The organism is Shinella granuli, assembly GCF_004341885.1.
GTDB lineage: Bacteria > Pseudomonadota > Alphaproteobacteria > Rhizobiales > Rhizobiaceae > Shinella > Shinella granuli.
The window spans coordinates 444,834-500,118 of record NZ_SLVX01000002.1 but is presented as its reverse complement, the minus strand read 5'-3'; the positions used below and the strand labels follow the sequence as shown (position 1 = coordinate 500,118).

Below are 55,285 nucleotides of genomic sequence, written 5' to 3'. Positions count from 1 at the left end.
AGCCCGAGGTTGCCGAAGCCGCTGCCGCCCCTGCGGAAGAGGCCCCGGCCGAAAAGCCGAAGAAACCGCGCCGCCCGCGCAAGGCCAAGGCGAAGGCCGAGGACGCGCCGGCTGCCGAAGAGGCCGCCGCCCCCGCCGAAAGCGGCGACGACGAGACACCCGGCGGCGCGATGGCCATGGCTGTCGACACCGACGAGATCTCCGAGCCCGCCGAGCGCTCGCGCGGCCGCCGTCGCCGCGATGACGACGACGATGACGACGATCATCACGGCGAGGAGAAGGAAGTCATCGAATCCGTCGGCGCCGAAGACGCGATGGAAGAGGTTCCGGACCGCGTGCAGCGCAAGCCGCGCAAGCAGTACCGCATCCAGGAAGTCATCAAGCGCCGCCAGATCCTGCTCGTGCAGGTCGCCAAGGAAGAGCGCGGCAACAAGGGCGCGGCGCTGACCACGTACCTGTCGCTCGCCGGCCGCTACTCCGTCCTCATGCCGAACACGGCACGCGGCGGCGGCATTTCCCGCAAGATCACCAACCTGCAGGACCGCAAGCGCCTGAAGGAGATCGCCCGCGACCTCGAGGTTCCGCAGGGCATGGGCGTCATCCTGCGCACCGCCGGCGCGAACCGCACCCGCGTCGAGGTCAAGCGCGACTTCGAGTACCTGATGCGCCTGTGGGAGAACGTCCGCACGCTGACGCTCGCTTCCACGGCCCCCTGCCTCGTCTATGAGGAAGGCTCGCTCATCAAGCGTTCGATCCGCGACCTCTACAACAAGGACATCAGCGAGATCATCGTCGCCGGCGAGGAAGGCTATCGCGAAGCGAAAAGCTTCATGAAGATGCTGATGCCGAGCCATGCGAAGGTCGTGCAGCCCTATCGCGACGTGCATCCGATCTTCTCGCGCTCGGGCATCGAGGCCCAGCTCGACCGCATGCTGCAGCCGCAGGTGACGCTGAAATCCGGCGGCTACATCATCATCAACCAGACCGAGGCGCTCGTCTCGATCGACGTCAACTCCGGTCGCTCGACGCGCGAGCACTCCATCGAGGAGACCGCGCTCCAGACAAACCTGGAAGCCGCCGAGGAAGTGGCGCGCCAGCTTCGCCTGCGCGACCTTGCCGGCCTCGTCGTCATCGACTTCATCGACATGGAGGAGAAGCGCAACAACCGCGCCGTCGAGAAGCGCCTGAAGGACCATCTCAAGAACGACCGCGCGCGCATCCAGGTCGGCCGCATCTCGCATTTCGGCCTTCTGGAAATGTCGCGCCAGCGCATCCGCGCCTCGGTCCTCGAATCCACCATGCAGACCTGCCCGCACTGCAACGGCACGGGCCATGTGCGCTCGCAGTCGTCGGTCGCGCTGCATGTCCTGCGCGGCATCGAGGAATACCTGCTCAAGAACACGACGCACAACATCACCGTGCGCACCACGCCCGACATCGCGCTCTACCTGCTCAACCACAAGCGCGGCACGATCATCGACTATGAGGGCCGCTTCGGCGTCGCCATCATCATCGAGGCGGATGCCCATGTCGGCGCGCAGCACTTCGCGATCGACCGCGGCGAGGCCGTCGAGAACCCGGTCAAGATCGAGCAGATCCTGCATTTCGAGCCCGAGCCCGAAGACGACGACATCGAGATCGAAGACGAGATCGACGAGGAAGAGGAAGAAGCGCGTCCCGCTGCGGCTGCGCAGTCCGCCTCGGCGTCGTCCTCCTCCGACGAGAACGGCCGTAACAAGCGCAAGCGCCGCCGCCGCCGCCGTGGCCGTGGCCGCGAGAATGGCGAAGGCACCGACACCGCCTCCTTCGGCGGCGAGCAGGCCGGCGATGAAGATGTGCTCGACGACGACGATGCCGATGGCGAAGAGGGTGTGGAAGCATCCCAGGCACAGGCCGACGACACGTCCGAGCGCCGCAAGCGCCGCCGCCGCGGCAAGCGTGGCGGCCGCCGCAACCGTCTCGAGGACGGCTCGGTCGAAGCCGGCGCGGAAGAGGCCGAGGACGCCGGTGGCGAGGCAGATGAAGCCGAAGAGGGCGTGGCCGTCGAGGTGAAGGTCGCTGAAGTGACCGTCGCCGCGGAGGAAGCCCCGGTCGAGGCCGTTGCCGAAGAGCCGCCGGCCAAGCCGAAGCGTGCCCGCCGCAGCCGTGCCAAGGCCGCCGAAGAGGTCGCCACCGACGAGGCTGCCCGCAGCGAGATCGAGGCCCAGCCGGTCGCCGCGGCCCCCGTCGAAGAGGCGACGCCGGCCGAGCCGGAAGTCGAAGTGGCCGCCGCCGATCTCCAGGAGCCGGCCAAGCCCGTGCGCGCCAACCGTGATCTCTCCAAGATCGCCTCCGAGCCGGTGGTGAAATCCTCGACGGCGAAGGAAGCGGCGCCGGCCGAGGAAGCGGAAAAGCCCAAGAAGGGCGGCTGGTGGCAGCGCCGCGGCTTCTTCTAAGAACCGCCTGCATCCAGAAAATCAAAAGACCCGGCATCGTCCGGGTCTTTTTTCGTTCGCGGGAATCGGGTGGTTCCCGCCGCTCCCTTCTGCGACATCCGGGCCGCAGGAAACCAGCAAGGGAGAATTCCATGCCCCGTCTCGACAACAAGATCGCCATCATCGCCGGCGCCAGTTCCGGTATCGGCCGCGCCGCCGCGCTTCTCTTTGCCCGGCAGGGCGCAAGGCTCGTGCTGTCCGCCCGCAGGCGCGGGCAGCTCGAAGAGCTCGCCAGCGACATCCGCGCGGCAGGTGGCGCCGCCATTGCGGTGCCGGGCGACGTGAGCGAGGAGGCGCACCACAAGGCGCTGGTCGACGCGGCGCAGGCCGAATTCGGCGGCCTCGACATCGCCTTCAACAATGCGGGCACGACAGGCCCGGTCGGTCCTCTCACCGGCCTTTCGCTTGCCGAATGGCAGAACGTCGTCGCCGTCAACCTGACCAGCGGCTTCCTTGCCGCCAAGTACCAGCTGCCGGCTCTGGAGGCGCGGGGTGGCGGCAGCCTCGTCTTCACCTCGACCTTCGTCGGCTACACGGCGGGTTTTCCGGGGCTTGCCGCCTATGCCGCCTCGAAATCCGGCCTTGTCGGCCTCGTGCAGGTGCTGGCCTCGGAATACGGGCGCAAGGGCATCCGCGTGAATGCGCTGCTGCCGGGCGCGACGGACACGCCGATGGGGCGGGAGGTGGCGAACACGCCGGAGGCCCGCGATTTCATCGCCGGCCTCAATGCCTTCAAGCGCATCGCCGCGCCGGAGGAGATTGCCCAGGCGGCGCTCTTCCTCTGCTCGGATGCCTCCAGCTTCACGACCGGCACGGCGATGCTCGTCGACGGCGGCGTGTCGATCAACCGGGTCTGAGGCTCACAGGGGGAATCAGGGCCTTGCGGGAGTGATTCCGTTTCGCGCCACAAGCGCCTGAAACGGCATCATTTTTCCCGCTTCAGGCGAGCCAGCGCGCGAGGCGGTCGACCGCCTCGCTCATCTCCTCGAAGGATCCGGCATAGGAGAAGCGCATCGTATGATGCCCGTCCTGCGGATCGAAATCGGCGCCGGGCGTCGCCGCGACATCGGTCTCCGCCAGCATGCGGCGGGCGAAGGCCATGCTGTCATTGGTGAAGCGGCTGACATCCACATAGGCGTAGAAGGCACCGTCCATCGGCGAGGCGACGGCAAAGCCGATTTCCGGCAGGCGCTTCACCAGGAAGTCGCGGTTCTCCCGGTAGGCGTCGCGATAGACGTTGAGTTCCGCCTCCGCCCCCAGCGCGGCCTCCGCCGCGATCTGCGAAAGCTCCGGTGCGGAGATGTAGAGGCTCTGCGCGATACGCTCGACCGGGCGCACCAGCGCTTCCGGCAGCACCATCCAGCCGATGCGCCAGCCCGTCATGCAATAGTATTTCGAGAAGGAGTTGATGATGACCGCCTCCTCGCCGAATTCCAGCGCCGTCGCCTCTTCGCCGACGAAGGTGAGGCCGTGATAGATCTCGTCCGAGATGAAGGCGATGCCGTTGTCCCGGCAATAGGCAGAGAGCGCGGAAAGGTTGGCGCGGCCGGTTACCGTGCCGGTCGGATTGGCGGGGCTGGCGAGCAGCACGCCATCGATGCGGCCATGGGCGGCGGCGGCCGCTTCCAGCGCTGCCGGCGTCAGCGTGAAGCCGTTCTCCGCGTTTACCTCTATCTCCACCGTCTCGATGCCGAGCGCGGCGAGGATGTTGCGATAGGCGGGGTAGCCGGGCCGCGCGATGGCGACGCGGTCGCCGGCATCGAACAGCGCCAGGAAAGCGAGGTTGAAGCCGGCCGACGAGCCCGTCGTGATGGCGATTCGGCCCGGATCGACGGAAACGCCGTGATGGCGCCGGTAAAAATCGGAAATGGCGCGGCGCAGCGAAAGCAGGCCGAGCGCATCCGTATAGCCGATGCGGCCGACGTCGAGCGCGCGGCGGGCCGCCTCTCGCGCCGCCTCCGGCGCGGGATGCACGGGCTGGCCGACGGCCATGGAGATCACCGGCCGGCCGGCGGCACGGCGCTTCGTCGCCTCGGCCAGCACATCCATGGCGTGAAAGGGTTCGACGGCGCCGCGGCGGGAGAGTTTCATGAGACTGCCTTCCGGTTCTTCGGGTCGCGTCTTCCTGCCGCAAGATGCCCGCCTTCACAATCCCGCGAGAGCCGAAAATCCGCCGTTTTTACCCTATCGTTTGCGCCTGCCCGGCCATAAGGTCGTTGAAGGCGCCGCGGCCCGCATTGACGTGCAGGGCCGCCAATGGCACTTCTCCGGCGCATCACGACGAGGACAGGAAAGACATGACATTCAAGACGAAGCTCGCGGCCACCGTAGCCCTTACCCTTTCGGTCGCAGCCCCCCTGCCCGCCCTTGCCCTCGACGATGCGCAGAAGAAGGAAATCGGCGAGTTCATCAAGGAATACCTCGTCGAGAACCCGGAGATCCTGCTGGACGTGCAGGAAGCCCTGCAGAAGAAGCAGGAAGCGCAGCAGCAGGCGAAGGCCCAGTCCGCCATCACCGACAACGAGAAGGCGATCTTCTCCTCGCCCTACGACATCGCGCTCGGCAACCCGAAGGGCGACGTCACCATCGTCGAGTTCTTCGACTACAATTGCGGCTACTGCAAGCGCGCGCTCTCCGACATGGACGAGATCCTGAAAGAGGACAGCAACGTCCGCTTCGTGCTGAAGGAACTGCCGATCCTCGGCCCCGATTCGCTCGCCGCCCACAAGGTGAGCGCCGCCGTGCGTGACCTCGCGCCGGAAAAATACGGCGAATTCCACCGCGCGCTGCTTGGCAACGAGGGGCGTGCAACGGAGGAAAGCGCCATCGCGCTTGCCGCAACGATGGGCCTTGCCGAGGCGGATGTCCGCAAGACCATGGCCGACAAGCCGCATGACGGCGCGGTGCGCGAGGCCTATTCGCTGGCCAACGAACTCGGCATCACCGGCACGCCCTCCTACGTGCTCGGCCAGGAGATGGTGTTCGGCGCGGTGGGCGCGGACGATCTTCGCGAAAAGATCGCCAATGTGAGGGCCTGCGGCAAGGCGACCTGCTGAAACCGCCATCTTCCTGCCATGCTGGCCGTGTTCAGCCGTTGCTGCTTGTGGACATTGCCTCCTTTGACCGGCAAAGCCCCTGCCCTTGGGGCTTTCCCTGTGGAAACCGCCGGTCTATAGGTACTTGTCTTTCCAGCATGCGGAATTGTGAATGGCTTCCACCCTGTTCGTGCTCAACGGTCCCAACCTGAACGCCCTCGGCAAACGCGAACCCGGCATCTATGGCGGGCATACGCTTGCGGACATCGAGGCGCTCTGCAAGGCGGAGGGCGAGAGGCTGGGCTTTGCCGTCGAGTTCCGCCAGTCCAACCATGAAGGCGACCTGGTCGACTGGATCCACGAAGGCGGCGACACCGCCGCCGGCATCGCCATCAACGCCGGTGCCTATACCCACACATCGATCGCCCTGCACGACGCCATCCGCGCCATCAAGATCCCGGTGGTCGAACTGCACCTTTCCAATGTGCATGCCCGCGAAGAATTCCGCCACACGTCGATGATCGCACCCGCCGTCAAGGGCGTCATCTGCGGTTTCGGCGCGCACAGCTATATCCTTGCGCTTCACGCGCTTTCGTCCATCACGAAATAAGAAAAACAAGAGGCTCATTTCCATGGCTGACAAGAAACACGGCATCGATCAGGCGCTCATCCGCGATCTCGCCAACATCCTCAACGAGACGGACCTCACCGAGATCGAAGTGGAGCAGGACGACCTGCGCATCCGCGTCTCGCGCGCCGGCACGCCGCAATTCGTCCAGGCGCCGATCGCCGCGCCCGCTCCGGCCTTCGCCGCACCGGCTGCCGTCGTCGCCGCTCCGGTCGCCGATGCGCGCAGCAACAAGAACGCCGTCACGGCGCCGATGGTCGGCACGGCCTATCTCTCGCCCGCCCCGGGCGCCCGCCCCTTCATCGAGGTCGGCGCGAGCGTCAAGGAAGGCCAGACCATCCTCATCATCGAAGCCATGAAGACGATGAACCAGATTCCGGCGCCGCGCTCCGGCAAGGTCACCGAAATCCTCGTCTCGGATGCAAGCCCCGTCGAATACGGCGAACCGCTGATCGTCATCGAATAAGGCGGCCCCCATGATCTCCAAAGTCCTCATTGCCAACCGCGGCGAAATCGCCCTTCGGGTCCTTCGGGCCTGCAAGGAGCTCGGCATCGCCACGGTCGCCGTGCATTCGACGGCAGATGCCGACGCCATGCATGTGCGCCTCGCCGACGAGAGCGTGTGCATCGGCCCGCCCCCGTCGCGCGAGAGCTATCTGAACATCCACCAGATCGTCGCGGCCTGCGAGATCACCGGCGCCGACGCCGTGCATCCGGGCTACGGCTTCCTCTCGGAAAACGCCAAGTTCGCGGAAATCCTCGACGCGCACGGCATCACCTTCATCGGCCCGACGGCGGAGCACATCCGCATCATGGGCGACAAGATCACCGCCAAGCAGACGGCGCAGGAACTCGGCATCCCCGTCGTTCCCGGCTCCGACGGCGAGGTGAAGCCGGAGAACGCCCTGGAAGTCGCCCGCAAGATCGGCTTTCCCGTGCTCATCAAGGCCACCGCCGGCGGCGGCGGCCGCGGCATGAAGGTCGCCAAGTCCGAGGTGGACCTTGAAGAAGCCGTCTCCACGGCCCGCTCCGAGGCGCTCGCCGCCTTCGGCAACGACGCCGTCTACATGGAAAAGTATCTCGGCAAGCCGCGCCATATCGAAATCCAGGTCGTCGGCGACGGCATGGGCAATGCCGTGCATCTCGGCGAGCGCGACTGCTCGCTGCAGCGCCGCCACCAGAAGGTCTGGGAAGAGGCCAACTCCCCCGCCCTCAATGTGGAACAGCGCATGAAGATCGGCCAGGTCTGCGCCGATGCCATGAAGAAGCTGAAATACCGCGGCGCCGGCACGATCGAGTTCCTCTACGAGAACGGCGAGTTCTACTTCATCGAGATGAACACCCGCCTGCAGGTGGAGCACCCGATCACCGAGGCGATCACCGGCATCGACCTCGTGCACGAGCAGATCCGCGTCGCCTCCGGCGCCGGCCTTTCGGTCAGCCAGGAAGACATCGTCTTTTCCGGCCATGCCATCGAGTGCCGCATCAATGCGGAGGACCCGCGCACCTTCGTTCCCTCGCCGGGCACGATCACGCATTTCCATGCGCCGGGCGGCCTTGGCGTGCGCGTCGATTCGGGCGCCTATCAGGGCTATAAAATCCCGCCCTACTACGACAGCCTGATCGGCAAGCTCATCGTGCACGGCCGCACCCGCGTCGAATGCATGATGCGCCTGCGCCGCGTGCTGGACGAATTCGTCATCGACGGCATCAAGACGACACTGCCGCTCTTCCAGGACCTGATCGGCAACCAGGACATCGCCAACGGCGACTACGACATCCACTGGCTGGAGAATTATCTGGCCAGCAAAACCGACGCCTGAGGGGCGTCGGTCATGGCAGGGCGACGCAGCCGGCACCCGGAAATCACCCCGGACCTGCTTCTGCGCGCCTATTCCATCGGGCTCTTCCCGATGGCCGATTCGGCCGACGACCCGGAGCTGTTCTGGGTCGAGCCGGACATGCGGGGCGTCATCCCGCTCGATGAGTTCCACGTCTCGCGCAGCCTCGCCAAGACGATCCGCAAGAAGCCCTTCGACATCCGCTTCGACACCGCCTTCGACGCCGTGCTCGCGTCTTGCGCGGCGGCTGCGCCGGATCGGCCGTCGACCTGGATCAACGCCAAGATCAGGTCGCTCTACGGCACGCTGCACCGCATGGGCCACGCCCATTCGGTCGAAGCCTGGGAGGGGGAAAACCTCGTCGGCGGCCTCTACGGCGTCTCGCTCGGTGCCGCCTTCTTCGGCGAGAGCATGTTCTCGCGGCGCACGGATGCGTCGAAGATCTGTCTCGTGTATCTCGTCGAACGGCTGAAGGCGCGCGGCTTCCGGCTGCTCGACACGCAGTTCACCACCGAGCACCTGAAGTCGTTCGGCGCGATCGATGTGCCGAAAATCGAGTATGAGGACATGCTGGCGAACGCCTTGGCCTCGCCGCATCTGCCGTTTTGACGAAAAGGCGTGCCGTGGGTCGTGGGTCCTCGGGTCAAGCCCGAGGATGACAGCGCGGAGGCATTGTCTCGAAGACTATCGAATGGTGCGGCATGCGGAAGCGTTTCTTTATCTTTCCGCGCCCCTCCCTCCGTCATCCTCGGGCTTGACCCGAGGATCCACAGCCGCAGACGCAACGTTCGTGGAAAGCGCCTTACTGCGCCTTCGCCTGGGAATCTTCCGGCGGCGGCACGTCGGACTTTGCCTTGCACTCGGTCAGCCAGACGTCATAGACGGCGTGCTCGACGGCGTTGAGGCCGGGGCTGTCGGCGAACATCCAGCCGGTGAAGATGCGGCGGATCTTGCGGTCGAGCGTGATCTCGTCGACCTCGACGAAGGAGGTCACCTTCTGCGCCTCGGTGTCGTCCCGGCTGTAGCAGACCTTCGGGGTCACCTGGAGCGCGCCGAACTGCACGGTCTCGCCGATATAGACGTCGAAATTGGTGATGCGGCCGGTGATCTTGTCGATGCCGGAGAAGACGGCGACCGGGTTCTCGATGCGGGCGGCCTCGGCGGCCACGGGCATCAGCCCGGCGCCCGCGGCGGCCACGGCAAGCGCGGCGACAAGGAACCGCCATCGGGCGTTTGCCGAGAAAAACCCTGATGTCATGAATGCCATCTCCTGCGAACCGCCCCGGCGTTCGCCGGTCGCTTGGAGCTGAAGCATTTCCGCTTTTCCCCGAAAAGCGGAAATGCTCTAACTCATTGTTTTAACGCAATTCCCGACGCAAAACCGCTACGCACTTTTGCTGGAATTGCTCTAGCGGCGAAATGTGGCCAAATCGGTATCAGTTGCCCGGAGTCCAGGCGTCGTAGTCGCCCGTCACGCGCGGGCGCTCGCCGGCGGCGGCAAGCGAACCCGGCGGGCGGTAGGCCTGGGCGGTGCCGGTCGGGTTCTGGCGGTGCGGCTTTTCCCACTCGCGGGCCTGGTACGTCTCGTCGGCCGGGGAAACGTCGGTGCGGTGGTGCATCCAGCCATGCCAGCCCGCGGGAATGGCCGAGGCTTCGGCATAACCGTTGTAGATCACCCAGCGGCGCGTGCGGCCTTCGGAATCCTTGCCGCCCTGGTAATAGACATTGCCGAATTCGTCCTGGCCGACCCGGGTGCCGAAGCGCCAGGTGTGAAAGCGGGTGCCGATCGTCTGACCGTTCCACCAGGTGAAAATCTGCTTGAGAAGGTTCATGGGCTGGCGTCCTTGGCAGGGCCGTGCCGGAAGCGCGGCCCGAGACTGTTGGGCCGCCCGCGGAAAGCGGGCGATCTTTCTTTCGCTTATGGCGCGAGACCACCGGAATGTCCAGCGATTCCCGCCCCTTCGCCCCCGGCTTTTCGCCGCGGGTCAGCCGCCGAGCGGCTTCTCGTAGACATCAAGCGGCACGCCGGAGACGGCGTCCGCCGTATGCTGCGCCTCGCCCACCTTGGCAAAGCCGTGCGCCTGGTAGAAGGCAACCGCCGCCTCGTTGCGCGGATCGACCTCCAGGAGCATGGTGCTGGCATCCGGGAAGCAGGTCTCGAGCTCGGCGAACATGTCGCGGCCGATGCCCTGGCGCTGGTAGCGCGGCAGCACGTAGAGCTGATGCAGGAACGCCACCTTCGGCCGGTCCTTCGCCATGGCCGCATACCCCATGCCGGCAAGCTCCCTGCCGTTGTCGGCGACGACGAACTCGCTGTCCTTGCGCTCCAGCCGGGCCTTCAGCGCGGGCACGGCATGCCAGCGCGCGGTGATCTCGCTCACCTTGTCGGCGCCGTAAAGCGCGTCATAGGTGGCGTGCCACGTCTCGGCCAGGAGCGCGCTGACCTTCGCCAGATCGCGCTCGGAGGCCGTGCGGACGAAGAACATGGAAAATTCCTTTGTTTCGAAGCGATTCCGGACGGAAAACCGCTTCACACCTTTCCTGGAATCGCGTCAGTCCTCGATGCCGAGCTTGGCCTTGACGAGGGCCTGCACCGCCTGCGGGTTGGCCTTGCCGCCGGTCGCCTTCATCACCTGGCCGACGAACCAGCCGGCAAGCGTGGGCTTGGCCTTCACCTTCTCGACCTGGTCCGGATTGGCGGCGATGATCTCGTCGACGGCCTTCTCGATGGCGCCGGTATCCGTCACCTGCTTCAGGCCGCGCGCCTCGACGATCTCGGCCGGGTTGCCGCCCTCGTTCCAGACGATCTCGAAGAGGTCCTTGGCGATCTTGCCGGAAATCGTTCCGTCCTTGATGAGATCGATGATCTGCCCAAGCTGTCCGGGTGAAACCGGAGTCTCTTCAATGGCCTTGCCGGCTTTGTTCAAGGCGCCCAGCAGGTCGTTGATGACCCAGTTGGCGGCAATCTTGCCGTCGCGGCCGGCGGCCACGGCCTCGTAGTAGTCGGCGATCGCCTTTTCCGAGACGAGCACCGAGGCGTCGTAGACGGACAGGCCCAAATCCTTGACGAAGCGGATCTTCTTGTCGTCGGGCAGTTCCGGCAGGCCGGCGAGCAGCTTGCCGACGAACTCGTTGTCGAATTCCAGCGGCAGGAGGTCCGGATCGGGGAAATAGCGGTAGTCGTGCGCGTCTTCCTTCGAGCGCATGGAGCGCGTCTCGCCCTTGCCGGGATCGAAGAGGCGGGTTTCCTGGTCGATGGTGCCGCCGTCCTCCAGGATGCCGATCTGGCGGCGGGCTTCGTATTCGATCGCCTGGCCGATGAAGCGGATGGAGTTGACGTTCTTGATCTCGCAGCGCGTGCCGAAGGGCTCGCCCGGACGGCGCACGGAGACGTTGACGTCGGCGCGCATGGAGCCCTCGTCCATATTGCCGTCGCAGGTGCCGAGATAGCGCACGATGGAGCGCAGCTTCGTCATGTAGGCCTTGGCCTCGTCGGACGAGCGCATGTCCGGCTTGGAGACGATCTCCATCAGCGCGACGCCCGAACGGTTGAGGTCGACATAGGACATGGTCGGATGCTGGTCGTGCATCGACTTGCCGGCATCCTGCTCCAGATGCAGGCGCTCGATGCCGATCTCGATGTCTTCAAAGTTGCCCTGGCGGTCGGGCCCGAGCGAGATCGTGATCTTGCCCTCGCCGACGATCGGGTCCTTGAACTGGGAGATCTGGTAGCCCTGCGGCAGGTCCGGATAAAAGTAGTTCTTGCGGTCGAAGATCGAGCGGTGGTTGATCTGCGCCTTCAGGCCGAGGCCGGTGCGCACGGCCTGCCTGACGCATTCCTCGTTGATGACCGGCAGCATGCCCGGCATGGCTGCATCGACGAGCGAGACGTTGGCGTTCGGCGCCTTGCCGAATTCGGTGGAGGCGCCGGAGAACAGCTTGGAATTGGAGAGGACCTGGGCGTGCACCTCCATGCCGATGATGACCTCCCAGTCGCCGGTGGCGCCGGGGATCAAGCGTTTCGGATCGGGGGTGCGGACGTCGACGATGGTCATGGGATGCTCTTTGCGAAAGCCTCGGATTTGCCTGCCTCGGTAGAACATATGGCCGGCCGGTGCAAGGCTTTGCCGCATATCCGGCCCCTCTTCCCCCCGGCCGCCGGTTGACAGGCGGAACGATTCGTAACTATTATTGTTACATGAAAAGAAACAGCCGCCTTTCCGCCGTGCTCCACGCCCTCATGCACATGGCCGAGCGCGAGGCGCCGATGACCTCGGACGACCTTGCGCTCTGCCTCGACACCAACGCCGTCGTCGTCCGGCGCACCATGGCCGGCCTTCGCGAGGCCGGCATCGTGCAGTCCGGCCGCGGCCATGGCGGCGGCTGGCATTTTGCCCGGCCGCTCGCCGACATCTCGCTGCTCGACATCTACAACGCGCTCGGCGAGCCGATCGTCTTCCAGATCGGCCCGGCGACGGAAATGCCGGGCTGCGTTGTCGAGCAATCCGTCAACCGGGTGATCGGCGAGGCGCTGAAGGATGCCGAGGCGATGCTGATGGCGCGCTTCGCCGGCACGACGCTCGCCGACCTCGCCGCCGATTTCCGGGTGGCGGCGAAACGCTGCCGGGCCGATACCGGCTAAGCGGGAACGCCCTGCCGATACCCTGCATCGAACGACCGAGACCCCTCGGGCGCGCGATGCCGCATGTTCCACAGAAAGGATGAACCATGACCGAAGATGCCATCATCATCGGCGGGGGCTTTGCCGGCCTTTCCGCCGCCCTGCAGCTCGCCCGCGCCCGCCGCCGCATCACCGTTCTCGACACCGGCGAGCCGCGCAACCGCTTCGCCGCCCGTTCGCACGGCTTCCTTGCCCAGGACGGCCGGCCGGGCCGCGACATCCTCGCCGATGCCCGCCGGCAGCTTGCCGCCTACGGGACCGTCACCTTCCGCGACGTGCCGGCCGAGCGGCTGGAGGGCGAGAAGGACGCCTTCTCCGTCGCCACCGGCGACGGCGGGCGGATCGAGGCGCGCCGCGTGCTGCTTGCCACCGGCTTCGAGGACCAGTTGCCGGCGATCCCCGGCCTTGCCGAACGGTGGGGCAAGACCGTGCTGCATTGCCCCTATTGCCATGGCTACGAGGTCGGCGGCGGCCCGGTCGGCGTCCTGGCGCGCACCGCCGAGGCGGCGCGCTTTGCGGCGGTGGTCGCCGACTGGGGCAATGTCACGCTCTTCACCAACATGGCGCCGGAGCCGGACGATGCGGCCCTTGCCGTGCTCGCCGAGCGCAATGTGAAGCTCCGGCCGGGCCGCGTCACCGCCATCGCCGACGGGCCGGACGGCATGCTGTCCGTCGAGACCGGGCCGGGCATCCCGACCCTGGTCAAGGCGCTCTTCGTGATGCCGGAGGCGCAGGTGCGGAGCGCCATTCCGGCCGAGCGCGGCCTGACGCTGAAGGAGACGCCGATCGGCAACATCCTCCACACCGACGACATGGGTCAGACCTCCCTGCCCGGCCTCTATGCGGCCGGAGACATCGCGCTCGGGCCGGCGAACATCTCGCTTGCCGCGGCCAGCGGGGTGAAGACCGCCGTCTTCCTGCATCACTCCCTGATCTGGCCGGCGCATTGACCTTTGCGGATGTCCCGGCTATTTCGGAGCATCCGCAAATGGAGTCTTGATGTCCAATTCGTCTGAGGCCTGCTGAGGACCCTGCCCGCCACAGCGTGCGCGCAGGGTCTGGAAAAACGATGAGCCCTGCCACCTTTCGGGTGGCGGAACGTTTTTTCGCGTTCATCCGAACGCCGGACGGATTCTCAAGACAATGGACATTTCGCGCGCCGAACAGCGCATTCTCCACCTGCTCGCCCAGGGCGGCAGGATCGATATCGAAAAAGACGACAACCGGAAGATCATGACGGTCGCCTGCATCACGCGGGACGGCTGGCGGGCAAGCGGCCTCGACATCGACCTCTTTCGCAAACTGAAACGCCGGCGGTGCATCGCCTCCTCCGGTGGTAGGCCCTATCGCATCACGCAACGCGGCCTGGAGCTCGTACGCTCCCAGCAGGACAACCAGTGAACCGGCGGGAGGCGCGGCGAATGCCCGCCTCCCCTCAGAACACGCCTGGCCCGTAGCCGACCGGTTCGTCCGCGACGAACTGCCGGCGCAGGCCGACCGATTCGACGTCGCGGTCGAGGCGCTCGGAATAGTCGATGGACAGCCAGTTCACGCTGTAGCCGTGCTTCTGGAAGAAACCCACGGCCGCCGTGTTGCGGGCATGGGTCTGGAGGCGCGCCGCCTCGAAGCCCGCCGCGACGATCTCGGCTTCCATGGCCGCGAGCAGGGCGGAGCCGAGGCCCTTGTTCTGCTGCGGCGGATCGATCCAGAGGTCGCTGATCTCGTCGTCCAGCGCCTCGCGCGAGGCCCAGCCGGCCGGCCGGCCATCGGCTTCCGCGACGCTGACCCGAAGCCAGTGACGGCCGAGGAACTGCTGGAAGGCATTGCGGGCATAGTCGCGCCGCACCTGGAGGTCGGCGACGCCGACGACGGCCTGTTCCCAGGCTCGAACGCCGATTTCGACGAGAGCGGGAACGTCATCCTCACGGGCATTGCGAATGGCGATCATGCGGCCAGCCCTTTCCGGTGCCATGAAAGCACTGCCCGAGAGACTTGGCGAGGGAAACGAAAGGCTATCCACGGGGATGATGGGAGGGATTGGAAAATGCGGCGGTGAAATCGGCGTCCAAAGGCGGCGCCCCCACCTTTCTTCCGTCATGCCCGGACGTGATCCGGCATGACGGAAGAACAGCTTTGAGGCTATCCGCCCCTTACCACCACTTGGCCGGCGTGAAGCGGCCGGCGGCCTTTTCGATGACATGCGCGGTCTTGAAGAGGACGTCCTCCTCGAAGGGCTTGCCGATGAGCTGGAGGCTGAGGGGCAGGCCCTTGTGATCGAGGCCGGCGGGCACGGACAGGCCCGGCAGGCCCGCCATGTTCACCGTGACGGTGAAGATGTCCTGCAGGTACATCTTGACCGGATCGGATGCGAGTTCCTCGTCGGCGATGCCGAAGGCGGAGGACGGCGTGGCGGGGGTCAGGATCGCGTCGACGCCGGCATTGAAGGCGAGCTCGAAGTCGCGCTTGATCAGCGTGCGGACCTTCTGCGCCTGGAGGTAGTAGGCGTCGTAGTAGCCGGCCGACAGCACATAGGTGCCGATCATGATGCGGCGCTTGACCTCTTGGCCGAAGCCGGCCGCGCGGGTCTTCTCATACATGTCGACGATGTCCTTGCCGTCGACGCGCAGGCCGTAGCGCACGCCGTCATAGCGGGCAAGGTTCGACGAGGCTTCGGCGGGCGCGACGATGTAATAGGCCGGCAGCGCGTATTTCGTGTGCGGCAGGGAAATGTCGACGACCTCGGCGCCGGCCTCCTTCAGCCAGGCGATGCCCTGCTGCCAGAGCGCCTCGATCTCCTCGGGCATGCCTTCGACGCGGTATTCGCGCGGAATGCCGATGCGCATGCCCTTCAGCGACTGGCCGAGCGCGGCTTCGTAATCCGGCACCGGCAGGTCGACGGAGGTGGTGTCCTTGGCATCGACGCTCGCCATGGATTTCAGCAGGATCGCCGCATCGCGCACGTCGCGGGCGATGGGGCCGGCCTGGTCGAGCGAGGAGGCGAAGGCGACGATGCCCCAGCGCGAGCAGCGGCCATAGGTCGGCTTGATGCCGACGGTGCCCGTGAAGGCGGCGGGCTGGCGGATGGAGCCACCGGTATCCGTCGCCGTGGCGCCGGCGCACAGGAACGCGGCGACGGCCGCCGCCGAGCCGCCGGACGAGCCACCCGGCACCAGATCGGCATTGGAGCCGGTGGCGCGCCACGGGTTCTTGACCGCGCCGTAATAGGAACTCTCGTTGGAGGAGCCCATGGCGAACTCGTCCATGTTCAATTTGCCGAGCATGACGGCGCCGTCGTTCCAGAGGTTCTGGGTGACGGTCGATTCGTATTTCGGGCGAAAGCTGTCGAGGATGTGGCTGCAGGCCTGGGTGTGCACGCCCTCGGTCGCGAACAGGTCCTTGATGCCAAGGGGGATGCCCTCCAGCGCGCCGGCCCTGCCGGCTGCGATGCGGGTGTCGGAAGCCTTCGCCATGTCGCGCGCCTTGTCCGGCGTCACGGTAACATAGGCGTTGATGACAGGGTTCGCCGCCTCGATCGCGCCAAGATAGGCGTCCGTCAGCTCGACGGCGGTGATCTCCTTGGCGCCGAGCTTTTCGCGGGCTTCGGCAATGGTCAGGCGGGTCAGATCGGTCATGGGAAGGCTACTTTCGGATTCGGACGGCTCGGGCGACGAAGAGGACGTTACTCGACGACCTTCGGGACCTGGAAGAAGTTGCGGTCGGAGGCCGGCGCATTGGCGACGATATCGTCCGCCTTGTTGCCGTCGTTGACGACGTCCTCGCGCTTCTTCATCTCCATCGGCGTGACGGAGGTCATCGGCTCGACGCCGCTAACATCGACTTCGGACAGTTGCTCGACAAAGCCGAGGATACCGTTCAGCTCGCCGGTCATGCGGTTTGCCTCTTCCTCGCTGACGGCGATGCGGGCAAGGCGCGCGACGCGCTTCACGGTGGCTAGATCTACGGACATGAGTGGTCTCCGCTCAGAAATTTCTACCCGCTATACTGACCAAGCCCAAGGGGCGCAACGGGGGAATGGCCCCTTCCACGCCCCCTCGCCCGTTTTCCGGCCGCTCAGCGCGAGACCACGCTGCCGACGCCCGGCACCTCGATCTTCGCCGAAGCGCCGTCCATCGCCTTGACGAAAAGATCGGCCGTCGGCGCCAGCAGGCCGAAGGAGCCGTAATGGCAGGGGATGACCGTGTCGAACGTGAAGAAGCGCTGGCAGGCGAGCGCGGCGACGGCACCGCCCATGGTGAAGCGGTCGCCGATCGGCACGAGGCCGATTTCCGGCTGGTGCAGCTCGTTGACCAGTGCCATGTCGGAAAAGATGTCGGTGTCGCCCATGTGATAGAGCGTCGGCTCGTCCTCGAAATGCAGGACAAGGCCGTTGGCATTGCCGAGCGAATGGGAGACGCCGTCCTCGGTGATCTGCGCGGAGGAATGCAGCGCATTGACGAAGGTGGTCGAGAAACCGTCGAAATGCACGGTGCCGCCGGTATTGCCCATGTCGACCTTTTCCACGCCCTTGGCGCCGAGCCAGGCCGCAAGGTCCGCATTGGCGAGCACGGTCGCGCCGGTCTCCTTCGCGATCCCGATCGTGTCGCCGACATGGTCGCCATGACCGTGGGTCAGCAGGATATGGGTAAGGCCCGCCACCGCGTCCTTGCGGGTCGCCTCGTCGAAGGCGGGATTGCCGGTAAAGAACGGATCGATCAGGATCCTGGCTTTCGCCGTTTCGATCCGGAAGGCGGAGTGGCCGAGCCAGGTGATTTTCATGCTTGTTCTCCCGTTTGGATCCTTGGCGCAATATAGAACCGGCGAAGGCCGTTTCCATCCATCGCCGGATCGTTATAAGCGTGGCCTTGAAGATGGAGCAACATGCAAGGAGCCGCCATGAGCGACGACGACTATATCTATGACGAGGCGACCGGCGAATGGCGGCCGGCATCCGAAATCGCCGCGGAGAAGGCGGCCCGAAACCAGGTGCGCGATGCCAGCGGCACCGTGCTTGCCGATGGCGATTCGGTCGTGCTCATCAAGGACCTGAAGGTGAAGGGCGCCGGCCAGACGCTGAAGCAGGGCACGGTGATCAAGTCGATCCGCCTCACCGACAATCCGGACGAGATCGACTGCCGGCACGAGACGATCAAGGGGCTGGTCCTGCGCACGGAATTCGTGCGCAAGCGCTGAGAGGGGCCGTCATGGCAACGCTGACACTGGAAGAACTGGCCGCAACGCTCGCGCCCGGCCAGCCGATCGCCGGCCTAGACCTCGGCACCAAGACCATCGGGCTTTCGGTCTCCGATCTTGGCCGGAGGCTGGCGACGCCGCGGCCGGTGCTCAAGCGCGTGAAGTTCACCCAGGATGCCGAGGTGCTGCTGGCCTTCGCGGCGAAGGAGAAGGTCGCCGCCTTCGTCATCGGCCTGCCGATGAACATGGACGGCAGCGCCGGGCCGCGCGTCCAGGCGACGCGCGCCTTCGTGCGCTCCATGGCCGACAAGACCGACATTCCCTTCGTCTTCTGGGACGAGCGGCTGTCGACGGTGGCGGCGGAGCGCACGCTGATCGAGATGGACGTGTCGCGCAAGAAGCGGGCCGAACGCATTGATTCGGCCGCCGCCTCCTTCATCCTTCAGGGCGCGCTGGACAGGCTCTCGTCGCTGGCAAGGGCGGCGGGCGCGGACTGACGGCGGGCCTGCCACCAGGCGGCAATCTTCCTGCGGCGCCGGAAGGCGATGATGCCGAGCACGAGGAAGCTGTCGACGATGATGGCGCGCAGCACCAGCGGCGGCAGGTCCTCCGGCGGGATGCCGAGGATATGGCCGTAGATCTGGAACACCAGGTCATGCGCATCGCGCGTCAGCATGAAGAAGCCGAAGCTCATGTCGTAATAGGAAAGCCCGTACCAGCTTCCGAGCAGCGCAATGGGGCCGGCCCAGAGAATCAGGAACCACTTCATGCCGCCCTCCTCTTCGGTGCGAGAAGGTCGCCGGCCGCAAAGACGATCTCGCTGACCGCCACGCCCGCGGCGATGACGAGAAGCGGAACGACGATATCCACCGCCACGAAACAAAACAGGGTCGTCATGACCGAAATCCGGGCCGTTCTGGCCATAGGCTGCACTCGCTCACATGGTTAACACCAGGTAAACGGCACCTTCACCCGTTAACCCTGTTCGCGCAACGCAAACCCGTCATTAAGGTTAATTTCCACACGGGTCCCGTCGGAGGTGAGCCTTGCAAGCCCGCGCAAGGCGTGGAATGAGCAGCGACCATCCCTCGCCCGCCCGGTTGCCATGCTCGCCATCTTCGAAAGCATCCTTCCCGTCTTCCTGCTCGTCGTGCTGGGGGTCTTCCTCAAGCGCTGGCGGCTGATCGACCGCGACATGTGGAACGGGCTCGAGCAGCTCGGCTTCTTCGTGCTGTTCCCCTGCCTGCTCTTCACGACGCTCGCCAAGGCGGAATTCTCCGGCATCGCCGCCGGCAGCGTGGCGCTCGGCTCCATCGGCTCCGTGACGCTCATCGCGGCGCTCCTGGCCCTCGCCTGGCCGCTTTTTCGCGCCGCGCAGGTTCCGGGCGCGTCGTTCACCTCCGTTTTCCAGACCTCGACACGCTGGAACGCCTTCATCGCGCTGGCGATCGGCGAAAAACTCTACGGCGCGGACAGCCTTGCCCTCGTCGCGCTCGTGGCGACGCTGATCATCATTCCCCTCAATTTCTACAATATCGCCGTTCTCGTCTGGTTCGGCGGCGGCACGCGCAGCCTCAGGACGTTCGCACAGAAAATCGTCACCAACCCGATGATCATCGGCTCGGTGCTCGGCGTTGCGATCAACCTCTTGGAAATCCCGATCTACGCGCCGCTGATGCAGGCGACGGAACTCGTCGCCGACACCTCGCTCAGCCTCGGCCTGATCATGGTCGGCGCCGGGCTGAAGCTCGCCGATGCGCTGAAACCCCGGCCGCTGGCGTTGCTGCCGGTCGCATTGAAGCTCGTGTTCATGCCGCTGGTCATGACGGCGGCCGCCTATGCGCTCGGCATGCGCGGCGAGCCGCTGCTGACGATCGCCATGGGGGCGAGCGTACCGACGGCCATGAACGGCTATGTGCTGGCCAAGCAGATGGGCGGCGACGCGCCGCTCTATGCCGCCGTCGCCACGCTGCAGACCATCGCCTCGTTCTTCACGATCCCCGTCGTGCTGGCGACGACCGCCTACCTTGCCGGCGGATAGAGCAGGTCGACGATATAGGCCGAATCGAAGCGCGAATCGAGCATGCCGTAGGTCGAGCGCCAGCCCGAAGCGAGGCGCGTTTCGAGGAAGGCATCGGCTATGCGGCCGGCACCGGCACGGTAGAGCTCGGCCGCGGCGGCGGCAAGCGCCAGTTGCTCGACCAGCATGCGGGCCGCCCCCTCGTCACGCTCGCAGAGCGACAGCGCCGCGCGCAGCACGTCGACCGTCTTCTTGCCGGCCGGGCCGAGATCGCGGGCAAGCCCGGCGAACAGCATCTCGAACAGGTCCCTGCCCCGGCCGATGACGCGCATCAGGTCGAGCGCCATGACATTGCCCGAGCCCTCCCAGATCGCATTGACCGGCGCCTCGCGGTAATGCCGCGCGATCGGCCGCTCCTCGACATAGCCGCTGCCGCCGATGCATTCCATCGCCTCGTAGATGAGGGCGGGCGCGATCTTGCAGCACCAGTATTTCGTCACCGGCGTCATGATGCGGGCATAGGCGGCGTCCTCGGCGCTGTCGCGCGCCTTGTCGAAGGCCTCCGCCAGGCGCAGGGAGAGCGCGGTCGCGGCCGCGACGTCGAGCGCCATGTCGGCGAGCACGCGCGTCATGATCGGCTGGGCGACCAGCGGCTTGCCGAAGACGCTGCGGCCGCGCGTGTGGTGCACGGCCTCTGCGAGCGAGGCGCGCATGATGCCGGAGGAGGCCAGCGCGCAGTCGAGCCGCGTCAGCGTCACCATGTCGAGGATGGTGCGGATGCCGGCATCGGGCGTGCCGAGCAGGAAGCCGAAGGTTTCCGAGAACTCGACCTCGGACGAGGCGTTGGAGCGATTGCCGACCTTGTCCTTCAGGCGCTGGAAGCGCAGGCCGTTGCTGGAGCCGTCCTCCAGCAGGCGCGGCACGAGGAAGCAGCCGACCCCCTCGCGGGTCTGGGCGAGCATGACGAAACCGTCGCTCATCGGCGCCGACATGAACCACTTGTGGCCGGAGAGCCGGTAGATGCCCTCGCCGACGCGCTCGGCGGTGGAGGTGTTGGCGCGCACATCCGTGCCGCCCTGCTTTTCCGTCATGCCCATGCCGATGGTGACGGCGCTCTTCTGCATGGCGGGCTTGTTGGTGCTGTCATACTTGCGCGACAGGATTTTTCGGCCCCATTCGCGCTGCACCTGCGGCGAGACGGAAAGGGCGGCGACCGAGGCGCTGGTCATCGTCAATGGGCAGAGATGGCCGCATTCGAGCTGGGCGGTGAGGTAGAAGCGCACGGCGCGCGCCTTGTGCGCCCTGCCCTTCTCGTCCGGCACGTTCTCCCACAGCGAGGAATGCAGGCCGCTCGCCATGGAGCGGCGCATCAGCGCGTGCCAGGCGGGATGGTAGTCGACGACGTCGAGGCGCTCGCCGCGCGGGCCATGCGTGCGCAATTGCGGCACGCCCTCGTTCGCCATGCGGGCGAGTTCCTGCGCCTCCGGCGAGGTCACGTAGCGGCCGATCGCGTCGAACTCGTCGCGCAGGCTCTTCGGCATGACGTCGGTGGCATCGACCAGCAGCGGGTCGGAGCGATAGGCATTGATGCCCGACCAGAGCGGCGGCTGGTTGAGATCGGCGAGTTTCTGTTCGGTCGTCTTGTCGCGAGTCATGAGCGGGTTCTAGCCCAAGTCGCGGCGGGGCGAAACGGGGCCTTGCGGCTGCCGACGCGCTCGGCTTCACAAAAGCGTGGGAATGCGCGGGCTCGCCGCCGCTTCGCCTTGCCGCGGGGGAACCGACACTCTATAGACCCCGCGTATCCACGACAGTTGAGGCGGAGTTTCATGGACTTCTTTCCGCATCGCCACCTTCTCGGCATCAAGGGCCTGACCGAGCAGGAGATCACCCACCTGCTCGACCGCGCCGACGAGGCGGTGAAAATCTCCCGGCAGCGGGAGAAGAAAACGTCGACCCTTCGGGGCCTGACACAGATCAACCTGTTCTTCGAAGCCTCCACGCGCACGCAATCCTCCTTCGAGCTTGCCGGCAAACGCCTCGGCGCCGACGTGATGAACATGTCGGTCGGCAATTCCTCTGTGAAGAAGGGCGAGACGCTGATCGACACGGCGATGACGCTGAACGCCATGCACCCGGACGTGCTGGTCGTGCGCCATTCCTCCGCCGGTGCCGCCGCGCTTCTCGCGCAGAAGGTCTCCTGCTCGGTGGTCAATGCCGGCGACGGCCAGCACGAGCACCCGACCCAGGCCCTGCTCGACGCGCTGACCATCCGCCGCGCCAAGGGCAAGCTCTCGCGCATCATCGTCGCGATCTGCGGCGACGTGCTGCATTCGCGCGTCGCCCGCTCGAACATCCTGCTGCTCAACGCCATGGGCGCGCGCGTGCGCGTCGTGGCGCCTGCAACGCTGCTTCCCTCCGGCATCGCCGACATGGGGGCGGAGGTCTACCATTCCATGGCGGAAGGCCTGAAGGATGCCGATGTGGTAATGATGCTGCGCCTGCAGCGCGAGCGCATGTCCGGCGCCTTCGTGCCCTCGGTGCGCGAATATTTCCACTATTACGGGCTCGATGCGGAAAAGCTGAAGGCGGCGAAGGAGGATGCGCTCGTCATGCATCCCGGGCCGATGAACCGCGGCGTGGAGATCGCCTCCGAGATCGCCGACGGGCCGCAGAGCGTCATCGAGCAGCAGGTCGAGATGGGCGTCGCCGTCCGCATGGCCGTGATGGAAACGCTTCTCGTTTCGCAGAACCAGGGTGTCCGCGCATGACCCGCACCACCGTCCTGAAGAACCTCCGCATCCTGGACCCCTCGCGCAACGTGGATGAAAACGGCTCCATCGTCATCGAGAACGGCAGGATCGCCGCCATCGGCAGCGGCGCGCAGAACCAGGGCGCACCCGAAGGCGCCGAGCTCGTCGACGGCCGCGGCCTCATCGCCGCCCCCGGCCTGGTCGATGCCCGCGTCTTCGTCGGCGAGCCCGGCGCCGAGCACCGCGAGACGATCGAATCGGCCTCCCGCGCCGCGGCGGCCGGCGGCGTCACCACCTTCATCACCATGCCGGACACCGATCCCGTCATCGACGACATCGCGCTCGTCGAATTCGTGCTGAAGAACGCGCGCGACAAGGCGATCGTCAACATCCACCCGGCCGCGGCCCTCACCAAGGGGCTTGCCGGCGAGGAGATGACCGAATTCGGCCTCCTGAAGGATGCCGGCGCCGTCGCCTTCACCAATGGCCGCAACCCGATGCACAATGCGCAGGTGCTGCGCCGGGCCATGACCTATGCCCGCGAATTCGGCAGCGTCATCGCGCTCGAAACCCGCGACAAGTATCTCGGCGCCGGCGGCGTGATGAACGAGGGGTTGCTCGCAAGCTGGCTCGGCCTTTCCGGCAGCCCGCGCGAGGCCGAACTGATCCCGCTCGAACGGGACCTGCGCATCGCCGGCCTGACGCGCGGCAAGTACCATGCGGCGCAGATCTCCGTGCCGGAATCGGCCGAAGCGGTGAAGATCGCGAAGGAACGCGGTGCAGACGTCACCTGCGGCATCTCGATCAACCACCTGACGCTGAACGAGAACGACATCGGCGAATACCGCACCTTCTTCAAGCTCTCCCCGCCGCTGCGCGGCGAGGACGACCGCAAGGCGATGGTCGACGCGCTCGCCCGCGGCGAGATCGACATCATCGTCTCCTCGCACGACCCGCAGGACGTCGACACCAAGCGCCTGCCCTTCGCGGACGCCGCCGACGGTGCGATCGGCCTCGAGACCATGCTGGCGGCGGCGCTCAGGCTGCACCACAGCGGCGAGGTTCCGCTGATGCGGCTCCTCGATGCGCTCTCGACGCGGCCGGCGCAGATCTTCGGCCTCGATGCCGGCACGCTTTCGCCCGGCGCGCGCGCCGACATCGTGCTGATCGATCCCGACGAGCCCTGGCTTGCCACCAAGGACCGCTTCGTCTCGCGCTCGAAGAACACGCCCTTCGAAGATGCCCGCTTTACGGGACGCGCGATTAGCACCTATGTTGCCGGCAAACGGGTGTATTCGCTGGACTGAACGGGACGTCGGACCGGCGGAGAGCGTGGATCCTCGGGTCGAGCCCGAGGATCCACGCCCCGCATGCAGACATTGGAACGGGGGAACTGACGTGTCCGACATCTTCACCTGGCAGCTCGGCGCCCTGCCGACGCTCGCCGCCCTCGCCTTCGGCTATCTCCTCGGCTCCATCCCCTTCGGCCTGATCCTCACCCGCATGGCCGGGCTCGGCGACGTGCGCCAGATCGGCTCCGGCAATATCGGCGCGACGAACGTGCTGCGCACCGGCAACAGGAAGCTTGCCGCGGCGACCCTGCTGCTCGACGCCCTCAAGGGCACGGCAGCCACCGCCATCGCTTCACGCTGGGGGCTCGATGCCGGCCTTGCGGCGGGCCTTGCCGCCTTCCTCGGCCATCTCTTTCCCGTCTGGCTCGGCTTCAAGGGCGGCAAGGGGGTCGCGACCTATGTCGGCCTGCTGCTCGGCCTCGTGCCTGTCATGCTCGCCGTCTTCGCCGCCGTCTGGATCGGCCTTGCCTATCTGACGCGCTATTCGTCCCTTTCGGCCCTGGTTGCAACCGCCGTATCACCGGTTGTATTGTGGTTTCTCGGTCACGAGAAGGTGGCGGTGCTCTTCCTGCTGCTCACGCTCATCACCTGGTGGAAGCACAGCGCCAATATCAGCCGCCTCCTGAACGGCACGGAAAGCAAGATCGGCAGCAAGGGATAGAGATGGACGAGCGCGGCGCAAGGACACGGGGCATTGCGCTGACGGAACGACAGAGGATCGCCTGGCTGCGCCTCATCCGCAGCGACAATGTCGGGCCGGTCACCTTCCGCGAGCTCATTAATCACTTCGGCAGCGCCGAGACGGCGCTGGAGATGCTGCCGGAGCTTTCCCGTCGCGGCGGCGCCTCGCGCGCCATCCGCGTCGCCAGCCGGGCCGAGGCCGAGCGCGAACTCGACATCGCCGACCGGCACGGTGCCGCCTTCGTCGGCATCGGCGAACCCGACTATCCCTTCCTCCTGCGGCAGATCGACGGCGCGCCGCCGCTCTTGGCCGTCAAGGGCAACCGGGCCGTCGCGGCGGCACCGGCCGTTGGCATCGTCGGCGCACGCAACGCGTCCCTGTCGGGCACGAAATTCGCCGGCCTGCTTGCACGCGAGATCGGGCGGGCGGGCTATACCATCATCTCGGGCCTTGCCCGCGGCATCGATACGGCCGCCCATCGCGCCAGCCTCGACACCGGTACGGTCGCGGCCATGGCGGGCGGGCTCGACAAACCCTATCCGCCGGAAAACATCGGCCTGCTTGCAGAAATCACCGAAGGGCAAGGCCTCGCCATCAGCGAAATGCCCTTCGGCTGGGAGCCGCGCGCCCGGGACTTTCCCCGCCGCAACCGGCTGATCGCCGGCATGTCGCTCGGCCTGGTGGTGGTGGAGGCGGCGGTGCGCTCCGGCTCGCTGATCACCGCGCGCAACGCGGCGGATTTCGGCCGGCTGGTCTTCGCCGTGCCCGGCTCGCCGCTCGATCCGCGCTGCGAAGGCACGAACGGTCTTCTCAAGGACGGCGCGACGATCACCACCACGCCCGAGGATGTCCTGGAAAGCCTGCGCCCGCTATCCGAGCCCGACCTTTTCACCCCCCGCCCCGGCGCCGACGAACCCGCCGAGGACACACCGCCCGCCCTGCGGCTTCCCCCAGGCGATGGCGAACGGGCGCGCATAACGGACGCCTTGAGCCAGGTGCCGGCCGAAATCGACGAGATCATCCGCTATACCGGCATCGCCGCCGCGACCGTCTATCTCGTTCTCCTAGAACTTGATCTTGCCGGCCGGCTTCAGCGGCATGCCGATGGCCGGGTCTCGATGACCCCGGACTGAAAGCGGCCTGAGGCCGGTCAGGATGTCGCCTGCCTCGACATAGGCCATCTCGATCAGATAGCCCAGCATGTCGGCGCCTTCGTTTTTCACGACCGTGCGCAGCTCGCCCAGCATCTGCCGGGTGTAGGCAAGGTTTTCCTCTGTGGTGTGTGGCGGGAGGGCGGACTTGGCTGGTTTCGGGTTCATAGCGCTTCCGTTGCACCTACGTTTAAGAATCACCGTCAGGTTGCAATTCCTATACCCAGGGAAAGATACAACGATTATTCATAATTGCAATCTCTGATTAATCTCGCAATGGTTGTATCTCGTTGCATCCCACTAATTTCACCCCTGCCTCTTGACCGGAACGCTTTGTCTGTTCATGTCGAGACACGACTTTCCGGCGCAAGGCGCCCGTTTTGCCGCGCATCCCAGGGCGCGGCGTCCGGTATCAGAGAAATGACGATGAATGTTGTAGTTGTGGAATCGCCTGCCAAGGCCAAGACGATCAACAAGTATCTCGGCCCCGGCTACAAGGTGCTTGCCTCCTTCGGCCATGTGCGCGACCTGCCCGCCAAGGACGGCTCCGTGCGCCCGGACGAGGATTTCGAAATGTCCTGGGAAGTCGACAGCGCTTCGGCCAAGCGCATGAAGGATATCGCCGACGCCGTGAAATCCTCCGACGGCCTCATTCTTGCGACCGACCCGGATCGCGAAGGGGAAGCCATCTCCTGGCACGTGCTGGACGTCCTGAAGAAGAAGCGCGTCATCGGCGACAAGCCGGTCAAGCGCGTCGTCTTCAACGCCATCACCAAGGCGGCCGTGCTCGATGCCATGCGCAACCCGCGCGACATCGATATCGCGCTGGTCGACGCCTATCTCGCCCGCCGCGCGCTCGACTATCTCGTCGGTTTCAATCTCTCGCCGGTTCTCTGGCGCAAGCTGCCGGGCGCCCGCTCGGCCGGCCGCGTGCAGTCGGTGGCGCTCCGCCTCGTCTGCGACCGGGAAGCGGAAATCGAGCGTTTCGTCTCGGAAGAATACTGGAACCTCTCCGCCCTCTTGAAGACGCCGCGCGGCGACGAGTTCGAGGCGCGCCTCGTCTCGGCAGAAGGCAAACGCCTGCAGGCGCGGTCGATCGGCAATGGCGAGGAGGCGAACCGCCTCAAGACGCTGCTCGACGGCGCGACCTATCGCGTCGAGAGCGTCGAGGCCAAGCCCACCAAGCGCAACCCGGCACCGCCCTTCACCACCTCGACCCTGCAGCAGGCCGCCTCCTCCAAGCTCGGCTTCTCGGCATCGCGTACCATGCAGGTGGCGCAGAAGCTCTATGAGGGCATCGACATCGGCGGCGAGACGGTCGGTCTCATCACCTATATGCGTACCGACGGCGTGCAGATGGCGCCGGAGGCGATCGACGCCGCACGCCGCGCCGTCGCCGAACAGTTCGGCGCGCGCTACGTGCCCGAAAAACCCCGCCTCTACTCCACCAAGGCGAAGAACGCGCAGGAGGCCCACGAGGCGATCCGCCCGACCTCCTTCGACCGCACGCCCGACCAGGTGAAGCGCTATCTCGATCCGGACCAGCTTAAGCTCTACGATCTCGTCTGGAAGCGCGGCATCGCCAGCCAGATGGCCTCGGCCGAAATCGAGCGCACGACGGTCGAGATCGAGGCGGACAATGGCGGGCGCAAGGCGGGCCTGCGCGCCACCGGCTCGGTCATCCGCTTCGACGGCTTCATCGCCGCCTATACCGACCAGAAGGAAGACGGCGAGCAACCGGACGACGGGGACGACGACGGCCGCCTGCCCGAAATCAACGCGCAGGAAAAGCTCGCCAAGCAGAAGGTGAATGCCAGCCAGCACTTCACCGAGCCGCCGCCGCGTTATTCCGAAGCCTCGCTGATCAAGAAGATGGAAGAGCTCGGCATCGGCCGCCCGTCGACCTATGCCGCGACGCTCGCCACGCTGCGCGACCGCGAATACATCATCATCGACAAGCGCAAGCTGATCCCGGAAGCCAAGGGCCGCCTCGTCACGGCCTTCCTCGAAAGCTTCTTCACCCGCTATGTCGAATACGATTTCACGGCGGATCTGGAAGAAAAGCTCGACAAGATCTCGGCCGGCGAGCTCGACTGGAAGCAGGTCCTCCGCGATTTCTGGAAGGATTTTTTCGCGCAGATCGAGGACACCAAGGAACTGCGCGTCACCAACGTGCTCGACGCGCTGAACGAGGAACTGGCCCCGCTCGTCTTCCCCAAGCGCGAGGATGGCAGCGACCCGCGCATCTGCCAGGTCTGCGGTACCGGCAAGCTTTCGCTGAAGCTCGGCAAGTTCGGCGCCTTCGTCGGCTGCTCGAACTATCCGGACTGCAACTACACCCGCCAGCTTTCCGCCGACAATGGCTCGGATGCGGAGGCGAATGGCTCCAACGAGCCGCAGAACCTCGGCAAGGACCCGCATACCGGCGAGGAGATCACGCTGCGCACCGGCCGCTTCGGGCCCTATGTGCAGCGCGGCGACGGCAAGGAAGCCAAGCGCGCCAGCCTGCCGAAGGGCTGGACGCCGGCAAGCATCGACCACGAGAAGGCGCTCGCCCTGCTCTCGCTGCCGCGCGACATCGGCCAGCACCCGGAAACCGGCAAGATGATCTCCGCTGGCATCGGCCGCTACGGCCCGTTCCTGCTGCATGACGGCGGCTATGCCAATCTCGAAAGCGTCGAGGACGTCTTCTCGATCGGCCTCAACCGCGCCGTTGCCGTGATCGCCGACAAGCAGGCGAAGGGTCCCGGCGGCCGCGCGCGGGGCACGCCCGCCGCACTGAAGACGCTCGGCGACCATCCGGACGGCGGCCCCATCACGGTGCGCGACGGCAAGTACGGCCCCTATGTCAACTGGGGCAAGGTCAACGCAACATTGCCCAAGGGCAAGGCCGCCGACAGCGTCACGCTGGAGGAGGCGCTCGTGCTGATCGCCGACAAGGCCGGCAAGACGCCCGCCAAGGGCAAGGCCAAGGCGACGAAGACCACCAAGGCGGCGAAGTCCGACGATGCCAAGGCCGCAAAGCCGAAGGCAGCGCCCAAGGCCAAGACCGCAACCAAGGCAAAGAAGGCCTGACGGCATGACGAGAGAACCACGCAGCCGGGCAGGACGATCCACGCGGCCCGGCCGCGCGGGCCGTGACGTGCCGCCGATAGACAATATCCCGATCATCCACGGCGTCATCCCGCCGCGCGACGTGCTGCTGCGCTTCATCGCCGACAATCCGGAACAGGCCTCGAAGCGCGAGATCGCCAAGGCCTTCGGCCTGAAGGGCGAAGCGCGTGTCGAGCTGAAGGCGCTGCTGAAATCCTTCGAGGAGGACGGGTTACTGGAAAAGCGCCGCAAGTCGCTGGTCCGCCCCGGAGCCCTCCCCCCCGTCACCGTTCTCGATATCACGACGCGCGATATCGACGGCGAACTGATCGGCCGCCCGGCCGAATGGCTCGACGATGCGGGCGTCGCGCCCGCCGTGCTGATCCGCCAGTCGGCCGGCCTGCGCAAGGACAAGGCTCCCGTCGCCGGGCTCGGCGACCGGGTGCTGGCGAAGATCTTCCCGGCGAAGGAACGCGGCGGGCCGGCCTATACCGGGCGGGTCATCAAGGTGCTCGACAAGAAGAAGAATTCCGGCATGGGCGTGTTTCGCGCCATGGCGGGCGGCGGCGGGCGCATCATGCCGATCGACCGGCGCGGCGAGGAGATGGAGGTCGATGCGGAGTTCACGGCGGGCGCCACGGACGGCGACCTCGTGGAGATCGATGTCGTGCGCATGGGCCGCTACGGCCTGCCGCGCGCGCAGATCAAGGGCGTGATCGGCTCGGTCGCCTCGGAAAAGGCGATCTCGATGATCGCCATCCATTCCCACGGCATCCCCTATATCTTCCCCGACGCGGTGATCCGCGAAGCGGAAGCCGCAGGGCCTGCGACCATGGCACACCGCGAGGACTGGCGCAGCCTGCCGCTCATCACCATCGACCCGGCCGACGCCAAGGACCATGACGACGCCGTCTTCGCCGAGCCCGACCCCTCTCCCGACAATCCCGGCGGCGTGATTGTCACCGTCGCCATCGCCGATGTCAGCTATTACGTGCGGCCGAAATCCGCGCTCGACCGCGAGGCGCTGAAGCGCGGCAACTCGGTCTATTTCCCGGACCGCGTCGTGCCCATGCTGCCGGAACGCATCTCCAACGACCTCTGCTCGCTGAAGGAAGGCGTCGACCGACCGGCGCTCGCGGTGCGCATGGCCTTCTCGCATGAAGGCCGCAAGGCAAGCCACACCTTCCATCGCATCATGATGAAGAGCGCGGCAAAGCTCTCCTACCAGCAGGCCCAGGCGGCAATAGACGGCGCGCCCGACGACAAGACCGGACCGATCCTGGAGACGATCCTCAAGCCGCTGTGGAACGCCTACCGCATCATGACGGTCGGCCGGAACCGTCGCCAGCCGCTCGAACTCGACATGCCGGAACGCAAGATCCTCCTGAAGGAGGACGGCACCGTCGACCGGGTCTTCGTGCCGCCGCGGCTCGATGCGCACAAGCTCATCGAGGAGATGATGATCCAGGCCAACGTCGCGGCCGCCGAGACGCTGGAGAAGAAGAGGCAGGTCCTGGTCTACCGCGTGCACGACGCGCCCTCGCTCGCCAAGCAGGAGGTGCTGCGCGAGTTCCTGCAGACGCTCGACATCTCGCTGGTCAAGGGCGGCAACATGCGCTCCAACCATTTCAACGGCGTGCTTGCGAAGGCCAAGGACAAGCCGTTCGAGCAGATGGTGAGCGAGATGGTGCTGCGCTCGCAGAGCCAGGCGATCTACAGTCCGGACAATATCGGCCATTTCGGCCTGAACCTCATGAAATACGCCCATTTCACCTCGCCGATCCGCCGCTATGCGGACCTCATCGTGCACCGGGCGCTGGTGGGCTCGCTCGGGCTTGGCGAAGGCGGCATCACGCCGGACGAGGAAGCCACGCTCGACGATATCGCGGCCGAGATCTCGACCTTCGAGCGCCGCGCCATGGCGGCCGAGCGCGACACGGTCGACCGGCTGATTGCCCATCACCTGGCCGGACGCATCGGCGAGGAGTTCGACGGGCGCGTTTCCGGCGTGACCAAGGCGGGACTTTTTGTCACCCTGCCGGAGTATGGTGCCGATGGTTTCGTGCCTATATCTATGCTCGGACGCGACTACTACATCTATGACGAGGCGCATCAGGCGCTGTCCGGCGAAAAGACCGGGCTCGGCTATCGCCTCGGCGATGCGGTGCGTGTCAAACTCGCAGAAGCGGTGCCGCTGGCCGGTTCGCTCCGGTTCGACATGATCAGCGAGGGACGCAAGATGCCGACGGCGGTGCGCTCCTTCCACAAGTCGGGCCGGCGCAGGGGCAGCGCGCCGCGTCACCAGCCGGGCACGCGCCCGCCCCGCGGCAGACGCTGAACGGTATCGCGCCCGCCCCCGCGCGAAGACAGATGGCCGGTGCCCGGCACCGGCGGGAAGGACAGGACATGCAGGCGAACGAGACCACCGGCAGCACGCAGCATTTCGGCGACAGCCCGGCCGCCCGGCCGGCGGAGCGCCCGCTCGGCCGCGCCATCAAGCGCGGCATGCTGAACCGCTGCCCCGCCTGCGGCTCCGGCCGCCTGTTCAAGTCCTTCGTCAAGCCCGTGGAAAACTGCGCGGCCTGCGGCGAGGACTATACGCCCCAGCGCGCCGACGACCTGCCGCCCTATCTCGTCATCACCATCGTCGGCCATGTCGTGCTCGGCGGCTACATGGCGACGGACCTTGTCTGGCCGCTCACCACCTGGCAGCATCTCGCCATCTGGGCGCCGATCACCGTCATCCTGTCGCTTCTTCTGCTCCAGCCCATCAAGGGCGGCGCCATCGGCCTGCAATGGGCGTTGAAGATGCACGGCTTCGGCGACAAGCCGGAAGAGACGGAAGCGGAAACGACCGCCGCCTACGGCGACCGGACGGCATGACACCCGTCCGACCTGTCGATGCGGCCTCGATCCTGCTTCTCGACCGGTCGGGCGAGCGCATGCGAGTGCTCGTCGGCCGGCGCAGCAGCAGGCATGTCTTCATGCCTGATGTCTATGTCTTTCCCGGCGGCCGGCGCGATGCGGCGGACCGCCTCGTTCCCGTCTCCAATCCGTTGAACCCGCTGGCCTGCGAGCGGCTGGCGCTGCGCAGCGGCACGCGCTGTTCCGATTCGCGCCTGCGCGCGCTCGGCGTCGCGGCGCTGCGGGAACTCTACGAGGAAGCCGGCATTTCCGTCGGCGCGCCGCTCGATGCCGCGGCGCAGAACGTCCTGCCCTTCCGTCCCGACCTCTCGAACCTGCGTTTCCTTGCCCGCGCCATCACGCCGGCCGGCATGGTCCGGCGGTTCGACACGCGCTTCTTCACGCTCTTTGCCGACGAGGCGGGCATCGACCCCGCCGGCGCGACGGCGAGCCATGAACTGGAAGATGTGCGCTGGGTGGATATTTTTGATCGCGGGGGCATCGAGATGCCCGACATAACCGTATTGATCCTTGAAGAGCTTCAAAAAAGCCTTCAGGAAGACAAGTCTCTGCCCTTCGGAAGAGCCGCACCGCTGTACCACACCCGGCGCGGGCGCTTCCTTCGGGACCTTCTTTGAGGACCGATCGCATATGACGCAGCCGCAATCCGGCACCTCCGGCCCGGTGGAGAGCATCCACTGGCGATCCCTCATTGCAGCCGTCGCCGCCATTTCCGCCGTCGGCATCGCCATCGGCCTCGGCCTTCCGCTGCTCTCCATCATCATGGAGAAGCGCGGCATTTCCTCCACGATGATCGGCATCAATTCCGCCATGGCCGGCCTCGCCGCCATGGTTGCCGCGCCCTTCACCACGCGCCTTGCCCATGCCTGGGGCACCTCGACGACCATGCTCGCCGCCATCCTGCTGGCGGCCGTCAGCGGTCTCGGCTTCTACTACATCCAGAATTTCCTGCTGTGGTTCCCCCTCCGCCTCGTCTTCCATGGCGCGATCACCACGCTGTTCATCCTCTCCGAATTCTGGATCAACGCCGCCGCCCCGCCCCGGCGGCGCGGCCTGGTGCTCGGCATCTACGCCACGGTCCTCTCGCTCGGCTTCGCCACCGGTCCCCTGCTCTTCTCGCTGCTCGGCAGCGACGGCGTGCTGCCCTTCGCGGTGGGCGCCGCCATCATCCTCCTGGCCGCCGTTCCCATCTTCATCGCCCGCGGCGAAAGCCCCGATATCGACGAGAAGCCGGAGCTGCATTTCATGCGCTACATCCTTCTCGTGCCGACGGCGACGGCGGCGGTCTTCATCTTCGGCGCGGTGGAAGTCGGCGGCCTCTCGCTCTTTCCGATCTATGCGACGCGGGCCGGCTTCAGCGAGCCGCAGGCGGCCCTGCTGCTCACCGTCATGGGCATCGGCAACATGGCGTTCCAGATCCCGCTCGGCATGCTCTCCGACCGCATGAAGGACCGCAGGCGCCTGCTGACGATCATGGCCGTCATCGGCCTCGTCGGCGCCTTCTGCCTGCCGCTCATCTCGCATAGCTGGGTGCTGATGGCGACCGTGCTGCTCCTGTGGGGCGGCTGCGTCGCCGGTCTCTATACGGTCGGCCTCAGCCATCTCGGCTCGCGCCTCGTCGGCGCGGATCTTGCGGCGGCGAACGCCGCCTTCATCTTCTGCTATGCCGTCGGCACCGTCGTCGGTCCGCAGGCGATCGGCGCGGCGATGGACGTTTCCGGCAATGACGGTTTTGCCTGGGCGATCGTCGCCTTCTTCGGGTTTTACCTCGTACTTTCTCTCGCCAGGATGGTTTTCCGGCCGAAACGGGGTTGACTTTTCGGGCGCGATTTGTAGTTTCCGCCCAGATTTAAGCCGTGGAGCAGACTGGCTGTCCGCGGCTTCGTTTTTCATAAAGGCAGGACGACCATGGCCAAGGCTACCACCATCAAGATCAAGCTGCTGTCGACGGCCGACACCGGTTTCTTCTACGTGACCACGAAGAACAGCCGTACGATGACGGAAAAGATGACCAAGACGAAGTATGACCCGGTCGTCAAGAAGCACGTCGAATTCAAGGAAACCAAGATCAAGTAATCTTGGGAGCCACTTCGGTTCGCAAAGGCGCTGGACGGAAACGTCCGGCGCCTTTTCCTTTGGCCGGACAACCTGCGGCCTGACGCACCCCGAATCAAAAACGCCGCTCCCTGGAAGGGAGCGGCGTTGAACGGGGGTCGGCCAGACACGACGACGGCACGAGGATTCCGTATTTGTCGTAGCTGACCGACCGACCCCACGACCCAGGAGATGCGGCGGACCTAGCATCATGGGGTAACCGGTTGTGCGGGCTTGTTTGCCGCCCATGAGTTGAGCATCGCCCGAAAAAGAAAAAAAATCAACGAATTCTTAACGCTCGCCCGCCGCCGCCTTGTCTCATAGTTAACCGCGGCAGGGACAGTTGTGCCATTGAGCGGCGGTTCCGTTATGGATCACAACAATGCCCGCTTCACAACCTCTCAACTGCTGCGCGAGCACCCTACAACCGTGGCAAATTCCCCCGTCGGCACTCCGATAGATCGCGCGCAACACAACCTGTTGATAAGGTTTGCTAAACCTGAATAGTATGATTTATAGCCAGATTTCACCACATGCCCCAATTCTAGGGGCTGTTCAGACCCGTGTCTGAGGTCGGCAGACAACCGGGAGCAAATGCCCGATTTTCGAGGCAAATGCCCAAAATAAAATCCGGCCTGTGGACAATTTCATCACCAGCCGGCCGACTCAGGCGGCGGCAGCCACCACGCGGTTGCGGCCCGAACGCTTCGCCTCGTAGAGCGCCGTGTCGGCGCGCTTCAGCAGCGCGTCCGGACTGTCCCCTGCCGGCAGCATGCTGGCAAGGCCGAGCGAAGCGGTGACGGGCAGGAAGACATCCGTGCCGGGCACGCGGAACGGCTCGCGCTCGACGATCGCGCGAAGGCGTTCCGCCACGCCTGCCGCCATCTCGGCCGAGGTATCCGGCATGACCAGGACGAACTCCTCCCCACCGTAACGGCAGGCGAGATCGGCACCGCGCACGGCCGCGCGCACGCGGTTGGCGAATTCACGCAGCACGGCATCGCCGGCATCGTGGCCATGGGTATCGTTGACCAGCTTGAAACGGTCTATGTCGGTAATGCAGACCGACAGCGGCCGGCCGCGCGCCGTGGCGCGGTCGATCAGGAGCTTCATGTGGTTGTCGAGGTAGCGGCGGTTGTGCAGCCCCGTCAGGCCGTCCGTCACGGCCAGCTCGATCGTCTGGCGCACGCTGGCGCGCAGGCGGTCGTTGCAGCGCTTGCGGCGGATCTGGGTCAGGCTGCGGGCAATCAGCTCGTTCGGGTCGACCGGCCGCATCAGGTAGTCCGTCACGCCGAGATCGAGCGCGCGCACCACCATGTCGTCGTCGCCCTGCTCGGCGATCAGCAGGATCGGCAGGAAGCGCGTGCGCTCCAGCGAACGGAGTTGCGAACACAGGCGCAGCGGATCGTAGTCGTCGAAATTGGCGTTGACGATCACCAGCTCGAAATTGCTCTCGGCCGCCTGGAAGAGCGCGGCCTGCGGGTCCGACATGGAGGTGACCTCGGCGATCGGCTTCAGCGCGCGGATGATGCGCTCCTGCGAGCTGGCGCGGCCATCGACGAGGAGGATATCGCCCGGCTCGTCGCCGAGCGTGCCGTCCAGCCCCTCCTCCAGGGAAATGGCGCGGGCGGTGGCCGCGCGCATGCGCAGCTCGTCCGTCAGCGTCTTCAGCCGCACGAGGCTCTTCACCCGCGACATGAGCTGCAGGTCGTTGACCGGCTTGGTGAGAAAATCGTCGGCGCCGGCCTTGAGGCCGCGCACGCGGTCGGAGGGCTGGTCGAGCGCCGTCACCATCACGACCGGGATATGGGCCGTGCGCGGATTGGCCTTCAGCCGCTCGCAGACCTCGAACCCATCAATGCCGGGCATCATGATGTCGAGCAGGATCAGGTCGACCTGGGTGCGCTCGCACATGGCGAGCGCATCATAGCCGTTCTCGGCCGTCAGCACGTCGAAATATTCCGCAAGCAGCCGCGCCTCGAGCAGCTTCACATTGGCCGGAATGTCGTCGACGACGAGAATGCGTGCTGTCATGGCCCTGACCTTCGCCTCATGCGTCGCCGAGATAGGTTTTTATGGTCTCGATGAATTTCGGAACGGAGATCGGCTTGGAGACATAGGCCTCGCAGCCGCCCTGGCGGATTCGCTCCTCGTCGCCCTTCATCGCGAAGGCCGTCACCGCGATCACCGGGATGACATGAAGCTCGTCGTCCTCCTTCAGCCACTTGGTGACCTCGAGGCCCGAGACCTCGGGAAGCTGGATGTCCATCAGGATCAGGTCCGGCCGATATTTGCGGGCGAGATCAAGGGCTTCCATACCATTCCTTGTCTGGATGGTCGTATAGCCGGACGCCTCGATGAGATCCCGGAAGAGCTTCATGTTGAGCTCGTTGTCCTCGACAATCATCACCTGCTTGGGCATCGTGCGTCCCTGTTCCTCTCGCCGGCCTTGCAACCTTCCGGGGGATCGATAAGTTGCGGCAAAGCCGAAATCACCCAGCCTGTCCGCAGCAACGTTAGCGCGATTTGGTTGATTAAAAGGTAAATTTCCCGAGGGAAAACGATGAAAAGCCAAAAAGATACACCCGCGGTCGCCGATGCGGAAGCGACCGCCGTCGCCATCCTCGGCTGGCTTGCCGGCGAACCGGAATTGCTCTCGCGTTTCCTCTCGCTCACCGGCGTCGCGCCCACCGAGGTGCGCAATGCCGTCGACGATCCCGGCTTCCTCGCCGGCGTCGTCGGCTTCCTGATGGACCACGAGCCGACGCTTCTCGCCTTCAGCGCGGCGACGGGCGTCACGCCGGAGGCGGTGGTGCGCGCCCATGCCATCCTCTCCGGGCCGTATGGCAGCGACGATTTCTGAACGGACGATTCGCGAGGATCGCCGCGCGCCTGCCTGTGCGTCGTCATGCAATCACCTCCCGCGACTATTGAGACTCGTGAACTTAAGCAGTAATGTCGCGATGTTCAATATTTGTTCCATATGATGAGCATCGCCGACACGCGTTTTCCGGGCTTCTGCCGCGACTGCCTTGCCGGGCAGGCGGCCAACCTGCGCCGTTGCCGCGCCTGTGGCAGCCCCCGCCTCGTCTATCACGACGAGCTCTACGGCCTGACACTCGCCCATATCGACTGCGACGCCTTCTATGCCGCGATCGAGAAGCGCGACAATCCTGATCTCGCCGACAAGCCGGTCATCATCGGCGGCGGAAAGCGCGGCGTCGTTTCCACCGCCTGCTATGTCGCGCGCATTCACGGCGTGCGCTCGGCCATGCCGATGTTCAAGGCGCTGGAGGCCTGCCCCAACGCGGTCGTCATCAGTCCGAACATGGAGAAATACGTCGCCGTGGGCCGCCAGGTGCGCACGATGATGCAGGAGCTGACGCCGCTGGTGCAGCCGCTTTCCATCGACGAAGCCTTCCTGGAACTGAAGGGCACGGAGCGCCTGCACCACGATCCGCCCGCCCGCGTGCTGGCCCGCTTCGCCCAGCGCGTCGAGAAGGAGGTCGGCATCACCATCTCGATCGGCCTTTCCTATTGCAAGTTCCTCGCCAAGGTGGCCTCGGACCTCAACAAGCCGCGCGGCTTTTCCATCATCGGCGAAGCCGAGGCGCTCGGCTTCCTGCGCGACAAGCCGGTGCGCCTTATCTGGGGCGTCGGCAAGGCCTTTGCCGAGACGCTGGAGCGCGACGGCATCCGCACCGTCGGCCAGCTCCAGACCATGGAGGAAACCGACCTGATGCGCCGCTACGGCGTGATGGGCAAGCGGCTCTTCAACCTTTCGCGCGGGCAGGACGACCGCGAGGTGCAGCCCAACGACCCGGCCAAGAGCGTCTCGGCCGAAACCACCTTCTTCGACGACATTTCAAGCTATGACGAACTGGTGGCGCACCTGCGCCGCCTCAGCGAGAAGGTGGCCACGCGCCTGCGCAAGTCGGGCATTGCCGGCCACACGGTCGTGCTCAAGCTGAAGACGGCCGATTTCAAGGGCCGCACGCGCAACCGCAAGCTCGAAGACCCGACCATGCTGGCCGACCGCATCTTCCGCACCGGCATGGAACTCCTGCGCAAGGAGGTGGACGGCACCAAGTACCGGCTGATCGGGATCGGCGTCAGCGACCTTGCCGATCCCGGCCGCGCCGACCCGCCGGATCTCGTCGATCCCGCCGCCGCCCGCCGCGCCGCGGCGGAGGCGGCGATGAACACACTGCGCGACAAGTTCGGCAAGGCGAGCGTGGAGACCGGTTACACGTTCGGCAAATCCGGCCCCGCGCGTTTTCACGAAAAGTTGACATTCAAGACCGCCGGGAAAATCGACGGTCCTTCCGAATAAATCCCGGCAGGCCGGCGTTCTTGACTGCATCGGGATGGCACGGATCGGGGGATCGTCTGCGTGCATCAAGCCTTCCTTAAACCGGATGCACTACGCTTCTCGCCGGTTTGTATTGCGTACGGATGGGTCACATGACGTTTCGCCTCGTTACCGGCATGAGCATAGTGGGCCTGATGCTGAGCTGCGCCACGGCGCTCGGCGGCACGCTCGAAGGTCCACTTCAGATCATGGTGTCGAAGGACCTGCAGGAATTGAAGGTCTATGATGGCGGCGTGGTGGTTGCCACCTCGCGCGTCTCCACCGGCAAGGCGGGGCATTCGACGCCGACCGGCATCTTCTCGATCCTCGAGAAGAAACGCACGCATTTTTCCAATCTCTATGACAGCGCACCGATGCCCTTCATGCAACGGCTGACCTGGTCAGGCATCGCGCTGCACGCCTCCAACAGCGTGCCCTCCTACCCTGCCTCGCACGGCTGCGTGCGCCTGCCGAACGATTTTGCAAAACGCCTGTTCGGCACGACGCGACGCGGCGGCCACGTCCTCATCACCGACCGCGAGATCGCCCCGCAGCACATCGTGCATGCCGCGCTGTTCAAGCCTGTCGTCGTCGTGCCGGATACGCCGCTCTTGTCGGATGCGGGCCTGCGTCCCGCCCTGATCGAGGCCGGCGACAGGAGCGTCGAAGTGGCGATGACCGATCCCAAGCCGGAGATCGTTCCGCCCGTCGTGCAGAAGACCGAGCAGGACCCGATCCGCATCCTCATCACCCGCCGCGGCGAGCGCGAGATGCTGATCGACCTGCAGACCCTGCTGACCGCGCTCGGCCATGACGCCGGCATCCCGGACGGCCTGCACGGCAAGCAGACCGTGACCGCCATCCGCGCCTTCCAGCACGCCGAAGGCCTGACGGAGGATGGCATGATCTCGCCGGAGCTTATCGCCGCCGTCTATGCCAAGGCCGGCAAGGGCGTGCCGCCGAACGGGCAGATCCTCGTTCGGCAGAAGTTCAAGCCCGTGCTCGAAATGCCGATCACCATCCGCAACCCGGAGATCGCCCTCGGCACGCATTTCCTGCTCGCCCGCGAGGTCGATGCCGACAAGGGCAAGGCGGAATGGTACGGCGTGAGCATGGACAACCAGCTCTCGCAGGCGACGATGAAGCGTCTCGGCATCACCGTCGAAGCCGATGCCGCCGCCCCCGACGCGCTCACGAGGACCCTCGACCGCCTCGATATCCCGGAGGACATGCGCCTGCGCATTTCCGGCCTGCTGGGCGAAGGCGCCTCCCTTTCCATCTCCGACACCGGCCTTGGCCCGGAGACCGGCAACGGCACGGACTTCATCACCGTGACGCGCAAGGTGCAGAAGGCGGATGCCGGGATCGTGCAGGGCGGCAAGAAGTCAAAGAAGAAGACGTCGTCGGTCTCCGTCGTCAACTGACGGGAGACGTTTGACATGACATCAGGGCCGCCCGCGCTTCCGGCGCGGCGGCCCGTTTCGTTGCGTCCCTTGCCGAAACACCGCAGCAGAAATCGCGCACGCCCCGTCAGGCCGGCCGGGCGAGGAGGCCCGTCGCAAGCGCCTGGAACACCTCGATCGCCTTCGGCAAGACGCCCTTCGGATCGTCGCTCGCCGCGATCCAGAGCGCAGCGTTGAACGCCATGCTGCTGAGGAGCCGGGCGGCGGCCTCGGCATCCACCTGCTTGAGCATTCCTTCGGCAATGAGCCGTTCCACCTTCGCCTGCGTGACCTGCAGGCAGTTGCTCTGGCTCGGCCATTGCGAGGGGTCTCCCAGCACGGCGGGTCCATCGAGCAGGACGATGCGCTGCACCTCGGGGTCGAGGGACATTTCGATATAGGCCGCCCCTTCCGCCAGGAGGCCGTTCCAATCGTCTCCGGCGCAAGCGCCGATCTGCTTGGCGCGCACGGCCATCTCCGTGTCGATCTGATGCACGACCGCCGCGAGAAGACCGCGCTTGTCGCCAAAAATATTGTAGAGCGCGCCGCGCGTCAGCCCCACATCGGCGGTCAGGTCGTCCATGGAGGCGGCCGCGTATCCCTTCCTGCCGAAGGCCTTGCGCGCCGCGCCGATCAGCTTGATCCGGTTTTCCTCCATCATCGCGATGCGTCGATTCACGCTTTCATCCTCATTTTTTCATATACGGGACGTATATGAACTTGACATCACGGCTTCGCACACCCAATTTCATATACGCAACGTATATTAAATCATGATCGTTGTGAAGCATCCTGGCCTCCCCGGCCCCTTCCACCCTTGAAAGAGAGATCAGCCATGACCCAGCGCGAAGCGATTTTTCCGGCGGACAGACACGCCCTCTACGACGAGCACGGCTATTCGGCCGCGATCAAATCCGGTGACCTCGTGTTCGTCTCCGGCCAGGTCGGCAGCCGTGCCGACGGCACGCCGGAGCCCGATTTCGAGCAGCAGGTGCGCCTCGCCTTCCAGAATCTCAAAGCGACGCTCGCGGCAGCGGGCTGCACCTTCGACGACATCATCGACGTGACGTCCTTCCACACCGATCCCGAAAACCAGTTCGGCACGATCCTGGCCGTCAAGCAGGAAATCTTCGACACGCGCCCCTATCCGAACTGGACCGCGATCGGCGTCAACTGGCTCGCCGGTTTCGACTTCGAGATCAAGGTCGTCGCCCGCGTGCCGGCGGCCGCATAAGCCTCAGACCAGCTCCACGTCCAGCACGCCCGGCGTGGAGCGCATGGCGGCGGCGATTTCGGAGGAGATGCGGAAGCGCTCGCCGAGTTCCACCTCGATTTCCCGCTGGCCGTTGTCCTTGATCACGATGAAGGAGACGAGGCCGTCGCCCTTGGTGTTGAGATGGGCGGCGATGGAGCGCAGCGGGCCGCTGTCGCGCACATAGACGCGCAGCGCCTTCTGGGTCTGCAGCGATTCCTCCTCGAGCGAGCGGAGCGTCTGGATGCGCAGGCCGATGCCCTCCGGGCGCTCTTCCGCCTGCACCGTCATGACCAGCGATTTTCCGGGCTCCAGCAGGTCGCGATACTGGTTCAGCATTTCGGAGAACAGCACCGCCTCGAACTGGCCGGACGAATCGGAAAAGGCGACGATGCCCATCTTGTTGCCGGTGCGCGTCTTGCGCTCCTGCTTGGAGGTCACCGTGCCGGCGAGGCGGCCGGCAGTCGCACCGCGCTTCACCGCGGCGGAAAAATCGCCGAAGGTCTGCACGCGCATCTTGGAGAGGATCGGCGCATAGGTGTCGAGCGGGTGGGCCGACAGGTAGAAGCCGAGCACCTGGAACTCGCGGTGCAGCTTTTCCGAGGCGAGCCAGGGCGTGTAGGCGGGGAGCGTGATGACCTCCGGCCCCGTCGCCGCGCCCATGCCGAAGATGTCGCCCTGGCCGCTCGTCTTGTTCTCCTGCGCGCGCTGGGCGGCGCCGAGCAGCCGGTCGAGGCCGGCGATCATCGCGGCGCGGTCATGGCCGAAGCAATCGAAGGCGCCGGCGACGATCAGGCTCTCGAAGACGCGGCGGTTGACGAATTTCGGATCGATGCGCGCGCAGAAATCTTCCAGGCTCCTGAACGGCGCCGTGCCGCGCACGTCGACGATATGCTGCACCGCAGCCCCGCCGACGCCCTTGATGGCGGCAAGCGCATAGTAGATGCGGTTCTCGCCCGTCTCGAAATGGGCGAACGAGGTCTGCACCGAGGGCGGGATGACATCGATGCCGAGCCGTCCGGCATCCTGCCGGAAATCGTTCAGCTTGTCGGTGTTGGACATATCGTAGGTCATCGACGCGGCGAGGAACTCGACCGGGTAATGCGCCTTCAGATAGGCCGTCTGGTAGGAGACGATGGCGTAGGCGGCGGCGTGCGACTTGTTGAAGCCGTAGTTCGCGAACTTGGCGAGCAGATCGAAGATCAGGTCGGACTGCGGCTTCGACACGCCGTTCCTGACGGCGCCGTCGACGAAGCGGGCGCGCTGCTTGTCCATCTCCTCCTTGATCTTCTTGCCCATGGCGCGGCGCAGGAGGTCGGCTTCGCCGAGCGAATAGCCGGACAGGACCTGGGCGATCTGCATCACCTGTTCCTGGTAGACGATGACGCCCTGCGTCTCCTTGAGGAGATGGTCGATCATCGGGTGGATCGATTCGATCTCCTCCTCGCCGTGCTTGCGGGCATTGTAGACCGGGATGTTCTCCATCGGGCCGGGGCGGTAGAGCGCCACCAGCGCGATGATGTCCTCGATGCAGTCCGGCCGCATGCCGATCAGCGCCTTGCGCATGCCCGCGCTTTCCACCTGGAACACGCCGACCGTCTCGCCGCGCGACAGCATCTCGTAAGTGAGCTGGTCGTCGAGCGGCAGGCTTTCGAGCTTCACCTCGATGCCCCGCTTGCGGATGAAGTCGACCGCCGTCTTCAGCACGGTGAGCGTCTTCAGGCCGAGGAAGTCGAACTTGACGAGGCCGGCCTGCTCGACCCATTTCATGTTGAACTGGGTGACCGGCATGTCGGAACGCGGATCGCGGTACATCGGCACGAGCTGCGAGAGCGGCCGGTCGCCGATCACGATGCCGGCGGCGTGCGTGGAGGCGTGGCGGTAGAGGCCCTCGATCTTCTGGGCGATATCGAGCAGGCGCGCGACGACCGGCTCCTTCTCCGCCTCCTCCTGCAGTTTCGGCTCCTCCTCGATCGCCTTGTAGAGCGGCGTCGGGTTGGCCGGGTTGTTCGGCACCAGCTTGCAGATCTTGTCGACCTGGCCATAGGGCATTTCGAGCACGCGCCCGACGTCGCGGAGCGCCGCGCGGGCCTGGAGCGAACCGAAGGTGATGATCTGCGCCACCTGCTCGCGGCCGTATTTCTGCTGCACGTAGCGGATCACCTCTTCGCGGCGGTCCTGGCAGAAGTCGATGTCGAAGTCCGGCATCGAGACGCGTTCGGGATTGAGGAAGCGTTCGAAGAGCAGCGAGAAGCGCAGCGGGTCGACGTCGGTGATGGTCAGCGCGTACGCGACGAGCGAACCCGCACCGGAGCCGCGGCCCGGGCCGACCGGGATGTTGTGCTGCTTGGCCCATTTGATGAAGTCGGCAACGATCAGGAAATAGCCGGGAAACTTCATGCGCTCGATGACGCTGAGCTCGAAATCCAGCCGCTCGCGGTAATCCTGTTCCGTATAGCCCGGCGTCAGGCCGAGCAGCTTCATGCGGCTTTCCAGCCCCTCCACGGATTGCCGGCGCAGCTCCGCGGCCTCCGCCCGCTCCGCCTCCTCCGGATCGTCCGTCGCGCCGGTGAAGCGCGGCAGGATCGGCCCGCGCGTCTTCAGCACGAAGGAGCAGCGCCGCGCGATCTCCACCGTGTTCTCCAGCGCCTCCGGCAGGTCGGCGAAGAGCTTCGCCATGTCCTTGCGGCTCTTGAGATAGTGGTCCGGCGACAGGCGGAAGCGGTTGTCGTCCGACACCATCGCATTGTGCGCCACCGCCATCAGCGCGTCATGGGCATCGTAGTCATCAGGCGCCGGGAAGAACGGCTCGTTGGTCGCGACCAGCGGCACGTCCTCAGCATAGGCAAGCTCGACCATGCGCCGCTCGTGCTGCCTGTCGTAGCGGCCATGGCGTTGCAGCTCGATATAGAGCCGGTCGCCGAAGACCTTTTTCAGCGCCTGAAGCCGCGCCAGCGCCATTGCCGGCTGGCCGGCCAGGAAGGCCATGTCGACCGGGCCACCACTCGCGCCGGAAAGCGCGATCAGTCCCTCCGTGCCCTCTTCCACCAGCCAGCTATAGGCGATGTGGATCGCCTGGTTGCCCTCGCCGCCGAGATAGGCGCGGCTAACGAGCGCGACGAGCCGGGCATAACCGGCATCCGTCGCCGCCAGAAGCACGATCGACGGCAGCTTCGCGAGTTGGGCCTGTCCGCCGCGCCGCTCGCCCTCTCCCTCGTCTTCCATGTCGATCGACAATTGGCAGCCGATCAGCGGCTGGATCCCCTCGCCGACCGCCTTCTGCGAGAATTCGAGCGCCGCGAACAGATTGTTCGTGTCGGTGATCGCGATCGCCGGCTGCTGGTCGGAGGTCGCCTTGCCGATGATCTTCTTGATCGGCAGGGCACCTTCGAGCAGCGAGAAGGCCGAATGCACGCGCAGGTGCACGAATTCCGGTGTCTGCGCGCCTATCCCGTCATCCGTCTTCTGAGCTGCATCCGCCATGGCATCGTCCTTCCGATCAAGGCCGGAAGCTTAAGCGGATTCGCACCCCTCCCGTCCAGACCGTTCTTGGCGTTGCACCCGCTTTCCACGCATGCGGCGCCCGCCGGACGGAGGCGATCCTGTCAGATGCCGAAGAGGATGACGGAGAAGCTGGCGACGAACATGGCCATGGAGGTGAATGCAGCAAGATCACGAAGAAAATCGGTCATTGTGGCTCCCTTTCCTTTTATGTTTCCATTTTGTTCAATTTTTGTTCTCATGTCAACCGCTTTCCACAGGCCCTCTGGACCGGCGCGGCCGGGCGCAATAAGGTCGCCTCGATCAAACGGAGGAAAAAAGATGAAGTCGTTGATTGCCGCCCTTCTGCTGTCTGCCGCCCTGCCCGCTGCGGCGGGGGCTGCGGACTTTCCGGCCGAGCGCATCATGGCGATGGCGAGCGGCGACTGGAACAAGGACGGCACGGCGGATCTTGCCATCGTCGCGACGGCGGACGAGGACAGCGGCGAAAACAGCGGGCTTTATGTCTATCTCGCCAAACCGGAGGAAGGCCGGCTGGCGCTGGCGCTTTCCCTGCCGAACTCCGTTTGGGGCAGCCTGCCCATCATGGCCGGCCAGGAGCCGGAGCTGGCGGCGCTTTCCAACGGTTCCTTCACGCTGGTGACGAAGAACGAATCGATCGGCCGGGACCGCTGGCGCCAGACGCTGACCGTCGCCTACCGCAATTTCGATTTCATCGTCGCAGGCTATACCTTCTCGTCCTACGATACGCTCAACCCGGACGGGGGAAGCGAATGCGACCTCAACGTGCTGACCGGCAAGGGCAAGGCGCTTGGCCAGCCGATCAGCGGCAAGGCGCAGTTCGTGCTGCTGAAGGACTGGAAGGACGAGATTGCGCGCTCGATCTGCGGGCTGGACAACTAGAGCGTTTCCGCGAATCGCGAAGACGCTCCACCCCTTTATTTCAACGCAATTCCGGACGCAAAACCGCTTCGCACTTGCTCTTTAGGCAAGCTCGCGCACGAGGCCGTCCTCGATCGTCACGCGGCGATCCATCAGGCCGGCGAGCTCGTGGTTGTGGGTGGCGATGAGCGCGGCAAGGCCGGACTGGCGGGCGAGCGCTTCCAGCGCCTCGAAGACGTAGCCGGCGGTCTCCGGATCGAGGTTGCCGGTCGGCTCGTCGGCGAGAAGCAGGAGCGGCGCATTGGCGACGGCCCGGGCGATGGCGACGCGCTGCTGCTCGCCGCCGGAGAGTTCCGACGGCCGGTGGTCGGCGCGGTGGCCGATGCGCATATAGTCGAGCAATTGGGCCGCGCGCTCGCGCGCCTCCGCCTTGGAAAGGCCGCCGATGAGCTGCGGCATCATGATGTTCTCCAGCGCGCTGAATTCCGGCAGGAGGTGATGGAACTGGTAGACGAAGCCGATCTCGCCGCGGCGGATTGCGGTGCGCTGGTCGTCGGGCAGCCTCGCGCAGGAATGGCCGTTGACGAAAACCTCGCCGGCATCGGGCTTTTCCAGAAGGCCGGCGATGTGCAGCAGCGTCGACTTGCCGGTGCCTGAGGGCGCGACGAGCGCGACCGTCTCGCCGCTCTTCAGCGTGAAGTCGGCCCCTTTCAGGATCGACAGCAGGGTCTCGCCCTGGCCGTAGTGCCGTTCGATACCCTTCAGTTCCAGAGCGACGCGCGCATTCATGCGTTTATCCTATTCGTACCGCAGGGCCTGGACCGGATCGAGCTTGGAGGCACGCCAGGCGGGGAAGATCGTCGCGAGGAAGGAGAGCGCCAGCGCCATGACGATGACCGAGACCGTCTCGCCGGCATTCATGTCGGCCGGCAGTTGGCTGAGGAAATAGAGTTCCGGATTGAACAGCGTCGTGCCCGAGATCCAGGAGAAGAACTGACGGATCGATTCGACATTGAGGCAGACGACGACGCCGAGCAGGACGCCCGCGAAGGTGCCCACCGTGCCGATCGCCGCGCCCGTCATGAAGAAGATGCGCATGATCGCGCCGGACGTCGCCCCCATGGTGCGCAGGATCGCGATGTCGCTGCCCTTGTCCTTCACCAGCATGATGAGGCCGGAGATGATGTTGAGCGCGGCGACGAGCACGATCAGCGTCAGGATCATGAACATGACGTTGCGCTCGACCTGCAGGGCCGAGAAGAAGGTGCGGTTGCGCTGGCGCCAGTCGGTGATGAAGATCTGCCGTTCAGCCGCCGCCTCGATCGGCTGGCGCAGATTGTCGACATCATCGGGATTGGCGACGAAGAGCTCGATCGACTGCACGATGCCTTCGGCGTTGAAATAGAGCTGCGCCTCTTCGAGCGGCATGTAGATGATCGACGCGTCATATTCCGACATGCCGATCTCGAAGATGGCGGAGACCGTGTAGGTCTTCACGCGCGGATTGACGCCGAGCGGCGTCACGTCCCCTTCCGGCGCGACGAGCGTGATCTGGCCGCCGGCGCTGAGGCCGAGCTGTTCGGCCATGCGCGAGCCGATGGCAACGCCGCTGCCGGAGGCGAACCCGACGAGGTCGCCTTCCTTGATATTGTCGGAGACGGCCTTCATCTTGGCAAGGTCGTCGGCGCGCACGCCGCGCACCAGCGCGCCGGTGCCGGCGCCCGCCGTGCCGGAGGCGAGCGTCTGGCCCTCGACGAGCGGGATCGCCATGGTCACACCCGGAACCGCCGACAGGCGCTCGGCAAGCTGGGAGTAGTTGTTCAGCGGCGTATCGATCGGCTGGACGATCATGTGGCCGTTGATGCCGAGGATGCGCGAGATCAGCTCGGTGCGGAACCCGTTCATGACGGCCATGACGATGATGAGCGTCGCGACGCCCAGCATGATGCCGATGAAGGAGAAGCCGGCAATCACCGAGATGAAGGCTTCCTTGCGCCGGGAGCGCAGGTAGCGCCAGGCGACCATCCGCTCGAAGGCGGAGAACGGGCGGTTCTTGTTGAAGGCCTGCGCCCCGGTTGCAGATGCACCGTTCGCTGCGTCAGCCATGGTTCCTCCCGTTGCCGCCTGCGCCTGCGGGCATCAGTTGCCGGATGTCAGGCGGTTGATCGCCGCCTCGATGGTCAGCGTCTCGCGCTCGCCGGTCTTGCGGTCCTTGATCTCGACCTCGCCATTCGCGATGCCGCGCGGACCCGCGATGACCTGCACCGGCGCGCCGATGAGGTCGGCGGTCGCGAACTTCGCGCCGGCGCGCTCGTCCTTGTCGTCGTAGAGCACGTCGATGCCGGCCTTCAGCAGCGCGCCGTAGATCTGTTCGCAGGCCGCGTCGCAGGCGGCGTCGCCCGATTTCATGTTGATGACGATCGCCTCGAAGGGCGCGACGGCCTTCGGCCAGATGATGCCGTTCTCGTCATGCGAGGCTTCGATGATCGCCGGCACGAGGCGCGTCGGGCCGATGCCGTAGGAGCCCATATGCACGGTATGCTCCTTGCCGTCGGGACCCTGCACCTTGGCGCCCATGGCTTCGGAATATTTCGTGCCGAAATAGAAGATGTGGCCGACCTCGATGCCGCGGGCGGACAGGCGCTCGCCTTCCGCGATCGCCTCGAAGGCGGGGGCGTCGTGCATTTCCGAGGTCGCGGCGTAGCGCGAGGTCCACTTGTCGAAGATCGCCTTGAGGCCCGCGACGTCCTCGAAGTTGGTGTCTTCGCCGGGGACGTCGAAGTTCAGGAAGTCCTTGTGGCAGAAGACTTCCGACTCGCCGGTATCGGCGAGGATGATGAATTCGTGGCTGAGATTGCCGCCGATCGGGCCGGTGTCGGCACGCATCGGAATGGCGCGCAGGCCCATGCGCGAGAAGGTGCGCAGATACGCTGCGAACATGCGGTTATAGGCATGCTCGGCGCCCTCGCGGTCGAGATCGAAGGAATAGGCGTCCTTCATCAGGAATTCGCGCGAGCGCATTGTGCCGAAGCGCGGGCGGATCTCGTCACGGAACTTCAGCTGGATATGGTAGAGGTTGAGCGGCAGGTCCTTGTAGGATTTCACGAACGAGCGGAAGACGTCGGTGATCATCTCCTCGTTGGTGGGGCCGTAGAGCATCGGACGCTCCTGCCGGTCCTTGATGCGCAGCATCTCCTTGCCATACGCGTCGTAACGGCCGCTTTCCTGCCAGAGTTCGGCGGACTGCAGCGTCGGCATCAGAAGCTCGACGGCGCCGGAGCGGTTCTGCTCCTCGCGGATGATGGCGTTCACCTTGTCGAGCACGCGCTTGCCGAGCGGCAGCCAGGTGTAGATGCCCTGGGACTGCTGCTTGATCATGCCCGCACGCAGCATGAGCCGGTGGGAGACGATCTCGGCCTCCTTGGGGTTTTCCTTGAGGATAGGCAGGAAGAAGCGGGAAAGGCGCATATCGGGTTCCGGAGTGACTGATCCGCCCTATTTCGGGAATCGGGCAAAATGACGTTGATTTTGATGCGTTCATAAACGCTTCGCCACAGGAAGGAAACCCAGCAGGCCGCGGCGGGGTGCCGACTCGATGCGCTGTCCACCGCCTGCGCGGCCCGATGAAATGTGGCAGAAAAAAGGGGCCGCCAATAACAGAAATTGCGCGCGCCTTGTCAATGGAAAAATTTTATTCCACTGTAGCAAAAATGCAAAAAAAGCGGATGACAACGCCTAACGTTTGGGCTAGTTTCTAGCCACAAAACAGGCAGGAAGTGCAAATTCTTGCCATTTTCGCGGTCAAGTCTTGGGAGGATCAGATCTTTGGCGCGCGCAGACGCTGCCACCGCACAACGGATAAAGATCACGCGATACCTGTAAAACAAGGCTTTCAGCCTTGTTTTTTTTTGCTTTTTGCCCGCAACGCCTCCCCCTCTAGCAAATTTGCTCGCCAGGTCCATGCGTCAAAGACGCACACCGCGCGGTCTCCGCGACACTCCGCCTCACCCAACGTAATGCAAAACCCTCCGAGAGCGCGTGACTCGACGTCAGCGCGGCAGTTCCACCGGCTCTTTCGAGGGAAATGGGAGGTAGGGCCAGGGGAAGACTTTTCCAGCGCGGCCCGGAAGAGATGGAATGGCTTGCCTGCGGCGCTGAATGGCGCGTTAACCTTTGTGGCAGGCGCCTATTTGAAATCCGGCATGAATTGCGGGATGGAATCGATGCCGTAGCCGAGGCGCACCGACAGGACATACCAGATGCCATAGATGATGGCGGAGACGATCGTGGTTATCAGCACCACGCGGCCGCCACGGAAGCGCGCCGGCGCGCTTTCCACCGTGCCGGGCACCACCTCCTCCGCCTCGGCCTGCGTCTTCAGCCCGAAGGGCAGAACGGCGAAAAGCGTCATCCACCAGACGATGAAGTAGACGGCGAAGTAGGAAAAGATCTGCATGGACGGCCTCTCGTGCGACAGCGGGACTTTTACGCTCGTCGCGGGCGAAGTTCAAACGGCGCGAGGGCGGCGTGCTGTCACACCCGTCCGACGAGCCCCGCTCCCCCGCCGCGTGGGCGGCGGGACGAACGGTCCGCGGCCGTCTTCTCAGACCTTCGTCAGGAAGACGGTGACGACGGGCTTCTTGCCCCAGATCTCGTTCGCGGTGGAGCGCACGGCGCGGCGCACGGCCTCGCGCACCATCTCCAGATCCTTGCGGCGCGCGCGCGGTATGCTCTCGACGGCGCCGAGCACGGCGTCATAGAGCGTATCGCCCATGTCCTCGCCCTCGTCGTCGAACTGCGGCAGGCCGAAGGGCTCCACTTCGGGGTCGCCCTGGAAATCGTAGCGGCTGTCGAGCAGGACGCTGACGGCGACATGGCCGACGAAGGCGAGCTTGCGGCGGTCGCCGATGCCCATCTCGTCATAGTCGCCGATGAGGTTGCCGTCCTTGAAGATGCGGCCGAAGGGGGCCTGGTCGATCACCTCGGGCTCGCCCGGCGCCAGCTTCAGGATATCGCCGTTGCGCACACGCGGCACCTCGGCGATGCCGGACTGTTCGGCAAGCTCGGCATGGGCGGTGAGATGGGTGGCCTCGCCATGCACGGGCACGACCATCCTCGGGCGCGTCCAGCCGTACATCTGCTGCAATTCGTGGCGGCGCGGGTGGCCGGAAACGTGCACCAGCGCTTCGCTGTCGGTGATGACGTTGATGCCCTGCTCGACCAGGCCGTTCTTGATATCGTTGATCGCCTTCTCGTTGCCCGGGATGGCGCGCGAGGAGAAGATGATCGTGTCGCCGTCGGTGAAGGCGACGTTGCGCATCTCGTCGCGGGCGATCTTGGCGAGCGCGGCCCGCGGCTCGCCCTGGCTGCCGGTCAGGATGACGACGACCTTGTCGCGCGGGATATAGCCGAACTCGTCTTCCGCGATGAACGGTTTCAGGCCCTCCATCAGACCGATGTCGCGCGCAACGTCCGTCACGCGCTTCATGGAGCTGCCGAGCAACAGCACCTCGCGGCCGGCGGCCTCCGCGGCCTGGGCGATGGAGCGGATGCGGCCGACATTCGAGGAGAAGGTCGTGATGCCCACCCGGCCCTCGGCGGCCTCGATGATCCTGGTGAGGCTTTCCGACACCTCGCGCTCGGAGGGCGAAACGCCGTCGCGCAACGCGTTCGTGCTGTCGCAGATCAGCGCCAGCACGCCCTCGTCGCCGAGCTTGCGGAAACGCGTCTCGTCGGTCAGCGGGCCGAGCGACGGGTCGAGATCGATCTTCCAGTCGCCGGTATGGACGACGGTGCCGAGCGGCGTCTTGATCGCCAGCGACATCGGCTCGGGAATGGAGTGGTTGACGCCGATCGCCTCGATCTCGAACGGGCCGACATTGATGCGGTCGCCCTGCTTGAAGATCGTCACGGGGATTTCGGTGCGGCTCTTCTCGTAGTCGCGCTTGGCCTCCAGCATGCCGGCGGTGAAGGGCGAGGCATAGACCGGCACGTTGAGGCCGGGCCACAGCTCGTTCAGAGCGCCGTAATGGTCCTCATGCGCATGGGTGATGATGATGCCCTTGAGGTTCTCGCGCTCCTTGGCGAGGAAGCGGATATCGGGCAGCACGAGGTCGACCCCCGGCAGGTCCGGCCCCGGGAAGGTGACGCCGCAATCGACCATGATCCACTGGCGGTTCTTCCTCGGGCCGTAGCCGTAGAGCGCCAGGTTCATGCCGATTTCGCCGACGCCGCCAAGCGGCAGGAATACCAGTTCGTCTTCTTTTGCCATCGGCTTCTAAAATTCCTATCCAAAAAACACGTCGCCGGCCGCGATCAACCGCGTGCCGCCGTCATCCGTCTCCAGTTTCAGGAGACCTGTATCATCAATTCCGGAAAAGCGCCCGGAAATAGAACGATCGGGAAGGTTGACCGTGATGTTTTCCCCGATGCCCCCCGCCACCCTTTTCCAGCGCTCCATGATGGCCGAAATCCCGTGTCCGCCGTCCCACAGCGACAGCGTTTGCGCCATCGACTGGAAGAGATAGGCGAACAATTCCTCAGGGGAAGCGGACGCACCGAAATCACGCAGCGTCGCGACGGGATAGAGCCCGGCATCGGGCGCCACCGAGACATTGATGCCGCAGCCGATGACCAGCGCATGGCGGCCATCGGGAAGCGTCTCGCCTTCGATCAGGATGCCGCAGACCTTGCGGCGGTCGACGAGGATGTCGTTCGGCCACTTGATCAGCACGTCGGGCGCATCGAGCGGCATGATGCGGCGCACCGCGTCCTGCACCGCGACGGCGACGGCAAGCGGCAGGGAGCCGAGCCGGTCCATCGGCGCCGGGTCGATCAGGAGGAGCGAAGCATAGAGGTTGCCCGGTTCGGAAAACCACGCCCGCCCGCGCCGGCCGCGCCCGCCCGTCTGCCGCTCCGCCGTGATCCAGAGACCGGAAAGCGCGCCCTTTCGGGCGCGCTCCAGGCATTCCGTATTGGTCGAGCCCACATCGGCGAGCGCCTCGTGCCGGAAGTCGTCGAGCGACATCCGGCGGTGCGTGCCGGACCCGCTCAAAAGAAGGTCCGGGCGGCGGCTTCGGCAGCCGCGCCGATCGGCCCGCCGATCAGCACATAGCCGACGACGAACAGGCCGGAGAGACCGAAGACCAGCTTCAGTTCGCCGGCGGTGCGGGCGAACTCACCCGTCGGCTCGTCGAACCACATCACCTTGATGATGCGCAGGTAGTAGTAGGCGCCGACGACCGAGGCGAGCACGCCGATGATGGCGAGCGCATAGAGATGCGCCTCGATGGCCGCCATGAACACGAAGTATTTTGCGAAGAAGCCTGCCATCGGCGGGATGCCGGCAAGCGAGAACATCAGGATCGTCAGCACGGTCGCCATGAACGGATTGGTCGAGGAGAGGCCGGCGAGGTCGTTGATGTCCTCGACATTGCCGCCTTCCTTGCGGCGCATGGCGAGGATGATGGCGAAGGTGCCGAGCGTCATGACCATGTAGATGAGCATGTAGAGCGCGACGCCGCGCACGCCCGCCATGGAGCCGGCGGCAAGGCCGACCAGCGCATAGCCCATATGGCCGATAGAGGAATAGGCCATCAGGCGCTTGATGTTGCGCTGGCCGATGGCGGCAAACGCGCCGAGCAGCATGGAGGCGATCGAGATGAAGACGATGACCTGCTGCCAGTCGGCGACGACGGGCTCGAAGGCATCGATGACGATGCGCACCAGCATGGCCATGGCGGCGACCTTCGGCGCGGCGGCGAAGAAGGCCGTGACCGGGGTCGGCGCGCCTTCATAGACGTCCGGCGTCCACATGTGAAACGGCACGGCCGAGATCTTGAAGGCAAGGCCGGCGAGGATGAAGACCAGGCCGAAGACGAGGCCGAGCGAGCGGCCCTCGGCCGTCAGCGCGGCGGCGATCTCCTGGAAGCCGATATGGCCGGTGAAGCCGTAGACCAGCGACATGCCGTAGAGCAGCATGCCCGAGGACAGCGCGCCGAGCACGAAATATTTGAGACCCGCTTCCGTCGAGCGCAGGCTCTCGCGGTTGATCGCGGCGACGACGTAGAGCGCCAGCGACTGGAGTTCCAGCGCAAGATAGAGCGACAGAAGGCTGTTGGCGGAGATCATCAGCAGCATGCCGAGCGTCGACAGCACGATGAGGACCGGGAACTCGAAGCGATCGAGCTGCTCCGAGCGGGCGTGGCCGACCGTCATCACCATGGCGGTGATCGAGCCGATCAGCGCCAGCACCTTCATGAACTTGGCGAAGGGATCGGAGACGAAGGCGCCGCCATAGGCCTGGCCCTCGCCCGTGGCGAGAACCAGCCAGAGGCCGGAGATGATGAGCAGCGCGACGGCGAGCCCGGTGACGGTCGTGCCCGAGCGCTCGCCGGAGAACACGCCGATCATCAGAAGGACCAGGGCGCCGACGGCAAGAATGATCTCGGGGGTCGAGAGTTGAAGGCTGGCAAGGATCGTATCAGCGGTCATGTCTTCGAGTCCCGTCGTCAGTTCGCCGAAAGCGCAACGGATTGCGCCGCCTGCAGAGCCGCGGAGTAGTTATTGAGCAGCGCGTCGACCGAAGCCGCCGTCGCATCGAATACCGGCGCCGGATAGACACCGTAGAAGATCGTGAGGATCAGGAGCGGGTAGAGCAGCAGCTTCTCGCGCACATCGAGGTCGAGCAGCGCCTTCAGGCTTTCCTTCTCCAGCGCACCGAAGATCACCCGGCGGTAGAGCCAGAGCGCGTAGGCGGCCGAGAGGATGACGCCCGTGGTGGCGAAGAGCGCGACCCAGGTGTTGGCGCGGAAGACGCCGATCAGCGTCATGAACTCGCCGACGAAGCCCGACGTGCCCGGAAGGCCGACATTCGCCATGGTGAAGATCATGAAGGCGACGGCGTATTTCGGCATGTTGTTGACGAGGCCGCCATAGGCCGCGATCTCGCGGGTGTGCAGCCGGTCATAGACGACGCCGACGCACAGGAAGAGCGCGCCCGAGACGATGCCGTGCGAGAGCATCTGAAAGATGGCACCCTGCAGGCCCTGCACATTCGCCGCGAAGATGCCCATGGTGACGTAGCCCATATGGGCGACCGACGAATAGGCGATCAGCTTCTTGATGTCGTCCTGCATCAGCGCCACCAGCGAGGTGTAGATGATGGCGATGACCGACAGGGCGAAGACGAAGGGCGCGAAATAGTCCGACGCCAGCGGGAACATGGCGAGCGAGAAGCGGATGAAACCGTAGCCGCCGAGCTTCAAGAGCACGCCGGCCAGGATGACCGAGCCTGCCGTCGGCGCCTGGACGTGGGCGTCCGGAAGCCAGGTGTGCACCGGCCACATCGGCATCTTCACCGCGAAGGAGGCGAAGAAGGCGAGCCACAGCCAGGTCTGCATGTGGGCCGGGAAGTTGTAGGCGAGCAGTTCCGTGATGTCGGTCGTGCCGGCCTGCCAGTACATCGCCATGATGGCGAGCAGCATCAACACCGAGCCGAGCAGGGTATAGAGGAAGAACTTGTAGGAGGCGTAGACGCGATCCTTGCCGCCCCACACGCCGATGATGATGAACATCGGGATGAGGCCGGCTTCGAAGAAGACGTAGAAGAGCACGATGTCGAGCGAGACGAAGACGCCGACCATGAACACTTCCAGCAGCAGGAAGGCGATCATGTATTCGCGCAGGCGCTTTTCGACCGAATGCCAGCTTGCCAGCACGCAGAACGGCATCAGGAAGGTCGACAGGATGACGAACAGCATGGAGATGCCGTCGACGCCGAGATGGTAGGAAATGCCGGTGCCGAGCCATTCGGCCTTCTCGACCATCTGGAAGCCGGGATTCGCATTGTCGAAGCCGATCCAGATGAAGAGCGAGAGCACGAAGGTGAAGACCGTCGTCAAAAGCGAGACGTTCAGGATGTTGCGGCGGCCGTAGGGGCT

General features: G+C 65.3%; 54 protein-coding genes (2 of these 54 only partly in view). 28 read left to right on the top strand and 26 right to left on the bottom strand.

Going from position 1 to position 55,285, the window contains the following annotated elements:
- Together EV665_RS05615 and EV665_RS05610 are read left to right on the top strand one after the other, a co-directional pair.
- Positions 1 to 2,435, top strand: the 3' portion of a protein-coding gene (locus EV665_RS05615; RefSeq protein WP_162852976.1) for an Rne/Rng family ribonuclease. 445 nt of this gene lie to the left of the window's left edge; 2,435 of the gene's 2,880 nt are visible here — the last part of the coding sequence; its start codon lies beyond the left edge, outside the window; its stop codon occupies positions 2,433 to 2,435.
- A gap of 131 nt (positions 2,436 to 2,566) precedes the next feature.
- Entirely contained in the window at positions 2,567 to 3,331 is a 765-nt protein-coding gene (locus EV665_RS05610) for an SDR family oxidoreductase (protein ID WP_133033363.1), read from the top strand.
- Between the two features lie 82 nt (positions 3,332 to 3,413).
- Here the strand turns inward: EV665_RS05610 and EV665_RS05605 are convergent, their stop codons facing one another.
- The gene (locus EV665_RS05605) at positions 3,414 to 4,565 is read right to left on the bottom strand and encodes a pyridoxal phosphate-dependent aminotransferase (protein WP_133033362.1); all 1,152 of its coding nucleotides are present in this window, start codon (positions 4,563 to 4,565) and stop codon (positions 3,414 to 3,416) included.
- Positions 4,566 to 4,771: 206 nt separating this feature from the next.
- On the opposite strand from EV665_RS05605, the gene EV665_RS05600 reads away from it, so the two are divergent.
- The 5 genes from EV665_RS05600 to aat all read left to right on the top strand — a co-directional run bounded on the left by EV665_RS05600 (position 4,772) and on the right by aat (position 8,587).
- On the top strand, positions 4,772 to 5,530 hold the full coding sequence (locus EV665_RS05600; protein WP_133033361.1) for a DsbA family protein: 759 nt from the start codon (positions 4,772 to 4,774) through the stop codon (positions 5,528 to 5,530).
- 151 nt (positions 5,531 to 5,681) lie between these two features.
- On the top strand, positions 5,682 to 6,119 hold the full coding sequence (gene aroQ, locus EV665_RS05595; protein WP_064329824.1) for a type II 3-dehydroquinate dehydratase: 438 nt from the start codon (positions 5,682 to 5,684) through the stop codon (positions 6,117 to 6,119).
- A 22-nt stretch (positions 6,120 to 6,141) separates the two neighbouring features.
- On the top strand, positions 6,142 to 6,603 hold the full coding sequence (gene accB / locus EV665_RS05590) for an acetyl-CoA carboxylase biotin carboxyl carrier protein (RefSeq protein WP_133033360.1): 462 nt from the start codon (positions 6,142 to 6,144) through the stop codon (positions 6,601 to 6,603).
- Between the two features lie 10 nt (positions 6,604 to 6,613).
- Positions 6,614 to 7,960: an acetyl-CoA carboxylase biotin carboxylase subunit gene (gene accC, locus EV665_RS05585; protein ID WP_133033359.1), complete on the top strand. Its 1,347-nt coding sequence runs from the start codon at positions 6,614 to 6,616 to the stop codon at positions 7,958 to 7,960.
- 12 nt (positions 7,961 to 7,972) lie between these two features.
- Entirely contained in the window at positions 7,973 to 8,587 is a 615-nt protein-coding gene (aat, locus tag EV665_RS05580; RefSeq protein WP_133033358.1) for a leucyl/phenylalanyl-tRNA--protein transferase, read from the top strand.
- Between the two features lie 193 nt (positions 8,588 to 8,780).
- On the opposite strand, the gene EV665_RS05575 is transcribed toward aat, so the two are convergent.
- The 4 genes from EV665_RS05575 to gatB form a co-directional block, all read right to left on the bottom strand.
- A complete protein-coding gene (locus EV665_RS05575) occupies positions 8,781 to 9,236 on the bottom strand; it encodes a DUF2155 domain-containing protein (protein WP_133033357.1) in 456 nt (151 codons plus the stop codon).
- Positions 9,237 to 9,414: 178 nt separating this feature from the next.
- A complete protein-coding gene (locus tag EV665_RS05570) occupies positions 9,415 to 9,810 on the bottom strand; it encodes an NADH:ubiquinone oxidoreductase subunit NDUFA12 (protein ID WP_064329820.1) in 396 nt (131 codons plus the stop codon).
- Between the two features lie 153 nt (positions 9,811 to 9,963).
- Complete coding sequence (locus EV665_RS05565) at positions 9,964 to 10,464, bottom strand: GNAT family N-acetyltransferase (RefSeq protein ID WP_064332482.1); 501 nt, start codon at positions 10,462 to 10,464, stop codon at positions 9,964 to 9,966.
- 66 nt (positions 10,465 to 10,530) lie between these two features.
- Positions 10,531 to 12,033: an Asp-tRNA(Asn)/Glu-tRNA(Gln) amidotransferase subunit GatB gene (gene gatB, locus EV665_RS05560; RefSeq protein ID WP_133033356.1), complete on the bottom strand. Its 1,503-nt coding sequence runs from the start codon at positions 12,031 to 12,033 to the stop codon at positions 10,531 to 10,533.
- 143 nt (positions 12,034 to 12,176) lie between these two features.
- Between gatB and EV665_RS05555 the strand changes: the two genes are divergently transcribed.
- The 3 genes from EV665_RS05555 (at position 12,177) to EV665_RS05545 (ending at position 14,060) form a co-directional block, all read left to right on the top strand.
- The gene (locus EV665_RS05555) at positions 12,177 to 12,620 is read left to right on the top strand and encodes an Rrf2 family transcriptional regulator (RefSeq protein ID WP_133033355.1); all 444 of its coding nucleotides are present in this window, start codon (positions 12,177 to 12,179) and stop codon (positions 12,618 to 12,620) included.
- 86 nt (positions 12,621 to 12,706) lie between these two features.
- Positions 12,707 to 13,609: an NAD(P)/FAD-dependent oxidoreductase gene (locus EV665_RS05550; RefSeq protein WP_133033354.1), complete on the top strand. Its 903-nt coding sequence runs from the start codon at positions 12,707 to 12,709 to the stop codon at positions 13,607 to 13,609.
- 193 nt (positions 13,610 to 13,802) lie between these two features.
- The gene (locus EV665_RS05545) at positions 13,803 to 14,060 is read left to right on the top strand and encodes a YjhX family toxin (RefSeq protein WP_064329817.1); all 258 of its coding nucleotides are present in this window, start codon (positions 13,803 to 13,805) and stop codon (positions 14,058 to 14,060) included.
- Positions 14,061 to 14,094: 34 nt separating this feature from the next.
- On the opposite strand, the gene EV665_RS05540 is transcribed toward EV665_RS05545, so the two are convergent.
- From EV665_RS05540 to EV665_RS05525, 4 genes are all read right to left on the bottom strand, one after another.
- Positions 14,095 to 14,607 carry a GNAT family N-acetyltransferase gene (locus EV665_RS05540; protein WP_133033353.1) on the bottom strand — a complete coding sequence of 171 codons (513 nt, stop codon included), beginning with the start codon at positions 14,605 to 14,607 and terminating at the stop codon, positions 14,095 to 14,097.
- Positions 14,608 to 14,809: 202 nt separating this feature from the next.
- On the bottom strand, positions 14,810 to 16,291 hold the full coding sequence (gene gatA / locus EV665_RS05535; RefSeq protein ID WP_133033352.1) for an Asp-tRNA(Asn)/Glu-tRNA(Gln) amidotransferase subunit GatA: 1,482 nt from the start codon (positions 16,289 to 16,291) through the stop codon (positions 14,810 to 14,812).
- Positions 16,292 to 16,338: 47 nt separating this feature from the next.
- Entirely contained in the window at positions 16,339 to 16,626 is a 288-nt protein-coding gene (gatC, locus tag EV665_RS05530) for an Asp-tRNA(Asn)/Glu-tRNA(Gln) amidotransferase subunit GatC (RefSeq protein ID WP_064329814.1), read from the bottom strand.
- Between the two features lie 104 nt (positions 16,627 to 16,730).
- On the bottom strand, positions 16,731 to 17,435 hold the full coding sequence (locus EV665_RS05525; RefSeq protein ID WP_064329813.1) for a metal-dependent hydrolase: 705 nt from the start codon (positions 17,433 to 17,435) through the stop codon (positions 16,731 to 16,733).
- Between the two features lie 117 nt (positions 17,436 to 17,552).
- On the opposite strand from EV665_RS05525, the gene EV665_RS05520 reads away from it, so the two are divergent.
- Both EV665_RS05520 and ruvX read left to right on the top strand, forming a co-directional pair.
- Positions 17,553 to 17,849, top strand: a complete 297-nt coding sequence (locus tag EV665_RS05520) for an alkylphosphonate utilization protein (RefSeq protein ID WP_064329812.1) — start codon at positions 17,553 to 17,555, stop codon at positions 17,847 to 17,849.
- Between the two features lie 11 nt (positions 17,850 to 17,860).
- Positions 17,861 to 18,346, top strand: coding sequence for a Holliday junction resolvase RuvX (ruvX, locus tag EV665_RS05515; protein WP_133033351.1), 486 nt, complete (start codon positions 17,861 to 17,863; stop codon positions 18,344 to 18,346).
- On the opposite strand, the gene EV665_RS05510 is transcribed toward ruvX, so the two are convergent.
- On the bottom strand, positions 18,292 to 18,618 hold the full coding sequence (locus EV665_RS05510; protein WP_133033350.1) for a DUF6105 family protein: 327 nt from the start codon (positions 18,616 to 18,618) through the stop codon (positions 18,292 to 18,294). The two genes, ruvX and EV665_RS05510, sit on opposite strands and share 55 nt — an antisense overlap.
- Positions 18,615 to 18,746: a hypothetical protein gene (locus EV665_RS33065; protein WP_256388511.1), complete on the bottom strand. Its 132-nt coding sequence runs from the start codon at positions 18,744 to 18,746 to the stop codon at positions 18,615 to 18,617. Before EV665_RS33065 ends, EV665_RS05510 begins: the two co-directional genes overlap by 4 nt.
- A 208-nt stretch (positions 18,747 to 18,954) precedes the next feature.
- On the opposite strand from EV665_RS33065, the gene EV665_RS05505 reads away from it, so the two are divergent.
- Complete coding sequence (locus EV665_RS05505) at positions 18,955 to 19,890, top strand: AEC family transporter (RefSeq protein WP_064329809.1); 936 nt, start codon at positions 18,955 to 18,957, stop codon at positions 19,888 to 19,890.
- On the opposite strand, the gene EV665_RS05500 is transcribed toward EV665_RS05505, so the two are convergent.
- Complete coding sequence (locus tag EV665_RS05500) at positions 19,872 to 21,524, bottom strand: acyl-CoA dehydrogenase family protein (protein WP_133033349.1); 1,653 nt, start codon at positions 21,522 to 21,524, stop codon at positions 19,872 to 19,874. The two genes, EV665_RS05505 and EV665_RS05500, sit on opposite strands and share 19 nt — an antisense overlap.
- Before the next feature lie 171 nt (positions 21,525 to 21,695).
- Between EV665_RS05500 and EV665_RS05495 the strand changes: the two genes are divergently transcribed.
- From EV665_RS05495 to dprA, 4 genes are all read left to right on the top strand, one after another.
- The gene (locus EV665_RS05495) at positions 21,696 to 22,637 is read left to right on the top strand and encodes an aspartate carbamoyltransferase catalytic subunit (protein ID WP_023512782.1); all 942 of its coding nucleotides are present in this window, start codon (positions 21,696 to 21,698) and stop codon (positions 22,635 to 22,637) included.
- Positions 22,634 to 23,926, top strand: a complete 1,293-nt coding sequence (locus EV665_RS05490) for a dihydroorotase (RefSeq protein WP_133033348.1) — start codon at positions 22,634 to 22,636, stop codon at positions 23,924 to 23,926. Before EV665_RS05495 ends, EV665_RS05490 begins: the two co-directional genes overlap by 4 nt.
- A gap of 100 nt (positions 23,927 to 24,026) precedes the next feature.
- A complete protein-coding gene (gene plsY, locus EV665_RS05485) occupies positions 24,027 to 24,632 on the top strand; it encodes a glycerol-3-phosphate 1-O-acyltransferase PlsY (RefSeq protein ID WP_245507649.1) in 606 nt (201 codons plus the stop codon).
- 2 nt (positions 24,633 to 24,634) lie between these two features.
- Entirely contained in the window at positions 24,635 to 25,786 is a 1,152-nt protein-coding gene (gene dprA, locus EV665_RS05480; RefSeq protein ID WP_133033346.1) for a DNA-processing protein DprA, read from the top strand.
- Here dprA and EV665_RS05475 read toward each other — a convergent pair.
- Positions 25,718 to 25,972 (bottom strand): hypothetical protein, encoded by a 255-nt coding sequence (locus tag EV665_RS05475; RefSeq protein WP_133033345.1) that lies wholly within the window; start codon positions 25,970 to 25,972, stop codon positions 25,718 to 25,720. The two genes, dprA and EV665_RS05475, sit on opposite strands and share 69 nt — an antisense overlap.
- Positions 25,973 to 26,230: 258 nt before the next feature.
- Between EV665_RS05475 and topA the strand changes: the two genes are divergently transcribed.
- The 6 genes from topA (at position 26,231) to rpmG (ending at position 33,898) form a co-directional block, all read left to right on the top strand.
- A complete protein-coding gene (gene topA / locus EV665_RS05470; RefSeq protein ID WP_133033344.1) occupies positions 26,231 to 28,879 on the top strand; it encodes a type I DNA topoisomerase in 2,649 nt (882 codons plus the stop codon).
- Between the two features lie 4 nt (positions 28,880 to 28,883).
- Positions 28,884 to 31,235, top strand: a complete 2,352-nt coding sequence (gene rnr, locus EV665_RS05465) for a ribonuclease R (RefSeq protein WP_133033343.1) — start codon at positions 28,884 to 28,886, stop codon at positions 31,233 to 31,235.
- A gap of 68 nt (positions 31,236 to 31,303) precedes the next feature.
- On the top strand, positions 31,304 to 31,780 hold the full coding sequence (locus tag EV665_RS05460; protein WP_064329800.1) for a DUF983 domain-containing protein: 477 nt from the start codon (positions 31,304 to 31,306) through the stop codon (positions 31,778 to 31,780).
- The gene (locus tag EV665_RS05455) at positions 31,777 to 32,439 is read left to right on the top strand and encodes an NUDIX hydrolase (RefSeq protein ID WP_133033342.1); all 663 of its coding nucleotides are present in this window, start codon (positions 31,777 to 31,779) and stop codon (positions 32,437 to 32,439) included. The genes EV665_RS05460 and EV665_RS05455 overlap by 4 nt, the downstream gene beginning before the upstream one ends.
- Positions 32,440 to 32,452: 13 nt before the next feature.
- On the top strand, positions 32,453 to 33,637 hold the full coding sequence (locus EV665_RS05450; protein ID WP_064329798.1) for an MFS transporter: 1,185 nt from the start codon (positions 32,453 to 32,455) through the stop codon (positions 33,635 to 33,637).
- Positions 33,638 to 33,730: 93 nt separating this feature from the next.
- On the top strand, positions 33,731 to 33,898 hold the full coding sequence (gene rpmG / locus EV665_RS05445; RefSeq protein WP_034795357.1) for a 50S ribosomal protein L33: 168 nt from the start codon (positions 33,731 to 33,733) through the stop codon (positions 33,896 to 33,898).
- Between the two features lie 684 nt (positions 33,899 to 34,582).
- Here the strand turns inward: rpmG and EV665_RS05440 are convergent.
- Together EV665_RS05440 and EV665_RS05435 are read right to left on the bottom strand one after the other, a co-directional pair.
- Complete coding sequence (locus EV665_RS05440; RefSeq protein ID WP_133033341.1) at positions 34,583 to 35,950, bottom strand: PleD family two-component system response regulator; 1,368 nt, start codon at positions 35,948 to 35,950, stop codon at positions 34,583 to 34,585.
- Between the two features lie 16 nt (positions 35,951 to 35,966).
- Positions 35,967 to 36,338 (bottom strand): response regulator, encoded by a 372-nt coding sequence (locus tag EV665_RS05435; protein WP_010065708.1) that lies wholly within the window; start codon positions 36,336 to 36,338, stop codon positions 35,967 to 35,969.
- 141 nt (positions 36,339 to 36,479) lie between these two features.
- Between EV665_RS05435 and EV665_RS05430 the strand changes: the two genes are divergently transcribed.
- The 3 genes from EV665_RS05430 to EV665_RS05420 all read left to right on the top strand — a co-directional run bounded on the left by EV665_RS05430 (position 36,480) and on the right by EV665_RS05420 (position 39,691).
- Positions 36,480 to 36,779 carry a DUF3572 domain-containing protein gene (locus EV665_RS05430; protein WP_064329796.1) on the top strand — a complete coding sequence of 100 codons (300 nt, stop codon included), beginning with the start codon at positions 36,480 to 36,482 and terminating at the stop codon, positions 36,777 to 36,779.
- A 123-nt stretch (positions 36,780 to 36,902) separates the two neighbouring features.
- A complete protein-coding gene (locus EV665_RS05425; protein WP_133033436.1) occupies positions 36,903 to 38,249 on the top strand; it encodes a DNA polymerase IV in 1,347 nt (448 codons plus the stop codon).
- Positions 38,250 to 38,380: 131 nt separating this feature from the next.
- Positions 38,381 to 39,691, top strand: a complete 1,311-nt coding sequence (locus EV665_RS05420) for a L,D-transpeptidase family protein (protein WP_133033340.1) — start codon at positions 38,381 to 38,383, stop codon at positions 39,689 to 39,691.
- 106 nt (positions 39,692 to 39,797) lie between these two features.
- Here the strand turns inward: EV665_RS05420 and EV665_RS05415 are convergent, their stop codons facing one another.
- A complete protein-coding gene (locus tag EV665_RS05415) occupies positions 39,798 to 40,370 on the bottom strand; it encodes a TetR/AcrR family transcriptional regulator (RefSeq protein ID WP_371328603.1) in 573 nt (190 codons plus the stop codon).
- A gap of 174 nt (positions 40,371 to 40,544) precedes the next feature.
- On the opposite strand from EV665_RS05415, the gene EV665_RS05410 reads away from it, so the two are divergent.
- Positions 40,545 to 40,943, top strand: a complete 399-nt coding sequence (locus EV665_RS05410; protein WP_133033339.1) for a RidA family protein — start codon at positions 40,545 to 40,547, stop codon at positions 40,941 to 40,943.
- 3 nt (positions 40,944 to 40,946) lie between these two features.
- Here the strand turns inward: EV665_RS05410 and dnaE are convergent, their stop codons facing one another.
- A complete protein-coding gene (gene dnaE / locus EV665_RS05405; RefSeq protein ID WP_133033338.1) occupies positions 40,947 to 44,444 on the bottom strand; it encodes a DNA polymerase III subunit alpha in 3,498 nt (1,165 codons plus the stop codon).
- A gap of 122 nt (positions 44,445 to 44,566) precedes the next feature.
- Positions 44,567 to 44,704, bottom strand: a complete 138-nt coding sequence (locus EV665_RS32235; RefSeq protein WP_162852975.1) for a hypothetical protein — start codon at positions 44,702 to 44,704, stop codon at positions 44,567 to 44,569.
- Positions 44,705 to 44,783: 79 nt separating this feature from the next.
- On the opposite strand from EV665_RS32235, the gene EV665_RS05400 reads away from it, so the two are divergent.
- A complete protein-coding gene (locus EV665_RS05400) occupies positions 44,784 to 45,365 on the top strand; it encodes a hypothetical protein (RefSeq protein WP_133033337.1) in 582 nt (193 codons plus the stop codon).
- An 81-nt stretch (positions 45,366 to 45,446) separates the two neighbouring features.
- On the opposite strand, the gene EV665_RS05395 is transcribed toward EV665_RS05400, so the two are convergent.
- The 8 genes from EV665_RS05395 to EV665_RS05360 form a co-directional block, all read right to left on the bottom strand.
- Complete coding sequence (locus tag EV665_RS05395; RefSeq protein WP_064329791.1) at positions 45,447 to 46,133, bottom strand: ABC transporter ATP-binding protein; 687 nt, start codon at positions 46,131 to 46,133, stop codon at positions 45,447 to 45,449.
- A gap of 9 nt (positions 46,134 to 46,142) precedes the next feature.
- Positions 46,143 to 47,450, bottom strand: a complete 1,308-nt coding sequence (locus EV665_RS05390) for a lipoprotein-releasing ABC transporter permease subunit (protein WP_133033336.1) — start codon at positions 47,448 to 47,450, stop codon at positions 46,143 to 46,145.
- A 33-nt stretch (positions 47,451 to 47,483) separates the two neighbouring features.
- The gene (gene proS / locus EV665_RS05385) at positions 47,484 to 48,812 is read right to left on the bottom strand and encodes a proline--tRNA ligase (protein WP_064329789.1); all 1,329 of its coding nucleotides are present in this window, start codon (positions 48,810 to 48,812) and stop codon (positions 47,484 to 47,486) included.
- 718 nt (positions 48,813 to 49,530) lie between these two features.
- Positions 49,531 to 49,800 carry a DUF1467 family protein gene (locus tag EV665_RS05380; protein ID WP_064329788.1) on the bottom strand — a complete coding sequence of 90 codons (270 nt, stop codon included), beginning with the start codon at positions 49,798 to 49,800 and terminating at the stop codon, positions 49,531 to 49,533.
- Between the two features lie 147 nt (positions 49,801 to 49,947).
- Positions 49,948 to 51,615 carry a ribonuclease J gene (locus EV665_RS05375; protein ID WP_133033335.1) on the bottom strand — a complete coding sequence of 556 codons (1,668 nt, stop codon included), beginning with the start codon at positions 51,613 to 51,615 and terminating at the stop codon, positions 49,948 to 49,950.
- Positions 51,616 to 51,630: 15 nt separating this feature from the next.
- Positions 51,631 to 52,371, bottom strand: a complete 741-nt coding sequence (locus tag EV665_RS05370; RefSeq protein ID WP_133033435.1) for a biotin--[acetyl-CoA-carboxylase] ligase — start codon at positions 52,369 to 52,371, stop codon at positions 51,631 to 51,633.
- Between the two features lie 23 nt (positions 52,372 to 52,394).
- Positions 52,395 to 53,837, bottom strand: coding sequence for an NADH-quinone oxidoreductase subunit NuoN (nuoN, locus tag EV665_RS05365; protein WP_064329785.1), 1,443 nt, complete (start codon positions 53,835 to 53,837; stop codon positions 52,395 to 52,397).
- A 17-nt stretch (positions 53,838 to 53,854) separates the two neighbouring features.
- A protein-coding gene (locus tag EV665_RS05360) for an NADH-quinone oxidoreductase subunit M (protein WP_064329784.1) crosses the window boundary here: on the bottom strand, positions 53,855 to 55,285 show its 3' portion. The gene runs 81 nt beyond the window's last position; 1,431 of the gene's 1,512 nt are visible here — the last part of the coding sequence; its start codon lies off the right edge, out of view; the stop codon is at positions 53,855 to 53,857.

Excerpts from the sequence above, each read along its gene's own strand:
- EV665_RS05575 (WP_133033357.1), bottom strand. The coding sequence starts at position 9,236 with ATGACATCAGGGTTTTTCTCGGCAAACGCCCGATGGCGGTTCCTTGTC.
- EV665_RS05420 (WP_133033340.1), top strand. The coding sequence starts at position 38,381 with ATGACGTTTCGCCTCGTTACCGGCATGAGCATAGTGGGCCTGATGCTG.
- EV665_RS05430 (WP_064329796.1), top strand. The coding sequence starts at position 36,480 with ATGAAAAGCCAAAAAGATACACCCGCGGTCGCCGATGCGGAAGCGACC.
- rpmG (WP_034795357.1), top strand. The coding sequence starts at position 33,731 with ATGGCCAAGGCTACCACCATCAAGATCAAGCTGCTGTCGACGGCCGAC.
- rnr (WP_133033343.1), top strand. The coding sequence starts at position 28,884 with ATGACGAGAGAACCACGCAGCCGGGCAGGACGATCCACGCGGCCCGGC.
- EV665_RS05380 (WP_064329788.1), bottom strand. The coding sequence starts at position 49,800 with ATGCAGATCTTTTCCTACTTCGCCGTCTACTTCATCGTCTGGTGGATG.
- aroQ (WP_064329824.1), top strand. The coding sequence starts at position 5,682 with ATGGCTTCCACCCTGTTCGTGCTCAACGGTCCCAACCTGAACGCCCTC.
- EV665_RS05570 (WP_064329820.1), bottom strand. The coding sequence starts at position 9,810 with ATGAACCTTCTCAAGCAGATTTTCACCTGGTGGAACGGTCAGACGATC.
- EV665_RS05390 (WP_133033336.1), bottom strand. The coding sequence starts at position 47,450 with ATGGCTGACGCAGCGAACGGTGCATCTGCAACCGGGGCGCAGGCCTTC.
- EV665_RS05510 (WP_133033350.1), bottom strand. The coding sequence starts at position 18,618 with ATGAAGTGGTTCCTGATTCTCTGGGCCGGCCCCATTGCGCTGCTCGGA.
- EV665_RS05525 (WP_064329813.1), bottom strand. The coding sequence starts at position 17,435 with ATGAAAATCACCTGGCTCGGCCACTCCGCCTTCCGGATCGAAACGGCG.
- EV665_RS05500 (WP_133033349.1), bottom strand. The coding sequence starts at position 21,524 with ATGACTCGCGACAAGACGACCGAACAGAAACTCGCCGATCTCAACCAG.
- EV665_RS05395 (WP_064329791.1), bottom strand. The coding sequence starts at position 46,133 with ATGAATGCGCGCGTCGCTCTGGAACTGAAGGGTATCGAACGGCACTAC.
- EV665_RS05450 (WP_064329798.1), top strand. The coding sequence starts at position 32,453 with ATGACGCAGCCGCAATCCGGCACCTCCGGCCCGGTGGAGAGCATCCAC.
- EV665_RS05375 (WP_133033335.1), bottom strand. The coding sequence starts at position 51,615 with ATGGCAAAAGAAGACGAACTGGTATTCCTGCCGCTTGGCGGCGTCGGC.
- EV665_RS05600 (WP_133033361.1), top strand. The coding sequence starts at position 4,772 with ATGACATTCAAGACGAAGCTCGCGGCCACCGTAGCCCTTACCCTTTCG.
- dnaE (WP_133033338.1), bottom strand. The coding sequence starts at position 44,444 with ATGGCGGATGCAGCTCAGAAGACGGATGACGGGATAGGCGCGCAGACA.
- EV665_RS05455 (WP_133033342.1), top strand. The coding sequence starts at position 31,777 with ATGACACCCGTCCGACCTGTCGATGCGGCCTCGATCCTGCTTCTCGAC.
- EV665_RS05475 (WP_133033345.1), bottom strand. The coding sequence starts at position 25,972 with ATGAACCCGAAACCAGCCAAGTCCGCCCTCCCGCCACACACCACAGAG.
- EV665_RS32235 (WP_162852975.1), bottom strand. The coding sequence starts at position 44,704 with ATGAGAACAAAAATTGAACAAAATGGAAACATAAAAGGAAAGGGAGCC.
- EV665_RS05400 (WP_133033337.1), top strand. The coding sequence starts at position 44,784 with ATGAAGTCGTTGATTGCCGCCCTTCTGCTGTCTGCCGCCCTGCCCGCT.
- ruvX (WP_133033351.1), top strand. The coding sequence starts at position 17,861 with ATGGCAACGCTGACACTGGAAGAACTGGCCGCAACGCTCGCGCCCGGC.
- topA (WP_133033344.1), top strand. The coding sequence starts at position 26,231 with ATGAATGTTGTAGTTGTGGAATCGCCTGCCAAGGCCAAGACGATCAAC.
- EV665_RS05415 (WP_371328603.1), bottom strand. The coding sequence starts at position 40,370 with ATGATGGAGGAAAACCGGATCAAGCTGATCGGCGCGGCGCGCAAGGCC.
- dprA (WP_133033346.1), top strand. The coding sequence starts at position 24,635 with ATGGACGAGCGCGGCGCAAGGACACGGGGCATTGCGCTGACGGAACGA.
- EV665_RS05440 (WP_133033341.1), bottom strand. The coding sequence starts at position 35,950 with ATGACAGCACGCATTCTCGTCGTCGACGACATTCCGGCCAATGTGAAG.
- EV665_RS05545 (WP_064329817.1), top strand. The coding sequence starts at position 13,803 with ATGGACATTTCGCGCGCCGAACAGCGCATTCTCCACCTGCTCGCCCAG.
- gatC (WP_064329814.1), bottom strand. The coding sequence starts at position 16,626 with ATGTCCGTAGATCTAGCCACCGTGAAGCGCGTCGCGCGCCTTGCCCGC.
- EV665_RS05550 (WP_133033354.1), top strand. The coding sequence starts at position 12,707 with ATGACCGAAGATGCCATCATCATCGGCGGGGGCTTTGCCGGCCTTTCC.
- EV665_RS05520 (WP_064329812.1), top strand. The coding sequence starts at position 17,553 with ATGAGCGACGACGACTATATCTATGACGAGGCGACCGGCGAATGGCGG.
- EV665_RS05495 (WP_023512782.1), top strand. The coding sequence starts at position 21,696 with ATGGACTTCTTTCCGCATCGCCACCTTCTCGGCATCAAGGGCCTGACC.
- EV665_RS05505 (WP_064329809.1), top strand. The coding sequence starts at position 18,955 with ATGCTCGCCATCTTCGAAAGCATCCTTCCCGTCTTCCTGCTCGTCGTG.
- gatB (WP_133033356.1), bottom strand. The coding sequence starts at position 12,033 with ATGACCATCGTCGACGTCCGCACCCCCGATCCGAAACGCTTGATCCCC.
- EV665_RS05565 (WP_064332482.1), bottom strand. The coding sequence starts at position 10,464 with ATGTTCTTCGTCCGCACGGCCTCCGAGCGCGATCTGGCGAAGGTCAGC.
- proS (WP_064329789.1), bottom strand. The coding sequence starts at position 48,812 with ATGCGCCTTTCCCGCTTCTTCCTGCCTATCCTCAAGGAAAACCCCAAG.
- EV665_RS33065 (WP_256388511.1), bottom strand. The coding sequence starts at position 18,746 with ATGACGACCCTGTTTTGTTTCGTGGCGGTGGATATCGTCGTTCCGCTT.
- EV665_RS05460 (WP_064329800.1), top strand. The coding sequence starts at position 31,304 with ATGCAGGCGAACGAGACCACCGGCAGCACGCAGCATTTCGGCGACAGC.
- aat (WP_133033358.1), top strand. The coding sequence starts at position 7,973 with ATGGCAGGGCGACGCAGCCGGCACCCGGAAATCACCCCGGACCTGCTT.
- nuoN (WP_064329785.1), bottom strand. The coding sequence starts at position 53,837 with ATGACCGCTGATACGATCCTTGCCAGCCTTCAACTCTCGACCCCCGAG.
- accB (WP_133033360.1), top strand. The coding sequence starts at position 6,142 with ATGGCTGACAAGAAACACGGCATCGATCAGGCGCTCATCCGCGATCTC.
- EV665_RS05370 (WP_133033435.1), bottom strand. The coding sequence starts at position 52,371 with ATGTCGCTCGACGACTTCCGGCACGAGGCGCTCGCCGATGTGGGCTCG.
- EV665_RS05410 (WP_133033339.1), top strand. The coding sequence starts at position 40,545 with ATGACCCAGCGCGAAGCGATTTTTCCGGCGGACAGACACGCCCTCTAC.
- EV665_RS05435 (WP_010065708.1), bottom strand. The coding sequence starts at position 36,338 with ATGCCCAAGCAGGTGATGATTGTCGAGGACAACGAGCTCAACATGAAG.
- EV665_RS05605 (WP_133033362.1), bottom strand. The coding sequence starts at position 4,565 with ATGAAACTCTCCCGCCGCGGCGCCGTCGAACCCTTTCACGCCATGGAT.
- EV665_RS05555 (WP_133033355.1), top strand. The coding sequence starts at position 12,177 with ATGAAAAGAAACAGCCGCCTTTCCGCCGTGCTCCACGCCCTCATGCAC.
- accC (WP_133033359.1), top strand. The coding sequence starts at position 6,614 with ATGATCTCCAAAGTCCTCATTGCCAACCGCGGCGAAATCGCCCTTCGG.
- EV665_RS05425 (WP_133033436.1), top strand. The coding sequence starts at position 36,903 with ATGAGCATCGCCGACACGCGTTTTCCGGGCTTCTGCCGCGACTGCCTT.
- gatA (WP_133033352.1), bottom strand. The coding sequence starts at position 16,291 with ATGACCGATCTGACCCGCCTGACCATTGCCGAAGCCCGCGAAAAGCTC.
- EV665_RS05540 (WP_133033353.1), bottom strand. The coding sequence starts at position 14,607 with ATGATCGCCATTCGCAATGCCCGTGAGGATGACGTTCCCGCTCTCGTC.
- EV665_RS05490 (WP_133033348.1), top strand. The coding sequence starts at position 22,634 with ATGACCCGCACCACCGTCCTGAAGAACCTCCGCATCCTGGACCCCTCG.
- EV665_RS05610 (WP_133033363.1), top strand. The coding sequence starts at position 2,567 with ATGCCCCGTCTCGACAACAAGATCGCCATCATCGCCGGCGCCAGTTCC.